Genomic DNA, 56163 nt, shown 5'->3' with positions numbered 1-56163 from the left:
CACCTGCTGCACGCGGTGGCACGACTGCGCGTCGAGCGCGACGTCGAGGTCCAACTCGTCGCCAAGCTCGAGCCCAATGGCCCCACCGAGAAGCTGATCGCCGAACTCGGCATCTCCGACATCGTGCACATCTCCAGCGGTGTGTCCGACGAGGACCTCGCCAAGCTGCTGTCGTCGGCCGAGGTGGCCTGCATCCCCTCGCTGTACGAGGGGTTCTCGCTGCCCGCGGTCGAAGCCATGGCCAGCGGCACGCCCATCGTGGCGAGCCGGGCGGGCGCGCTGCCCGAGGTCGTCGGATCCGACGGCGAGTGCGCGCGACTGGTCAATCCGGGTGACGTCGACGACCTCACCGCGACGCTGGGCGATCTGCTGGACTCCCCGCTCGAGCTGCACCGCCTCGGCGCGGCCGGCCGACGCCGGGCACTCGACGTGTTCAGTTGGGAATCCGTGGCCGCCCAGACCGTCGCCGTGTACGAGCGGGCCATCGAGAAGTCGAACAGGAAGGCAGGCGCATGCTGACGGTCGACTTCGACCACTTGGGTGTCGGCAATGGCACCACCGTGATCGACGTGGGGTGCGGCGCGGGCCGACACTCGTTCGAGGCGTTCCGTCGCGGTGCCGACGTGGTGGCCTTCGACCAGAGCGCCGAGGACCTCAACGACGTCGACGCGATCCTGCAGGCCATGGCCGACCAGGGTGAGGCGCCCGCGTCCGCCACGGCCGAGGCCGTCAAGGGCGACGCGTTGGACCTGCCCTACGCCGACGGCACCTTCGACGTCGTGATGGCCTCGGAGATCCTCGAGCACGTACCCGCCGACGACCGTGCGATCGCCGAACTGGTCCGGGTGCTCAAGCCCGGCGGCCGGCTCGCCGTCACCGTGCCGCGCTGGCTGCCCGAGAAGGTGTGCTGGCTGCTGTCCGACGAGTACCACGCCAACGAGGGCGGGCACATCCGGATCTACCGCGCCGACGAGCTGCAGGAGAAGATCGTCGCTCGCGGAATGGAATTCGACCGTCGCCACCACGCACACGCGCTGCACGCCCCGTTCTGGTGGCTGAAGTGCGCGGTGGGCGTCGAGAAGCCGAACCACCCCGTCGTCGCCGCGTACCACAAGCTGCTGGTGTGGGACATGATGTCGCGGCCGTGGCTGACCCGCAACGCCGAGGCGGCGCTCAATCCGCTGATCGGCAAGAGCGTCGCACTGTACTTCCGCAAGCCCCTGGTGGCCCAGGGCGGCGGGGATGTGACGGGCTAGTGCGCAAGCACGAGATCCCGGGTGTCGCAGGCGTTCTCACGCCCGAACAGTGCCGCCAGACCGGCGAGTCCATTGCCGCCACCCAGGAGTCGACGGGTGCGCTGCCATGGTTCGACGGCGGGCACACCGACCCGTGGGATCACGTGGAGAACGCGATGGCGCTCAGCGTCACCGGACTGTGGGACGAGGCCCGGGCGGGCTACGACTGGTGCCGTGACACCCAGCGCGCCGACGGATCGTGGCCGATCCAGTTCCGCAACGGCGTGATCGAGGACGCCAACAGCGACAGCAACTTCTGCGCCTACGTCGCCACCGGCGTGTGGCACCACGTGCTGGTGACGCGTGACCGCGGCTTCGCCGAGGACATGTGGCCAGTGGTCAGCAAGGCCATCGACTTCGTGTTGACGCTGCAGCTCGCGGAGGGCCAGATCGCCTGGGCCGCAAGCCCTGCCGGGATCATCCAGGAGGCGCTGCTCACCGGGAACTCGAGCGTCTACCACGCCATCCGGTGCGCGATCGCCCTGTCGAACTACCTGGGTGACCCGCAGCCGGAGTGGGAGGTGGCGGTCGGGCAGCTCGGCCACGCGATCGCCGAGCACCCGGAGTCGTTCCTGGCCAAGGACACCCACTCGATGGAGTGGTACTACCCGGTGCTGGGCGGCGCGATCCGCGGCGAGGCGGCCCGCGCCCGCATCGACGCCCGCTGGGACGAGTTCGTCGTCCCCGGCCTGGGCATCCGCTGCATCGACCACCGCCCGTGGGTGACCGGCGCCGAGACCTGCGAACTGGTCATGGCGTTGGACGCGATGGGGGATACCGCCCGCGCGCACGAGCAGTTCGCCGCGATGCACCACCTGCGCGAGACCGACGGGTCGTACTGGACGGGCCTCGTGTTCTCCGACGGCAAGCGCTGGCCGGTCGAGCGCACGACGTGGACCGGTGCGGCGATGATCCTTGCCGCCGACGCGCTGTCCTCGACGACCGCCGCGAGTGGGATCTTCCGTGGCCACGACCTGCCGCGCGGACTCGAGGGCGAATTCGACTGCGCGTGCGCCACCCGGCGGTAGTCCTCCTTGCCGCCGAGTGTGGGGTTACGCCACGCCATATCGCGAAAAGCGTGACACAGGTGAACATTCGGCGAGCCACGGGCAGTGCGCGGTCCGCAGGGCGTCGAGTACGCGCTCGACGATCACCCACGGCCGGTACCGCAGCAACTCCGCGCTGACCCGGATGATGGCCCACCGGCGATCGGCGAGCACGGCATAGCGATCGATGTCGTGCGATCGCTGCCGAGCATCGGTCCAGTGCTGCTCGCCGTCGTACTCGACGCCCACCTTGAGGTCGGGCCAGCCCATGTCGATGCGCGCGAAGACGTGTCCGTAGTCGTCGACCACCTCGATCTGGGTGACGGGCCGTCGCATCCCAGCCCGGAGGAGCACGAGGCGGGTGCGGGTCTCCTGCGGCGACTCGGCGCCGCCGTCCATCGAGTCGATCGCCTCGCGCAGACCGACGATGCCGCGGGCTCCGCGGTGTGCGGCGATCACCGGCGTCACGTCAGCCGAGGTGAGGCCGGTCGCATGGGCCAGGGCGTCGAGCCGCATCAAAGCCGTCCGCAGTGGGCCGCGTCTGCCGACGTCGAATGCGGTGCGTGCGGGTGTGGTGACGGACATCCCCGAGAGGGTGCACACCTCGTCGTCCGTCAGTCGTTCGCGGTGCACGACGATGTCGTTTGAGCTGGCATTCGTGCGGGTCAGCTCCGCGGGTTCGTCGGAGCCGATCCACCGCGTCCCGTGCAGCGCAGCCGCCGACGATCCCGCCACCGTCGCCTGCCTACCGGACCACAGCCAGGCCGCGACGGCCCGTGACGCCGGGGTCAGGTCCTCGCCCTCCGGCAGGTAGACGTTGCGGTAGATCGGCTGAGCACGGCGGGCGAGAGTGCGCCGCGTGTAACGACCCTGCGCGAGTGCTTCGGTACCGAGGAACGGCCCTGGCGGGTATGGCATGCGGCCAGCACATCGCGTAGTGACGACGAGATTTCCGGCTGCGGGTAGACGGGTGGCCCGCCTGGGGATCGATGTGCGTCTGTGGACGGGTGCTGCCCACACGGACCCGCCGATTGTTGACTTCTGTCACGGTTTAGGCGAAAAAGCGTGCTGGTAACCAACGTTCGGCGGCTGACGAGCCGGGGTCAGGCGGGCGGGGCGACCCGCTCGAGCACGCGCAGCGTCCCGGTGACGCCGACCTCGCGAAACTCCTCGGACGCCAATGCTCGCTGGTAGATGTGGAACGGCGCCTGGCCGCCCTCGTCGGGGTTGGGGAAGACGTCGTGGATGACGAGGCCACCGCCGACCTCGACCCACTTGGCCCAGCCGTCGAAGTCGCGCTGCGCGGCCTCCTCGGTGTGGCCGCCGTCGATGAACAGGAACCGCAGCGGCGTCCGCCAGCCGCGGGCCACCACCGTCGACTTCCCGACGACCGCGACCACGTGATCGTCGAGGCCGGCGCCGTCGAGCGTGTGGCGCAGCGTCGGTAGCGTGTCGAACAGGCCCGTGACCGGATCGACCATCGAGGTGTCGTGGTACTCCCAGCCCGGCTGGTGCTCCTCCGAGCCGTGGTGGTGATCGACGGTGAAGAGGACGCCGCCCGAGGTCTGCGCGGCCGCGCCGAGCAGCACGGTCGACTTGCCGCAGTAGGTGCCGATCTCCACGCCCACCCCGTCGCCGAGGTAGCGGACCGCGGCGTCGTACAGCGCTCGTCCCTCGTCGGCCGGCATGAAACCGATGACGTGCTCGGCGTAGTCGAACGACCGCTTAGCGGCGGGCGGCAAAACGGTGTCGGCAGGGGTGTCGGCGGCGCTCACGACAGCCAACCTACCGTTGCCGGTACCCCCGGGTTGTAGTAGCGTCCAGACACGTGTCCGATCCGGCTCTGGAGTCGACTCGGCGCCGTCTGACCGCAAAGCAGGCAGACACCGTCGACCGCCTCGGCAAGGCCGCGCTCGACCTCCTCAACCGTGACGGGTTCGCCGGCCTCACCGTGCGCCGGGTGGCCGCCGAGGCCGGTGTCGGCGCCGCCACCGCGTACACGTACTTCTCGTCGAAGGAACACCTGGTCGCCGAGGTCTTCTGGCGCAGGCTCGCCGCCGCGCCGCCCGCGACGCACGACTCGCCCGACGCGGCGTCACGCGTCGTCGAGGTGCTCAGCCACATCGCGCTGCTGGTGGCGGACGAACCGGAGTTCGCGGGCGCCGTGACCAATGCGCTGCTCGGCCGCGACCCCGACGTCGAGGTGCTGCGGCAGCGGATCGGCCGCGACATCAGGGATCGGCTCACGGCAGCCCTCGAACCGCAGCCCGACCCGGACGTGATCGATTCGCTGGAGATGCTGTACTCCGGCGCGCTCGTCCGCGCGGGCATGGGCTACTCGTCGTACGCCGAGATCGCCCGGCGGCTGGAGAAGTCCGCCCGCCTCATGCTGGGGTGACGCGCGGCCCGAGGATCGCCGTCGCCGCGGTGACGGCCGGTTCGAGGATGCCCCGCAGGTCGTCGCCGTCCTCCACGGTCAGCGCGGTCAGTTCGCGCAGACCACCCAGCAGGATCAGCGCCAGCGGCCGCGAGATGGGCGGCAGGCCGGACCGCCGGAAGCCCGGGCTGTCGGTGAGGTCGACGAGCATGTCCGTCAGGGCGCCCATGGCCAGCCGGTGCAGGGGGAGTGCGGCCGCGCCGAGGGCGGGCGCCTCCCGGATCCAGCTCAGCGTGATGGCGGTGCGTGACGCGATGTGGTCGACGTAGGCCGTTGCCGCACTACGGATCTGGACGTCCCAGTCGGCGTCGGGCGCGACCGCGTCACGGATGCCCACGATCATCTCGTCGTTGTTCGTCCGAAGGAGTGCGATGAAGCACTCCTCCTTGCTGGCGAACTCCCCGTAGAACGTGCGCTTGGAGGTCCTGGCGTTGCGGACGATGTCGGCCACGGTGGTGTCGCGGTAGCCGCGCTCCTCGATGGCCCGGGTGAGCCCGTCGAGCAGCCGATCCCGAAAGCCCTGTGCGCCTTGCCCGTCGGCGTCGACCGCGACGGCGTCCGACATCGCCTGACCTCCGACCCTTGCGCGTGTGTGGTACCAGCCGGTACCGTACCTCACAGACGACCGGTACACCGCAGTACCGCGCGACGGGTTGGAGGACCACGTGAGCCAGACGACCATCAGCGACGCATCCGCGTCCTCGGAGTCGGGCACGCGTCCCGTCAAGCTGCCGCCCGGCCCACGCTGGCCGACGTTCGTCCAGGGCCTCGCGTACGCGGTGTCGCGAACGTGGACCGTCGGCCGGGTCACCCGCCGCCACGGCGACGTCATCTCCATGACGCTGCCGGTGTTCGGCAAGTCCGTGGTGGTGGCCGACCCGCAGCTGGCCAAGCAGCTCTTCGCCGCCAACACCGACGACGTCGGCAACATCCAGCCCAACCTGAGTCGCGTGCTCGGGCCGGGGTCGGTATTCGCGCTCGACCGCACCGATCACCGTCGCCGCCGCAAGCTGCTCACCCCGCCGTTCCACGGCAAGAGCATCAAGAACTACGAGCGGATCTTCGAAGAAGAGACGCTGCGCGAGGCCGAATCATGGCCCGAGGGAGTCGCATTCGAGACGCTCGAGCCGATGATGCGGATCACGCTGAACGCCATCCTGCGCGCGGTCTTCGGCGCCGACGGCGAACGCCTCGACGAGCTGCGCGAGATCATCCCGCCCTGGGTCACCCTCGGGTCGCGTCTGGCGGTGCTGCCCGTCCCCGGGCGCAACCTCGGCCGCTTCTCGCCCTGGGGGAGGCTCGCCGAGTACCGCAGGCAGTACGACGCCGTCATCGACCACCTGGTCGAGGAGGTGAAGGCCGACCCCGACTTCGACAGCCGCGACGACGTCCTGGCGATCCTGCTGCGCAGCACCTACGAGGACGGCGGCGCCATGTCGCAGCGCGACATCGCCGACGAACTGCTGACCCTGCTCGCCGCCGGCCACGAGACGACCGCATCGACGCTGGCGTGGGCGTTCGAGCGGATCACCCGCCATCCCGACGTGCTCACCCGCCTCGAGTCCGAGGCAGGCACCGACGGCAACGAGTACCGGCAGGCCACGATCCTCGAGACGCAACGCGTCCGCACCGTCATCGACTTCGCGGGCAGGCACGTCCACTCGCCGACGTTCGAACTGGGCGAGTGGGTGATCCCGCGGGGCTACTCGATCACGGTGGCGATCCGCGAACTGCACAACCGCGAGCAGGACTTCCCGGGGGCGGACGCCTTCGATCCGCAGCGCTTCCTCGGCGACGGCCGGCCGCCGCTGTCGTTCCTGCCGTTCGGCGGGGGCACCCGCCGCTGCGTCGGCGCCGTGTTCGCCAACGTCGAGATGGACGTCGTGCTCCGGACGGTGCTGCGGCACTTCGTGGTTCACACCACGGCCGCACCCGACGAGAAGATCCACTCCCGCGGCGTGGCCTACACGCCGAAGGCGGGCGGACGGGTCGTCCTGCGGCGCCGCGCCACCCCGCTGGCCTAGAACGCACGAACCGGCGGACCCCGAGGGGCCCGCCGGTTCGATGACGCTCTACTACTGCGAAGCGGTCTCGCGCTTCGGCAGCTTCCACCCCGCCCGCGGGAAGTGGCAGGTGTACCCGCTCGGGTACCGCACCAGGTAGTCCTGGTGTTCCGGCTCGGCCTCCCAGAAGTCGACGGCGGGCGTCACCTCCGTGACCACCTTGCCGGGCCACAATCCGGACGCCTCCACGTCGGCGATGGTGTCCTCGGCGACGCGCTTCTGCTCGTCGTCGACGTAGAAGATCGCCGACCGGTAGCTGGAGCCGACGTCGTTGCCCTGCCGGTCCTTCGTCGTCGGGTCGTGAATCTGGAAGAAGAACTCCAGGATGGCCCGGTAGTCGGTCTCGGCCGGGTCGTAGACGATCTCGATCGCCTCGGCGTGCCCGGGATGCTTGCGGTAGGTCGGATGGTCGTTGGTGCCGCCTGTGTAGCCGACGCGCGTGTCGACGATTCCGGGCTGCTTGCGGATCAGATCCTGCATGCCCCAGAAACATCCGCCTGCCAGGATTGCGATCTTGGTGCTCATGCCTGTGCCTCCTCCTTACTGAACAATGCCTTGTACTCGCCGTAGCCCTGCGCCTCGAGGTCGTCGAGTGCGACGAACCTCAGCGACGCCGAGTTGATGCAGTAGCGCAAGCCACCCTGATCCCTGGGGCCGTCCTTGAAGACGTGTCCGAGGTGGCTGTCGCCGTCGGCCGAGCGCACCTCGGTGCGCAGCATCAGGTGGCTGAAGTCGCGCTTCTCGATCACGTGCGTGGTCTGGTCCGGAGTCTGGATCGGCCGGGTGAAGCTCGGCCAGCCCGATCCGCTCTCGAACTTGTCGACCGATGCGAACAACGGCTCGCCGGACACGACGTCGACGTAGATTCCCGCCTCGTGGTTGTCCCAGTACTCACCCGTGAACGGACGCTCCGTCCCGTCCTCCTGGGTGACGCGGTACTGCTCGGGCGACAGCGCGGATACCGCCGCCGGATTCTTGTTGAACTCTCGTGCCACTGGTCCTCCTAGAGTTGGCACTCGTATAACCCCGTGCTGCTGCTGGAAGTTCCCCGTCAGGCCCCGTGTCGAACCTCGTCGACGACCCGGATGATCTGGTCGGCCACCGCCTCGGGGCGGTACAGCATCTGGTTGTGGCCGGTCCCCGGGACGATCACGTTCGTGGTTCCGAGCGCCGCGGCCAGCATGTCGTTGGCCTCGCGGATCTGCGCCTGGGTGTAGTTGTCCGGCGTCAGTTCGGCGGGTGGCGGGAACCGGTCGGCGGTGAGCACGATCGCCGGTACCCGTGGCAGCGGCGGCGCGGCCGCGATCGCCGCGAACGCATCGGCGGGGAGGATGGCCTCCTCGCCGGGCGGTTTGTCCCGGCCGTCGGCCTCGAACGCCGCGTTTTGGTGGAGTCTGCCGACGACCGTTAGGAACTCCGAGGTGGGTTCGGAGAACACCAGGCCCGAGGCGACGTCGGGATGGCGGCGGGCCAGCAGGTCGAGGACGAGCCCGCCGTAGGAGTGCGCGACGAACACCATCGGCGTGGGGAGGTCGGCGGCCCGGATCAGCGCCATCACGTCGTCGACGTCCTTCCCCACGGTGTGTGGTTGCGGGACGGGGGTCGACCGGTCAGGGCCGTCGGGCCGCGTCCCGGGTCGGTCGTAGGTGCAGATGCGGGTGGTTCGCGCGACGAGGGGTTGAGTTGAAACCGCGGTGGGCGTGATCGTCGCCTCGGCGATCAGGTCGTAGGGCGAGGTCCTGACCGGATCGTTCGGTTCGACGGCGGCGTTCCAGGCCTCGGCGTAGCTGCCCGCACCGGGGATCACGAACACCAGCGGCGAGCCCGCGCCCTGGCAGTTCAGGAACAGGCTGCGGTCGCCGCCGATGGCGACGAGGCCGGCGACGTCGTCGGCGCGGGAGTTGGGCGCGATCGCCAACGGGGTGACGAACGCGAGCGCCGCTGCGAGCGCCTTGATCATGATCGAACGATACGGCCGATGCTCGACAAGAATCGGTAGAACGTGTTCTAGTTCTGGGTGTGACCGGAGGCACCTTCACCCGTGACGAGTTGGTCGAGGCGTTCGCGAGGTTCGAGCAGACCGTGGACCACGCCGCCAAGACGCGGGACTGGGATTCGTGGGTCGACCAGTACACCGACGACGTCGTCTACGTCGAGCACGCGGCGGGCACCATGCGTGGCCGCGAGCAGGTGCGGCCGTGGATCTGGCAGACCATGGAGAACTTCCCCGGCAACCACATGACGTCGTTCCCATCGCTGTGGACGGTGTACGACGAGGACGCCGACCGCGTCCTCTGCGAACTCGACAATCCGATGCGGGACCCCGGCGACGGCACCATCATCACCGCCACCAACATCTCGATCGTCACCTATGCGGGCGACGGGAAGTGGCGCAGGCAGGAGGACGTCTACAACCCGTTGCGTTTCGTCTCGGCCGCCATGAAGTGGTGCCGCAAGGCCGCCGAACTCGGCACCCTGCCCGACGAGGCCGAGAAGTGGATGACCAGGGTCGGCGCACAGATGGGCGGACCGGCGTGACGTCGCTCGTCATCGGTGCGAACGGGTACCTGGGTTCGCACGTCACCCGACTGCTGGTCGGGGACGGGCAGGACGTCCGGGTGATGGTGCGCGACGGCGCGAACACCGTCGGCATCGACGATCTCGCCGTGACGCGGTTCGTCGGCGACGTCTTCGACGACGACGTCCTGCGTTCCGCGATGACCGGGGTCGACGACGTCTACTACTGCGTGGTGGACACCCGCGGGTGGCTGCGCGACCCGGCGCCGCTGTTCCGCACGAACGTCGAGGGCACGCGCAACGTGCTCGACGTCGCCGTCGAACCGGACATCGCCGTCGGTCTGCGCCGGTTCGTCTTCACCAGCAGCTACGCGACGGTCGATCGGCGGCGCGGCAGGGTGGCCACCGAGGCCGACGTGATCGCCGACGTCGACGACAGGCGCCTCACCGCCTACGTCCGGTCCCGCGTCACGGCCGAGAACCTGGTCCTCCGGTATGCCCGCGACCGCGGCCTGCCCGCCGTCGCGATGTGCGTGTCCACCACCTACGGCGCAGGCGACTGGGGCCGTACGCCGCACGGCGCGATCATCGCCGGTGCGGCGTTCGGCAAGCTGCCGTTCGTGATGGGCGGCATCGAACTCGAGGCGGTGGGCGTCACCGACGCGGCACGCGCGCTCATCCTCGCCGCCGAGAAGGGCCGGGTGGGGGAGCGCTACCTGATCTCGGACCGCATGATCAGCAACGCCGACGTCGTGCGCATCGCCGCCGACGCGGCCGGCGTACCGGCGCCCACGAGGTCGATACCGCTGCCCGTCTCGTACGCGATGGCCGCGCTCGGCAGCCTCAAGGGCCGGCTGACGGGCACCGACCAGCGCTTGTCGATCAACTCCCTGCGGCTGATGCGCGCCGAGGCGCCGGTGGACTGCGGCAAGGCGGCACGCGAACTCGGGTGGCAGCCGACCCCGGTGGAGACGTCGATACGGGAGGCAGCCCGCTTCTGGGTCGGCCTGCGCGAAGCCAAGCGGGCGAGTAGGCAGACCGGGGCCTGACACGGCCCGAGCGCTCACGCCTCGGCGCGCGCCTTCAGCCGCTCGAGGGTCTGCCGGATGTGCTCGGCGTTCGCCGACGTGCGGTCCCGGACTCCGGTCGCGATGCCGCCCGGCGTGACGAACCAGCCGGGCCTCCGGTCCCAGGTGCTTTCGGTGACGGTGCAGCCACCCTCGGCGGCCTCGATCTCGTAGCGCCAGTGCGCGACGGGGATGACGACGCTCTTCACGTCGAACGCGAACACCCGGTCCGGTTCGGCGTCGGTCACGGAGCAGGTGGTGGTCCAGGATCGGGTGCCGTTGCGGTTGCGTCCCTTGAACACCGCACCCGGCACCGCGCGGTCGCCCCGGTGCCAGTGCAGCGAGTTCACCTCCGCGCCGAGTTCGCCCATCGTCGGCAGGTCGGTGATCAGGGCGTACACCTGCGCGGGAGTCGCGGCGATGGTGACGGAGGCGGTTGCGTCGGCGGGGGCGGCGAGCGTCATGGCGCGATCGTAGCCAGCGCGGGAGGAATCCCGGGCGGGTCCGGCCGCGTTGACGTTCACATGAGCGAACGCCAGGTCCTCCAGCCCACCGCCGAGCACCCGATCACCGTCACCCCCACCGACGGGCGCGTGGTCGTGCGCATCGGGGGCACCGTGGTCGCCGAGACCGATGCGGCGCTGTCGCTGCGGGAGTCGACCTACCCGGTCGTCCAGTACGTCCCGTTCGCGGCGGTCGACCAGACCGTCCTGCGCCGCAGCGACACGACCACCTACTGCCCCTTCAAGGGTGAGGCCAACTACTTCGACGTGACCGTCGCCGGCACGACCGTCGAGGACGCCATCTGGACCTACGAGCAGCCCTACGAGGCCGTTGGGGCCATCGCCGGTCACGTGGCGTTCTACGCCGAGAAGGCAGACGTCGCCGTGGGCCCGTCGAGCTGACCGCGACGTCGCCGCCACCTGCCAAGATGGAGGCGTGAACGCAGGCCCGGTCCGCCGCACGGTGGTGTTCGGAGGACCCGTGAGCCCCGCCATGACGCTGTCCCCACAGCGGCGCGGCCCGGGGGACCCCTGCTACCAGTCGATCGACGGCGCGATCTGGAAGACGAGCCTGCAGGACAGCGGTCCGGTCACCGCGCACATCGCGAAGGTCGGGCGCGACGCGGTCGAGTGCACGGCGTGGGGCGACGGCGCCGACGAGTTCCTGCACGGGCTGCCCGACCTGCTCGGGCTACACGACGACACGACGGGCTTCGCGCCCGACGAGGAGACGATCGCGGCCGCGTACCGGCGCGTCCCGCACCTGCGCATCGGTCGGACCGGCCGGGTGCTCGAGGCGCTGATACCGGCGATCCTCGAGCAGCGCGTCACGGGCAAGGACGCGTTCCGGGCGTGGCGGCTGCTGGTGACGAAGTTCGGCACGCCCGCTCCGGGCCCGGCACCCGCACGGATGCGGGTGCCGCCCCCCGCCGACGTGTGGCGGCGCATCCCGTCCTGGGAGTTCCACCTGGCCAACGTCGATCCCGGCCGGGCGAGGACCGTGGTGCTGTGCGCTCAGCGCAGCGACTCGCTGGAACGGCTCTCGAGCCGCGTCAGCGCGGACGCCCGTATCGCGCTGCAGTCACTGCCGGGCGTCGGTGAATGGACGACGGCCGAGACCGCCCAGCGGGCCTGGGGTGACGCCGACGCACTGTCGGTCGGCGACTACCACCTCTCCAACATGGTGGGGTCGACGCTGCTCGGCCGCCGGATCGACGACGCCGCCATGCTCGTCCTCCTCGAACCGCTTCGCCCGCACCGTCAGCGTGCCGTCCGCCTGCTCGAGGTGAGCGGGTTGGCGCGCAACCCGCGGTTCGGTCCACGGTTGGCGATCCCGGACCTCCGGACGATCTAGATCACTCGGGGGTTAGCGGGCGCGTGGCGCGGGTAGCTGAGGAGTACCGAACCACTAGGAGGTAACACGATGACTCAATTCACCGTGCCCGGAATGTCCGCCCAAGATGGCCAAAAGGTCGCCGGACTGCTGCAGAAGCAGCTCAGTGCCTACAACGACCTGCACCTGACGCTGAAGCACATCCACTGGAACGTCGTGGGTCCGAACTTCATCGGCGTGCACGAGATGATCGACCCCCAGGTCGACCTGGTGCGCGGGTACGCCGACGAGGTCGCCGAGCGCATCGCCACCCTCGGTGCGTCGCCGCAGGGCACCCCCGGCGCGATCCTCAAGGACCGCACCTGGGACGACTACTCGATCGGCCGCGACACGGTGCAGGCGCACCTCGCTGCCCTCGACCTCGTCTACGACGGCGTGATCTCCAGCACCCGCGAGGTCATCGACGCGACCGAGGATCCCGATCCCATCACCAACGACATGCTGATCGGGCACTCCGCGGAACTCGAGAAGTTCCAGTGGTTCGTGCGCGCGCACCTCGAGAACTCCGGTGGCCAGCTCGTCACCGAGGGCGAGAAGACCGAGAAGGGCGCGGCGCAGTCCGCCAAGGAGAACTCGAACGGCGCCAGCAAGTAACGACCGCTCCACAGCTGTTCACGGACGGGCCCGCACCAGTCGGTGCGGGCCCGTGTCGTGTCCGCCGTGGACTCAGTGACCGAGGCGCAGGCAGATCCACTCCACCAGCGGCCGGGCGGCGGTCCAGTCGGAGCGGACCGCGTCGACGAGTTCGGCGGTGTGGATCACCGGCTGGAAGCCGTAGTCACGGGTGACGGTGAGTGACCTGTGCCGAAGCAGCTCGATTCGCGGGTGGGCGGCGTCGTACCCCCGAGGTGCCGTCTTGAGCCGGTCCCCGCCGACCTCGAAGCCGCCCTTCCGTAATTTGGCCAGAATCCGTTCCAGCGCTGCGCCCTTCGCCTCGTCGACCATCGCCGTGCGGATGTGCGCGAGGTCGGCGGCGGACGCGTCGTAGAACCCGGCTCCGGTGCGGAAGCCGCGCGCCGCGATCTCGACGTACCAGCCGCAGGCCGGTCCCGCTCCGACGAACGCGCCCTGATGGGTCTTGTAGGGCGTCTTGTCCTTCGCGAACCGAACGTCGCGGAACGGCCGAAAGATTTTGGCAGCACCAAACTTCGGCTCGAGTGCGTCGGTCAACGCCACCATCGGCGCACGGACGCACTCCTGGTACTGCGTCTCGTGGGCCTTCCAGAACGACTTCGTGTTGTCGATCTCGAGGTCGTCGTAGAAGTCGAGGGCGGCCTCGGGGAAACCGGTGAACACCGGTTATTCGCCCGCGGTCTCGCGGTCGAGGCGCTGCGCCTTGTAGACCGACACGTCGGTGCGGCTGATCAGCATGTAGGCGATGCCCACGGTGATCATCGCGCCCGGGACGACCGAGAACGAGCCCGTCATCTCGGCCACCATGATCATCACCGCGAGCGGGGCGTGCGCGACGCTGCCGAAACACGCCATCATCGCCACCACCACGAACACGCCGGGACCGTCGGGCACCCCGGGCAGGCCGGTCAGGTCGGCGAGCCGCCACACCGCCGCCCCGACGAAGGCGCCGATGACGATGCCCGGACCGAAGATGCCGCCGGAGCCTCCGGTGCCGACGGTCAGCGACGTGGCGACGATCTTGGCCAGGGGCAGGATCAGCACGATCCACAACGGGATCGTCAGCAGGGTGTCCCGGGCCGAGGCGAGCTGCGCCCAGCCGTAGCCGCTGGACAGGATCTGGGGGATGACGAGGGCCATCAGGCCGACCAGGAGCCCACCGACCGCCGGCTTGATCACCTTGTTGCCCGGCAGCCGATTCGTCAGCGCGACGGTGGCATAGAAGGTCCGCGCGTAGAGGTATCCGACCGCTGCCGCGACGATCCCGATCACCGCGAACCACGGCAGGTCCGCGGCATCGAATCGGTAGTCCGGCACCACGAACCCGAACAGCGGGTCGAACCCCAGGATGGAGCCGTACACCGCATAGGCGGTGGCCGAGGTGATGAACCCGGGCACCAGCGACTTGTAGTCGAAGTCGGAGCGGTAGACGATCGACGCCGCGAGCACCGCCCCGCCGAGCGGTGCGCCGAAGATGGCGCCGATGCCCGATCCGATGCCGATCGACACCGCGACCCGGCCGTCCTCGTCGGACAGGTCGAGGCGTCGGGTCAGCAGGGATCCGAAACCCGCGGAAATCTGCGCCGTCGGGCCCTCCCGGCCCGCCGACCCGCCGGATCCAATGGTCAACGCGCTGGAGATCATCTTCACCAGGACCACCCGCGCGCGGATCGCCCGCGGATCGGTGTGGACGGCCTCGATGGCGCTGTCGGTGCCGTGCCCCTCCGCCTCGGGTGCGAACCTCGCGACGATCAGCGCGGACAGGGCAGCGCCCCCCATGACGATCAGCGGGATGGCCCACGGACGTGCGAAGCCGGCGTCCCCGGGATCGCCGCCGTCCCCGTCGGCCGTCGGCACGTCGTAGTCGCCGAGATGACCGAGCAGGAACCGTCCGGTGTAGTCCATCGCGAGGTAGAACGTCACGGCGCCCAGTCCGGCGATGATGCCGATGGCGATGCCGAGGATCAGCCACTTGCGCAGGTAGCCCGAGCCTCGGATGAAGGCGCCGACGGCGCCGGCGGGTTTCCGCGCCTCTGGCATGGCCGGATGCTAGCAGCGGTAGGCGGTCAACCGGGCGGTGAGGGCGATCTTGCCGTCCGATCCGATGGCCTGCGCGTCGGCGACGCCGCTGCGCCTGCCGACGCGCAATGTGCTTCCGACGTAACGGGTTTGGCTGCCCGGTTCACTGCCTCCCGCGACGAACCGACGCAGGAAGTTCACCCGCAGCGACGCCGTGACGAGCGGATCGTCCCGGCGACCGGCGTTGACGGCGGCCGACGCGACGACCTCCAGGCCCGTCGAGGCGATGCCGCCGTGCACCACGCCGATGCTGTTGTCGATCACCGGGTCGACCAGCTGCGGGAGGACCACGGTGCGGTCGTCGACGACCGGGGGGCCTGCCGCCATCATCGCGGCGAGGCCGCACAACTAGTCGTGGTCCTCGACCCGTCCGGGCGACTCGGCGAACTCGCCGGGGCTGTCGACGTAGAACGATCTGACCGTCCCGCTGCCGATCGCGATGCCGTCGAGCACCAGTTCGCACTCGGCGACCGCGGTGGCGTGCTTGCCGCCCAGCGGACGGCTGACGGCCAGCACCGGCTGGTCATGGGCGGCCAGGACCACCGCGGCGGCGTCGGGAGCCAGGTCCAGGGACAGTTCGCTGGAGACGGTCCACTCGTCCTGGTTGCGTCGGTGGTGGTTGAGCAGCCCGCCGACGTGGTCGACCAGAATTGCCAGAGGTCCCAGGCTCGGAGCCCCGGTCACCGGATTCGACAACCCGCTCAGGGGCAGTGTGGCCGCGCACCGATCGCCGCCCTCCTCGAGGGTGACGACCCGAAATCTGCCTATCGGCGTGTTCGCCGCGTGGTGCCGCATCGGCTACACCCTTCCTGGGCGACCACGGCCCGCCGTACCCCCCACCCGTATGGTGTGACGCGTGCTACCCGGGTCACGCGTGGCAGGGTCGGCGAGAGGGTCTTTGTATCGGTGAAATGCGTTGTCGCGGTTGAGCTTTCCAGTCGTTCGACGTGATCTTGACCTCGTCGCCGCCGGCACTACGCTCAGGGCCGAATCTAAGAATACGAGCAGGCTTTATGGCAAACCACGGAATCCGCATTCGCCATGATGGTGGCCCCGCGTGGGGACCGTGGCAAACGGTTTCCGCCGGTCCGGTCCGGTGGTTCCGGATGGCCGCATTCGACCGCTGTCGGCGGCGTCGCGCCAAACTCGCACCAGCGCAACGGAAGAAGCCCCGAGGCGGCCAGTCGGGCGGTCGGTCCCGCCGCGCGTGAGTGCCCCCGGGGTTAGGTCGTACTAAGTTGGCATGTCAGGCGGTGTTTGTCATATCGTTTCACCACTCGAGGCGAGTGGGAAGAAAGCCCGTCGTTCAGTGCTGCACACAGGCACTCACATCGCCCAGCCGGCACACGACGCCCTTCGGCGGAGGTACCGGCCCGTGCTGCGCACACGCGTGAAGAGAAAAGGTCAGGTGGATGCCAGTGGGAGCAGTGCCCAGCGGGCTCTACAACCCCGCATACGAGCACGACGCCTGCGGTGTCGCCATGGTTGCGGACATGCACGGACGTCGCAGCCGCGACATCGTCGACAAGGCCATCACCGCACTGGTGAACCTCGAACACCGCGGGGCCCAGGGTGCCGAGCCGAACACCGGCGACGGCGCGGGCATCCTGCTGCAGGTTCCCGACGAGTTCTTCCGCGCGACCGTGGACTTCGAACTGCCCGAGATGGGTAGCTACGCCACCGGCATCGCCTTCCTGCCGCAGTCGTCGCGCGACGCCGCGGCCGCCTGTGAGTCGGTCGAGAAGATCGCCGAGGCCGAGGGGCTCGACGTGCTCGGATGGCGCGACGTGCCGACCGACGACTCGTCGCTCGGCGCACTGGCGCGCGACGCCATGCCGACCTTCCGTCAGCTGTTCATCGGCGGCGCGTCGGGCATGGACCTGGAGCGCCGGGCGTACGTGATCCGCAAGCGCGCCGAACACGAACTCGGCACCAAGGGTCCCGGCCAGGACGGCCCGGGCCGCGAGACCGTGTACTTCCCGAGCCTGTCCGGCCAGACGTTCGTCTACAAGGGCATGCTGACCACCCCGCAGCTCAAGGCGTTCTACCTCGACCTGCAGGACGAGCGGATGACGAGCGCGCTGGGCATCGTGCACTCCCGGTTCTCCACCAACACGTTCCCGTCGTGGCCGCTGGCGCACCCGTTCCGCCGCGTCGCGCACAACGGCGAGATCAACACGGTCACCGGCAACGAGAACTGGATGCGCGCCCGCGAGGCGCTCATCAAGACCGACGTCTTCGGGTCCGAGGCGGACATCGACAAGATCGTCCCGGTCTGCACCCCGGGCGCATCGGACACCGCGCGCTTCGACGAGGTCCTCGAACTGCTGCACCTCGGCGGCCGCAGCCTGCCGCACGCCGTCCTGATGATGATCCCCGAGGCGTGGGAGCGGCACGAGTCGATGGACCCGGCCCGCCGCGCGTTCTACGCCTACCACGCATCGCTCATGGAGCCGTGGGACGGCCCGGCCTCGGTGTGCTTCACCGACGGCACCGTCATCGGCGCCGTGCTCGACCGCAACGGTCTGCGCCCCTCCCGCATCTGGGTGACCGAGGACGGCCTCGTCGTGATGGCGTCGGAGGCCGGGGTCCTCAACCTCGACCAGTCCACCGTGGTGCAGAAGATGCGTCTGCAGCCGGGCCGCATGTTTCTGGTCGACACCGCGCAGGGCCGCATCGTCGCCGACGAGGAGATCAAGGCCGAGCTGGCCACCGGGCAGCCGTACCAGGAGTGGCTCGACGCCGGGCTGTTCCACATCGAGGACCTGCCCCAGGGCGACTACGTGCGGATGCCGCACCACCGCGTCGTGCTCCGCCAGCAGGCGTTCGGGTTCACCTACGAGGAACTCAACATGCTGGTCGCGCCGATGGCGCGCACCGGTGCCGAGGCGCTGGGGTCGATGGGCACCGACACCCCGGTGGCCGTGCTGTCGGCCCGTCCCCGGATGCTCTACGACTACTTCCAGCAGCTGTTCGCCCAGGTGACGAACCCGCCCCTGGACGCGATCCGCGAAGAGGTCGTCACCAGCCTGTCCGGCACCGTCGGACCCGAGGGCGACGTGCTGAACCCGACCGCCGAGTCGTGCCGCCAGATCGCGCTCACCCAGCCGATCCTGCGCAACGCCGAGCTGTCGAAGCTGATCTGCGTCGACCCCGATCACGAGATCCGCGGTCACAAGCACGGCCTGCGTGCCGCGGTGATCCGCTGCCTCTACCCGGTCGCCCGCGGTGGGCAGGGCCTGCAGGAGGCGCTGTCGGACGTCCGCGCCAAGGTGTCGGCCGCCATCCGCGACGGTGCCCGCATCATCGTGCTGTCCGACCGCGAGTCCAACGAGCAGATGGCGCCCATCCCGTCGCTGCTGTCCGTCGCCGCCGTGCACCACCACCTCGTCCGCGACCGCACCCGCACCCAGGTCGGTCTCGTCGTCGAGGCCGGCGACGCCCGCGAGGTGCACCACATGGCCGCACTCGTCGGTTTCGGCGCCGCGGCCATCAACCCCTACATGGCGTTCGAGTCGATCGAGGACATGGTCGACCGCGGAGTCATCACCGGCATCAGCAGCGACCAGGCCAAGGCCAACTACGTCAAGGCCGCCGGCAAGGGCGTGCTGAAGGTGATGTCCAAGATGGGCATCTCGACGCTGGCCTCCTACACCGGCGCCCAGCTGTTCCAGGCCATCGGCATCAGCCAGGAGGTGCTCGACGAGTACTTCACCGGCCTGTACTGCCCGGTCGGCGGCATCGACCTCGACGACATCGCCGACGACGTCGCGTCCCGGCACGCGCTGGCCTACCTGGACCGCCCGGACGAGCGCGCGCACCGCGAACTCGAGGTCGGCGGCGAGTACCAGTGGCGCCGCGAGGGTGAGTACCACCTGTTCAACCCCGACACGGTGTTCAAGCTGCAGCACTCGACCCGCACCGGGCAGTACTCGATCTTCAAGGAGTACACCCAGCTCATCGACGACCAGAGCACCCGGATGGCGTCGCTGCGCGGACTGCTGAAGTTCCGCGAGGGTCAGCGCGAGCCGATCTCGATCGACGAGGTCGAGTCGGCCGCCGACATCGTCAAGCGGTTCTCCACCGGCGCCATGAGCTACGGGTCCATCTCGGCGGAGGCGCACGAGACGCTCGCCATCGCGATGAACCGCCTCGGCGCCCGGTCGAACTCGGGTGAGGGCGGCGAAAACGTCAACCGCTTCGAGTACGACGAGAACGGTGACTGGCGGCGCAGCGCCATCAAGCAGGTCGCATCGGGCCGCTTCGGCGTCACCAGCCACTACCTGACCAATTGCACCGACATCCAGATCAAGATGGCCCAAGGTGCGAAACCCGGTGAGGGCGGCCAGCTTCCGGGGCACAAGGTGTACCCGTGGGTGGCCGAGGTGCGGCACTCGACGCCCGGCGTCGGGCTGATTTCGCCGCCGCCGCACCACGACATCTACTCGATCGAGGATCTGGCGCAGCTGATCCACGACTTGAAGAACGCCAACCCCGGTGCCCGCGTGCACGTGAAGCTGGTGAGCGAGAACGGCGTCGGTACCGTCGCCGCGGGCGTGTCCAAGGCGCACGCCGACGTGGTGCTGATCTCCGGCCACGACGGCGGAACCGGCGCGACGCCGCTCACGTCGATGAAGCACGCCGGCGCACCGTGGGAGCTGGGGCTCGCCGAGACCCAGCAGACGCTGCTGCTCAACGGACTTCGCGACCGCATCGTCGTGCAGGTCGACGGCCAGCTCAAGACCGGTCGCGACGTCGTGATCGCCGCACTGCTCGGCGCCGAGGAGTTCGGCTTCGCCACCGCTCCGCTCGTGGTGTCGGGCTGCATCATGATGCGCGTCTGCCATCTCGACACCTGCCCCGTCGGCGTCGCCACCCAGAACCCGGTCCTGCGGGAACGGTTCAACGGCAAGCCCGAGTTCGTCGAGAACTTCTTCATGTTCATCGCCGAGGAAGTCCGCGAGCTGATGGCCCAGTTGGGCTTCCGCACCGTCAACGAGATGGTCGGCCAGGTCGGCGCGCTGGACACCACCAAGGCCGCCGAACACTGGAAGGCGCACAAGCTGGACCTGGCGCCGGTGCTGCACGAGCCCGAGTCGGCGTTCATGAACCAGGACCTGTACTGCAGCTCGCGCCAGGACCACGGACTCGACAAGGCGCTCGACCAGCAGCTCATCGTGCAGTGCCGCGAGGCCCTGGACACGGGGGCGGCCGTGAGTTTCCGGACGTCGATCGCGAACGTCAACCGCACCGTCGGCACCATGCTCGGCCACGAGGTCACCAAGGCGTATGGCGGACAGGGGCTTCCGGACGGCACCATCGACATCACGTTCGACGGGTCTGCCGGCAACAGCTTCGGCGCCTTCGTCCCGCAGGGCATCACGCTGCGGGTGTTCGGTGACGCCAACGACTACGTCGGCAAGGGGCTGTCCGGTGGCCGGATCGTGGTCCGCCCCGCCGAGGACGCGCCCGCGGACTACGTCGCCGAGGACAACATCATCGCCGGCAACGTGATCTTGTTCGGCGCCACCAGCGGTCAGGCGTTCCTGCGCGGCCAGGTGGGCGAGCGGTTCGCGGTGCGCAACTCGGGCGCCCACGCGGTGGTCGAGGGCGTCGGCGACCACGGCTGTGAGTACATGACGGGCGGCAGGGTCGCGATCCTCGGGCCGACGGGGCGCAACTTCGCCGCGGGCATGTCCGGCGGCATCGCCTACGTGTACGACCCGAACGGGGCTCTCGACGAGAACCTCAACACCGACATGGTGGGACTCGAGGCGCTGGACGACGAGGACGTCGACTGGCTGCGCAGCACGCTCGCCGCGCACGTCGAGAACACCGATTCGACCGTGGGCCAACGCATTCTGTCCGACTGGGATGGGGAAGTGAAGAACATCGTGAAGGTGATGCCGCGCGACTACCGACGTGTGCTCGATGCGATCGCCGCGGCCGAGGCCGCCGGCGAAGACGTGGGCACGGCGATCATGGCGGCCTCCGGTGGCTGATCCGCGCGGGTTCCTCAAGCACACCCACCGCGAGACGCCGCAGCGTCGGCCGGTCGACCTGCGTCTGCGCGACTGGAACGAGGTCTACGAGGAGTTCTCCCACGAGACGCTCCAGAACCAGGCTGCCCGCTGCATGGACTGCGGGATCCCGTTCTGTCACAACGGGTGTCCGCTGGGGAACCTGATCCCCGAGTGGAACGACCTGGTGTTCCGGGACCGCTGGCGCGACTCCATCGAGCGGTTGCATGCCACCAACAACTTCCCGGAGTTCACCGGCAGGCTGTGCCCGGCGCCGTGTGAGGCGTCGTGCGTCCTCGGCATCAACCAGGACCCGGTGACCATCAAGCAGGTCGAGGTCGAGATCATCGACAACGCCTTCGCCGAGGGCTGGGTGGTGCCGCTGCCTCCGGACCGGCTCACCGGCAAGAAGGTCGCCGTCGTGGGGTCCGGTCCCGCGGGTCTGGCTGCCGCGCAACAGCTCACCCGCGCCGGCCACGACGTCACGGTCTTCGAGCGGGCCGACCGCATCGGCGGCCTGCTGCGCTACGGCATCCCCGAGTTCAAGATGGAGAAGCGCCACATCGACCGTCGCCTCGAGCAGATGGCGGCCGAGGGTACGAAGTTCCGCACCGGCGTCAACGTCGGCGTCGACGTGACCGTCGAGCAGTTGCGCGGCGACCACGACGCCGTGGTGCTGGCCGGCGGCGCCACCGACTGGCGCGACCTGCCGATCCCCGGCCGCGAACTCACGGGCGTCTACCAGGCCATGGAGTTCCTGCCCTGGGCCAACCGCGTGCAGATGGGCGACCCGGTCGTCGGCGAGGACGGCGAGCCGCCGATCACCGCCAAGGACAAGAAGGTCGTCATCATCGGCGGCGGCGACACCGGCGCCGACTGCCTGGGCACCTCGCACCGTCAGGGCGCGGCCAGCGTCCACCAGTTCGAGATCATGCCGCGGCCGCCGGAGACCCGCGCCGAGTCGACGCCGTGGCCGACCTACCCGCTGATGTACCGGGTGTCGTCCGCGCACGAAGAGGGTGGCGAACGCGTCTTCTCGGTCAACACCGAGGAATTCGTCGGTAGGGACGGCCAGGTCACCGCGCTCAAGGTGCACGAGGTCGAAATGAGAGAAGGCAAGTTCGTCAAGGTCGAGGACTCCGACTTCGAACTCGAGGCCGACCTCGTCCTGCTGGCGATGGGCTTCGTCGGGCCGGAGAAGACGGGTCTGCTCGAGAACCTCAGCGTGGAGTTGACCGACCGCGGCAACGTCAAGCGCAACGACGACTTCCAGACCTCGGTGCCCGGCGTGTTCGTCGCCGGCGACATGGGCCGTGGGCAGTCGCTGATCGTGTGGGCGATCGCCGAGGGCCGTGCGGCCGCTGCGGGCGCTGACAAGTACCTGATGGGCCAGTCCGCGCTGCCCGCGCCGATCCGCCCGACCGCCGCTCCGCAGCGGTAGGCGTTCGCGCCCGACGCTGGTGCGGCGAGGGTGGTGGCCATGACGCTGAGTTTCATCGGCTCGTGGGGTGAGCGGTTCGAGACGTCGAACGAGTCGGCCGAACGCATGCAGAAGTCGTGGGGCGACTTTCCCGCGAGCGACGACGAGTACGGGCCGTGGTCCCTGCGATCGTTCCCGGACGACGTATTGCGGTTGATCCCGGTACCGGCTGACGATCTCGACGCCATCGCGGAGGCCGCTCGAGTCGTCACGGAGCGGATCAACGAAGGCCCCCGAACCGCGCCCGGGTTCCATCTGGAATTCGCGCGCGAACGCGTCGACGCGCCAGTCGTCCCCGCAGGCGGCCCGCTCTTCTCCTACGACGTCAGGTGTGGATTCGCAGGACCACGTGCGCTGCGCAACCATCTCCACTTCGAACTCGACCCAACGGTCGGCAACTCGCCCGACGAGCAACGCGTGGTCCGCGACCACCTCGTCGCCCTGGTGCGTGCGTGGCAACCGGAGTACGTCTCCGCGTGCACCTATGCCTTTCATAAGGCGCAGGGACATCGGACGCCACGGCAGGTTCGCGTCGGATGGATGACCCACATCCGCGACGACGTTCCGCTCGACGTGGTCGACGTGCCCGACGACGTCCGCATCGAGGTCGGCGACGGCGGTCGATACCTGACGCTGGCGGGCACTCCGCGGGATCCGAGCCTGGAGCAGGCGCTGGCGATCCGGCGGGCACTCGGGTACTAGGAATCAGGCTGCGCGCAGTCGGCTGCGGCGAGCTGGCAGCCACGGTCGTGACCGCCGCACGGTGACGACCACGGCGTCACTGTCGGTGCGAGCGGGCCGGGGTTGCCGCCGGATAGTGGCCGATTCGAGTCACACAAGTAACACCAGTCACTTAAAAAACATCCGACTTTTGTTTCGGCGTGCCGTTTGGTGTTAGCCATGTCACAGGTGTCTAATGGTCCTGCGGGGTTCGTACAGCAAGTGTGACCCCACGGTGCAACCGGATCGACCCAGGAGCGAACACCGTGACGAACAGCCCACTCAACCGCTCGAGAATGACGCGTATTGCCTGGTCATACCTTCGGCATCCGATGCGGAGCCGGGAGTTCCCGGCCAAGCACGAGCGCCTCATCACCAACGCCGAGCTTCTTCGCTACGGCTACTAAGCCGCATGGGCGGTCGAGCCAGTGGCCGTCACTTGTTTGCTTAGGCCATATATCTACCTAACCGTCAGTAATCCGGTACGTCGGGCCGATCCGGTGTCCGCGTCGAAGAAGTAGGTGCGTTCCGGGGCGAGCATGATGCTCGTGCGGGTGCCCGATTCGTAGTCGGTGCCCGCCGGCGCCTGAACGATCACCTTCGTCTCACCGACCAGCACGGTCACCAGCACGTGGCTGCCCAGGGGCTCGACGAAGTCGACCCTCGCTGGGATGCCGCCCTCGGCCTCGCCAGGCCGAAGCCGCAGGTGCTCGGGCCGAGCCCCCACCGTCACCGGACCGTCGGGTTCGGTCACCGTGGTGACCCGCGCGCCGCCGACGTGCAGGTCGCCGTCGCGCACCACCCCGGGCAGCAGGTTCATCGGCGGGCTACCCATGAACGCCGCGACGAAGGTGTTCGCCGGCCGGTTGTAGATGTCGTCGGTCGTGCCGATCTGCTGCACCTCGCCGTTCGACATCACGCACAGCCGATCCCCGAGCGTCATCGCCTCGACCTGGTCGTGCGTGACGTAGATCGACGTGACCGGGAGTTCCCGGTGCAGGCGCTTGAGGTCGCCGCGCACCTGGTTGCGCAGCTTGGCGTCCAGGTTCGACAGCGGCTCGTCGAGCAGGAACGCCTGCGGCTTGCGGACCAGCGCACGACCCATCGCGACGCGCTGACGCTGACCGCCCGAGAGCTGACCCGGTTTGCGGTCGAGCAGTTCGGTGATCTCGAGCAGTGCCGCCGTGTCCCGGACCCGCTGCTCGATCTCCGCGCGCGGCGTCCGGCGCTGCCGCAACCCGTAGGCGAGGTTCCGGTACACCGACATGTGCGGGTAGAGCGCGTAGTTCTGGAACACCATTGCGATGTCTCGCGCGCCGGGCGTCAGGTCGTTGACGACCTCGCCGCCGATGCGGATCTCTCCGGTCGTCGGCTTGTCCAGCCCGGCGAGCAACCGCAGCGCCGTGCTCTTCCCGCACCCGGACGGACCGACCAGGATCAGGAACTCCCCGTCGGCCACGGTGAGGTCGAGACCCTTCAGGGCCACGGTTCCTCCCGGGTAGTGGCGCGTGACGCCTCGAAACTCGACCTCTGCCAACGTCCTACCCTCTCAACCCTTGATGCCCGTACTGGCGACCGATTGCACGAAGTACCGCTGCGCCCCGATGAACACGAGCAGCATCGGCAGCAGGCTCATCACGTTGGCCGCCATCAGCAGCGGCCACCTGACGTGGTGCGCGCCCTGGAAGTAGCTCAGGCCCAACGGGATCGTCATCTGGTCCTGCGACGTGATCACGATGAGCGGCCACAGGAAGTCGTTCCACGAGGTGAGCACCGTCAGCGCGGCCAGCGTGGACAACGCCGGCAGCGACAGCGGCAACACCATCTTGAACAGCACGCCCAGCCGTGACGTGCCGTCGACACGCGCGGCCTCCTCGAGTTCGACGGGCACCGTCATGAAGAACTGGCGCAGGAAGAAGATCCCGAACGCGGTCGCGAGGTTCGGCAGCATCAGCGCACCGATGTGATCGATCCCGAGTCCGGCCCACACGTTGTCGCCGAACCACTTCACGATGAGGAACACCGGGATCATCGTGACCTGGAACGGCACCATCAGCGTCGCCATCAGCGTCACGAAGAGTGCGCCGCGCCCGAGGAAGCGGATGCGGGCGAAGGCGTAACCGGCGAGGCTGCAGACGACGAGGTTGCTCGCCAGGACGACCAGGGTGACCAGCGCGCTGTTGAGGAAGAAGTGACCGAACGGCGCGGCCGCCCAGGCCTCCGCGTAGTTCTCGAAACGCGGTGTCTCCGGGACGAGTACGGGCGGGAAGCGGTTGGTCTCCGACTCGGTCTCCAGCGAGGTGATCAGCATCCACAGCAGCGGGACGATCAGCAGGAACGAGGTCGGGATCAGCACCAGGTGCCACGGACTGAACGGCAGGCGCCACGTCCGCCGGCGTCTCGGTCGCGGTGGGGGTGGGCCCGGGTCGGTCGATGCGGGGACGTCGGCGGTCAACCGCTGCGTCGTCACGAGTAGTGCACGAATCGACGGGCGACGCGGAACTGCACCGCGGTGATGATCAGGATGACGACGAACAGCGCGTACGCCATCGCCGCGGCGTAGCCGGCGTCGAAGTGCACGAACGCGCGGTCCCACAGGTAGTAGACGATCACCGTCGTCGCCCGCAGCGGCCCGCCACGGGTGGTGGCGTACACCTCGTCGAACAGTTGCAGCGCGTTGATCGTCAGCCAGACCACCAGGAAGAGGTTGGCCGGACCGAGCAGCGGCACGGTGATGGTGCGGAAGCGGGTGAACGCGCTGGCGCCGTCGATCGCAGCGGCCTCGTGCAGCTCCTCGGGAACACCTTGCAGCGCAGCGAGATACACGATCACCGAGAAGCCGGTCCACCCCCAGATCGTCATCGCGACGATGACGAGCAGCGCCTGCGACGGCGAGGCGAGGAAGCCCTGCGACGGGACGCCGACCGCGTTGAGTGCCGCGTTCACCAGGCCGTAGTCACGGTCGGTCAACCACAGAAAGATGATGCCCTGCGAGATCGTCGAGACGGCCATCGTGATGTAGGCGGCGGTGCGGTACACCGAGATGAAGCGCACCGACCGGTTCATCGCGGCGGCCACCAGCAGGCCGACGATCATCGTGCCGGGCACGAACAGCGCGGTGTAGACGATGGTGTGGCCGATGGACTCGACGAACACCGGATCCTCGGCGAGCTTGCGGTAGTTGTCGAGTCCCACCCACGGGGTCCGCGGGGTCAGCAGGTCGGACTGCTGGAACGACAGCTGGAACGACATCAGCACCGGCAGTAGGCCGAAGACGCCGATCAGCACCATGGCCGGGCTGATCAGCGCCCACCCGTTAGCCGTCTCCGAGCGGCCGACGCGGCGGAGCAGGGAGGGCACAGGGTTACCGCCCGGCCAGGGCGTCGTCCGTCGCCTGCGCCGCGGTGTTCAACGCGTCCGCAGGCTGCGCCTTGCCCAGCAGCACGGACATGATCGCCTGGCCCAGTGCCTCCGAGATGTCCGGGTACTGCTCGACGGTCGGCCGGACCTTCTCGACGTTCGACAGGTTCTCGACGAATGCCGATGTCCCCGGGAGGGTCTCGTTGAGCTGGGTCAGCACCGCGGGGTCCTGCCCGATCGACGTGCGGGTCGGCAGGTCGCCGGTGCCGAGCGAGAACGCCTTGACCTGCTCGGGCGCCGTCAGCCACTTGACGAAGTCGACCGACGCCTTCTTCTTCGCGTCGCCGTTGTCGAACACCACCCAGTTGTCCGGGCCGGAGATCGTCTGGTGCCCGCCGTCGGATCCGGCATAGGTGGGCATGACCTGCACGCCGTAGGGGATGTCGGTCAGCGAGCTGAGATCCCATGGGCCGGTGATCAACATGGCCACCTTGCCGCTGTTCATCAGCTTCGGGCCGTTCTCGTTGGTGGTGTCCAGGTAGAGCGACTTGTCGGTGACCGCCATCTGCTGCAGCGTGGTGAGCGCCTTCACCCCGGCCTCGGAGTTGAACGCAGCCTTGGTGTCGTCCGAGTTCAGGATGTCGCCACCGGCCTCCCACAGCATCGGCAGGTAGTGCCAGACGGTGTCCTCGCTGGCGTCGGCGGGAATGAGCCAGCCGTACTGACCCTTGGAGGGGTCGGTCAGCTTGGCGGCGGCCGCGCGGAAGTCGTCCCACGTCCAATTCGGCGTCGGGGGAGCCACTCCCGCGTCGGCGAAGAGCTTCTCGTTGTAGACGATCGCGAGGTTGTCGACGAGGGCGGGTACGCCGACCACCTTGCCGTCGACCGTCGCGGCGTCGCGCTCGGCCTGATAGAAGTCGTCCCACTTCCAGTCGGGCTGCGACACCTCGTCGGCCATGTCGACCACCGCGGGGATCTTCGCGATGTTCGGCGACCACGAGCCGAACATGTAGGCCACGTCCGGTGCGCTGCCGCCGCGGACCGCGGTCAGCACCTTCTGCAGCACCAGGTCGTTCTTCGAGTACAGCTCGGACACCTTCACGTCCGGGTGCTCCCGGTTGTACTGGTCGACCAGGCCCTTGAAGACGTCGCCCTCGGTGTCCTGGTAGCCGTGCCACACGGCGATCTCGGTGGGGCCGGACGACGACGAGTCGCCGCCGCCGCCGCACGCGGCCAACACGAGGGCGAGGACGGCGGCCAATGCGATGCAGAGTCGTTGACGGATCACGTGTGAACTCTCCTTGGATGGGCGGCGCTGCGGACGGGGATCAGGACGGGGCGAGCGAGGTTCGGAGCGCCTCTGGCAGGAGGTCGCCGTGCGCGGCCGTGAGGTCGTCGCACAGCTGCCAGATCTGGTCGACGGTGAGGCTGGCCGCCGTGTTCGGGTCGACCATCGCCGCGGCTCGCACAAGCCGCGGGTCGCCGTCGACGGCGGCGCGGACCGCGAGTTCGACGGGGCCGAGGAAGTTGCGGTTGAGTGCCGCGCACTGCGGTGGCAGGTCACCCACCCGGATCGGATGGGCGCCGAGCGCGTCGAGCACGGTGGGCACCTCGACGGCCAGACCGGTGGGCAGATTGGTGATCAGTCCGTCGTTGGCGACGTTGGCGGAGATCACCCGCGTGGTCCCGGTCTCCAGCGAATGGATCACCTGCGGGGCGTACTCGGTCGAGCTGGTGTCGATCTCGAGGACGTCGGTACTCGCCAATTGCTGGCGGACGCGGGCGTACTCGGCGAGGTTCGCCTCGCTGATCCCGACGTAGGCGCCGACGTCGAGCCGCAGCCGGTCGACCTCGCCGGGATGGCGCAGGTACCACGGGACGTACTCGCTCGAGTGCTCGCTGGTCTCGGTGGGGTAGTACCCCAGCCGCCGGTACATGTCGACGCGGACGCGACGGCGCAGTTCGGGGTCGGCGGCGATGCGCTGATCGAGCAGGGGGTAGAGGTCCTGACCGCCGCGCTCCCACCGCAGCACCCAGGCCTGGTGGTTGACCCCCGCCGACCAGTACGAGACCTCGTCGAACGGCACGTCGATCAACTCGCAGAGGCCGACCATCGTCCAGTACACCGAGTGGCACAGGCCGAGGACCTTCAGCGTGGGCGCGATCTGGTGCAGATAGGTCACGTTCATCGCCATGGGATTGGTGTAGTTCAGCAGCCACGCGTCGGGGCAGACCTCGAGCATGTCGCGGGCGATGCCGGCCAGCACTGGGAAGGTGCGCAGCCCGCGGAAGATGCCGCCGATGCCGATGGTGTCGCCGATCGTCTGGTGCACGCCGAACGACTCGGGTACGTCGAAGTCGCGGACGGTGGCCTCATGCATGCCGACCTGGATGACGTTGATGACGTAGTCGGCACCCTCCAGGGCCCGCCTGCGGTCCGCCGCCACGACGATCTCGGGCTCGGCGCCCGCTGCCCGCGCGGTGGCGCGGGCGATCGTCTCGGCGGTCTCCAGTCGCTCGGCGTCGATGTCGTGCAGCACGATCCGAACCGAGCGCAGCTCGGGGAACGTCAGGACGTCACCCAGCAGTTCGCGGGTGAACTCGACGCTGCCGGCGCCGATGATGACGATCGACGGCTTCATGATTCCGACCGCTCGAGGACGGCGGGAGTCGGTGCCTCGCCGCGCTTCTCGTCGCTGTAGACCATCAGCGTCGATCCGACCAGCGCCAGCACGATGCCCACGGCGCCGTAGGGGGTGGGCAGCGTCTGGTAGGCGATGAGCGACACCACGATGGTGAGCGCGGGCGCCAGGGCGTTGGTGGTGGGCGCGACGATGCTGGCCTTGCCCCGGCTGAACGCCATGACCAGGAACAGCGCGCCGACGGCGTTGAGGATCTGCGTGCCGGCCGTCAACACCGGCGCCTGCCAGGGGAAGCCGGTGGGGATGCCGCCCATCGACAGCACGGCGAAGGGGATCAGGATGAGTGCGCTGATCGCCATCCAGCCGAACGTGGTGGCCTCGTTGACGCCGATGGTGGCGGTCTTGCGCATGAAGTACGCCTGCACGCCCCAGGCGATGCAGATGCCGATCGCGAGCGGCAACCACGGACCGGTCGAGACGTCGTCGGCGGCACTGGTCACGCTGAACAGCACGATGGCGGCGAGGGCCGCCACCAGGCCGACGGCGGCCAGGGGCGTGACGCGTTCCCGCAGCAGCACCATCGCCATGATCACCGTGATGGCCGGTGAGATCGAGACGATCGGGAAGATCAGGTAGGCCGGTCCCATGGTGAGCGCCTGGAACAGCAGGAGCTGACCGCCTGCGCCCGTCAACCCGATGAGCAGGCCGTAGATGGTGGCCGCGGGCCGCCGGTCGAACGTCGCTCCGCGAAGCGCGACCGCCGCAGGGATGATCATGGTCAGCGCCCAGATGCAGTAGATCATCTCGTCCGGGTAGCCGTACCTGGTCGCCGGCAGCGCGGAGAAGGCCCCCCACACACCCCAGAACAGGATGAGCAGTGCGGCGTAGAAGATCCAGCTGCGCGTGCGCGGATTGGCAGACGGTTCAGTCATGGGTGCTCGCCTCGTCGGTGGATGTGTGGGTGGTGGAAAGACGCTGCAGTGCATCGGGGTTCAACGGCTGGCCGGAGTGCTTCGCGGCGTAGACGGCGGCGCCGAGCGCTGGGTCGAGCACGGGGAGCCGGAGGTCGTACTTCGCGGGCAGCCGCTGCAGGGCGGCCCGGAACAGGTCGAGGTAGTCGTCGTTGGTGAACATGCCGCCCGAGTAGGACACCGGCACGACGTCGTGATCGCCGAAGCCGACGAGGACGCGGGTGGTCTCGATCAGCGTCGCCAACTCGTCGACGGCCTCGGACAGGATGGTCCGAGACTCCGAATCGCCCTGCTGCGCAGCCTCGCACACCGTGGTCGCCAGCGCGGCGATCTTGCCGCGGTTGCCGCCCCACGTCTCGATGACCAGGCCGACGGCGTCCAGATCGCTCCCGATTCCGAGCCGCTCGGCGAGCAGGGCGTGCAGCGGCCCGCGGGGCAGCCGGCCGTCGCTCATCCGGCTGAACGCGTTCAGGCCGCGGGTGGCGATCCAGTACGCCGAGCCCTCGTCGCCGAACAGCTCGCCCCAGCCGCCCACGCGGTGTCCGGTGCCGAGTCGCTCGCCGTAGGTCATGGAACCGGTGCCGCTGATGACGTTGATGCCGTCCTCGCCGGCTAGCGATCCCGCCCAACCGCAGACCATGTCGTTGTCGCAGCTGTAACGGTCATGTCCGAGGGCGCGTCCGGGCATCGCGTCGAGTTCGGCGACGTCGCGGCTGGCCTCGCCGTAGCCGGGCATCCCGAAGAACGCGGCGTCGATGGCGCTCGCGTCGATGCCCGCGGAGGCGCACACCTCGGTGATCCCCTCGCGCAGAACGCCTTCGACGATCGCGAAGCTGGCGTTGAAGTAGTACGAACTCGCGCCCGTCGCGCGGGCCAGGACGACGCCGTCGGAGTCGATGAGCGCGAACGCCGTCTTGGAGCCGCCGCCGTCAACGCCGAGATACCGGGCCATGGTCGATCACCGCCCCGTGGTCATCGGGTGGATGGTCACGCCCTTGACGACGCGGCTCACCTCGCCGGACGGGAACGGATTGTCCGGGGTCTTGCCGTGCTCGAGCGAAGTGAACAACGCCAGATACTGCGCGAACACCAGGTACGCCAGGGCGACCGAGGAGTCGCCGAGACCGGACAGCCCCGGCAGCACGATGGCGTCGTCGAGCGGTTCGGCGCTGATCACCGTGACGCTGTCGGGTCCGAGCTGGGCGCGGATCTCGGCGATGATGTCGAGGTCGTAGCGGCGGGTGTACTCGTCGGTCGACACGTAGACGAGGACGAGGGTGTCGGAGTCGAGCACCGACTTGGGGCCGTGCCGGAAGCCCAGCGGCGAGTCGAAGTAGGTGACGACCTCACCCGCGGTCAATTCCAGCAGCTTCAAGGCGGATTCGCGTGCCAGACCCTCGAACGGACCCGCACCCAGGTACACGAACCGCTGCTTCTTGGCCCCGGCCAACGCACGGATCTCGGGCTGCAGCTCGATCACGTGCTGCGCGGCGCGGGCCAGGGTCTCCGCGTCGTCCCGGGTCGCCGGGCCCAGCAGCAGCAGGCAGGACAGCATCATCGACGTGAGGCTCGAGGTCATCGCGAAGCCGGTGTCGTTGGTGCGCTCGGGCATCAGGACCACTAGCGAGTCGGGTCGATCGGCGTGCGCGCGTGCCAGCGTCCCGTTCTCGTCGCAGGTGAGGACGAGATGCCAGACGTCGTCGACGATCTCGTCGGCGAGCGCGGTGGTCGCCAGGCTCTCGGGGCTGTTTCCCGATCGCCCGAAGGAGACGAGCAGCGTCGGCGTGCGGGGCTCGAGGTGGTCGCGGGGGCTCGCGACGATGCTGGTGGTCGCGATGGCCTCGACGCGACGCCCGAGGTGGTGCCGCAGGGCAGGCGCGACGATCTCGCCCGCGAAGGCCGAGCTGCCCGCACCGGTCAGGATGACCCGTAGATCCGCGTGGGCGGTGACGTCGCGCAGGAAGCCCTCGGCGCGTGGATCAATGGACGTCGCGACCTCGCGCCACGCGTCGGGTTGCTGCCCGATCTCGAGGATCGTCGCGCCGCCGTCCTCCTGGGCGGGGACGTCGGTGGCGGTGGACTGCGGTGTGGTCGTCACGTCGTGGCTCCATTGGTGAGGTCGTCGGTGCTGGTGCGGCAGGCTCGGGCGTAGGGGCGCAGGGCGTCGCGGACGCGGTCGATCACGAGCGCCTCCGGCGCGGGGTCCAACCGCCCGGCCCGGATCCGCTCGTACTGGTCCGGGAGGAACTGGCTGACGAGGGGGAGCGGGATGCCGACCCGACCGAGGTTGTCCAGCAACGTCGCTCGCGCCGCGTCGATCTCGGGATCGGGCCAGTAGTACCTCAGGCGGTCGCTGTAGCTGTAGCGTCGCGCGGTCCGCTGCGCGAGCGGATCGCCGTGGTAGTAGTCCTGCCAGTACCCGGGCTCGGCGAGCATCCGCCGTTCGATGACCTCGATGAGGTTCGACCGCGACGGCCGTGCCACCAGTTCTGTCTCGATCCGGGCGAGGGAGAACAGCGCCTCCCGCATCGCGAACGTGAGGCCGGGGCCCACCTTGAGGATGGCCCAGTGGTCCTCGACGAGTTCCCGCAACTGGTCGGGGCGCTGGTAGTCGGTCGAGTGCGCCTCGAAGACCAGGTGCTCCTCGTCGTCCAGCACGTCGCGCAATTCGACCGTGGCGGTGCGGTCGTAGTCGAACACGTTGAGGTGGTCGAACTCGACGCCCGGCTGCACGACGAGCGCCATGACCCGCGGCCACACGTCGTCGAGACCGGCTGCGGCGAACGCCGACCGGTGGGCGGCGATCGTCGCCCTGGCCCGGCCCGCCGGCGTGGGAGTGAGTGCGTCGAGTGTGTCGTGGGCGCCACCGGGCACGGGCACCTCGGTGCCGATGACGTAGACGGGTCGGATCGCACCGGAACGCTCGGCGGTGTCCTCGGCGATCCGCAGCAGACGTGCGCTGCGACCGGCGACCACCTCGTCGGACAGGGTCGATGGGTCGTCGGCGCACGACATGCTGCAGTCCAGGTGAATCTTGGTATAGCCGGCCTCGACGTAGGCGGCGATGAGCACGTCGGCGTTGGCCATCGCCGCGTCGGCGGGCTGGCCCTGCCACCGGTTGGGGCCGAGGTGGTCGCCGCCGAGGATCACCCGGTCCCGGGGGAAGCCCTCGTCGTCGGCGATGCCGAGGACGAGGTCGCGGAAGTCCCTGGGCCGCATGCCGGTATAGCCACCGAACTGGTCGACCTGGTTCGACGTCGCCTCGATCAGCACGTGGCCGCCGTCGGACGCGGCCTGCGCGATCGCGGCGCGGACCACCGTGGGATGTGCGGAGCACACCGAGTAGATGCCGACGGCCGCACCGGCCTTGTGTCGGGCGATCAACTCGGCCAGCGGGTTGTCGGTTCGGGTGGTCGCGGTCATCGCCCGTCTCCCACCGTGGTCGCGGCGACCAGGCCGCAGAGCCGTGCGACGGCGTCGCCGATGGCGGTGCGACCCGCCGCGAGGTACTTGCGGGGATCGGTGACGGAGGGGTTGGCGTGCAACGCGTCCCGCACGGCCGCGGTGAAGGCCACGTTCAGCGCGGTGCCGACGTTGAGCTTGCGGATGCCTGCGCCGACGGCCAGTCGGATCTGGTCGTCCGGGACGCCGGAGGAGCCGTGCAGCACCAGCGGCACCGGCACGGCGGCGGCGAGGCGGGCGGTGAGGTCGATGTCGAGGTGGGCGTCCCGACTGGTCATCGCGTGGGAACTGCCGACCGCGACGGCGAGGGCGTCCACGCCGGTCGCCGCGACGAAGGCCGCGGCCTCGTTCGGTTCGGTCCGGGCGCCCGGGGCGTGGGCGTCGAGCACCGTGCCGTCCTTGCCGCCGATCTCGCCGAGTTCGGCCTCTACCCAGAGACCGGCGGCATGCGCGTCGCGGGTCAGCGACGCCGTGCGGGCGACGTTGTCGTCGTAGGACAGGTGCGCGGCGTCCACCATGATCGACGTCGCGCCCAACCCGGCCGCCGCGGCGATCGCCTCGTGGAGGAGGTCGAGATCCTGGAAGTGGTCGAGGTGGATGGCGATGGGGGCTGTCGAGTGCCTGGCGATCCGTGCGCACGCCGCGAGCAGGGGAGCGATCCGGCCGCCGTGGAACAGCGTGGTGTTCTCGCTGATCTGCAGCACGGCCGACGACTGAGCGCGCTCCACGCCCTCGACGATGCCCTCGGCATGCTCGATCGAGACGACGTTGAAGGCCAGCACGGCCGTGCGCGCAGCAGCGGCCGACGAGACGAGGTCGCCCGTCGTGGTCGACGTCACGGGGAGACCCGCACTGTGATGCGTGACGTGTGGAACATGCTTCGAGCATGAGAAGCTCGCTCACAACGCGCAATGGCAATCGGCAAAACGCTCAGTAAAACTGATTGTCCAGTCACCTCGAGGAGTGCCGCAGATGTCGATCAGACGCACCGACCGCATGCGGGAGGTGCTGTCGTTGCTGCGTGACCGCGGTGAGGTCGCATCCCACGTGCTGTGCGACGAACTGAGGATCTCGCCGGCGACGCTGCGGCGTGACCTGAGCGAACTGGAGGAGCAGGGGCTGCTGCAGCGCACCCACGGCGGCGCACGGGCACTCGATCCCAGCGGCAGCGACATCCCGGTGCGGCTGCGCGATCACCGGATGGTCGCCATCAAACGGCGGATCGCCCAGCACGCGGCCGCGCTGGTGCCCGCCGGTCCGCAGGCGGTGGCGCTCACCGGTGGCGTCACCACCGGGGAGGTCGCCCGCTCGCTGAAGGGCAGGCCGAACATGACGATCGTGACCAATTCGCTCACCATCGCCGCCGACTGCGCCGTCGACGCGCACATGAAGGTGATCATGACCGGCGGCCTGGTTCGCGCGAACTCGCTCGAGGCCGTCGGGCCCATGTCCGAGCATGCGTTCCAGGTGATCACCGTTGGCACCGCGATCCTTGGGGCCGACGGGATGTCCGCCGAGGTCGGCGCCACCACCTACGACGAGGCGGAGGCGCGCACCGCGATCGCCATGGCGGCCAACGCACAACGCGTCGTCGTAGCCGTCGACGGCTCCAAGATCGGCAAGGTCACGCTGGCCAAGATGACCGCGCTGGACCGGCTCGACCACCTGGTCACCGACTCGACCGCCGATCCCGAACAGCTGGAACGGATTGCGGCGCAGGGAGTTCGGGTGCACGTCGTCGACGTGGGCGATGCGTGACGGGTTCAGTTCGGTGTGGTCGGTGGTGGTTCGAAGGGTGTGTACCACCACCATTGGGCGCGTTCGCCGAGCGGGCCCGGACACGGTGGGACGTCCGGTGGTGGCGTGGTGGGTGGTCGGGCCAGCGATGCCCCGGTCATCGCTTCGCCGGTCGCGTCGGTGACGACGAGGTGCTCGGCGGGTCCGGTGAGGGTGATGCCGCCGCTGTGGTGCAGCCGGTGGTGAAACGGGCACAGCAGCACCAGGTTCGACGGGTCGGTGGGCCCGCCGTCCTCCCAGTGCACGAGGTGGTGGGCGTGCAACCCTCGGGTGGCGCCGCAGCCGGGGACCACGCAGCCCCGGTCGCGGTGCTCCAGCACGCGGCGTAGCCGTCGGCCGATGGTGCGGGTGGTCCGTCCGGCGCCGATGGGCTGGCCGTGGCGCTGGAACCACACCTCGCAGGTGGCGTCGCAGAGCAGTTCGCGACGTTCGTCGTCACTGAGCAGCGGACCGAGGTGCAGTGAGGCGGCGGGTGTGTCGACGTCGACGTGCACGACGACGGTGGTGCGCTGCCCGTGGGGTCGGCGTGCGACGTCGGTGTCCCAGCCCGCCTCGACGAGGGCTATGAACGCATCGATGGTGGTCGGCATCGGGGGAGCCTGATCACCCGCCCGGGGGTTGTTCTCGCGGTCGCGCTTCCAGTCGGTGATCAGAGCATCGAGGTGGGACTGGTGGGCCGCCTCGAATTTTGCGGCGTCGAGGCGGGGCAGTCAGATCTTCCAGGTGACGTGGTCCTCGCCGGGGATGTCGGTCTTGACGAACGCCGGCGGTGGTTCGGGTTTCAGGGTGGGGTCGGGTCGGGGTTCGAGCTTGACCGCGGTGCGCAGTTGGGTGACGGTGGCGACGGCGGCGAGGTCGGCGTAGTGGTCGTCGGAGCCGTCGGCGGCGCGTTCGGCGATGACGCCGACCTGGTCGAGGGACAGCCGGCCCTCCCGCAGTCCTGCCATGCAGCGGGGAAACTCGTCGACGCGGTGGGCGACGGCGACGACGGTGTCGGCGTTGCGGGGTGCGACGCCGGTCTTCCAGGCGACGAGAGCGGAGATGGAGCGGCAGCCGGTGGCGCCCCAGAGGTGGTCGCCGTCGATCTCGGCGATGATGTCGACGATGCGTCCGTCGATGGCGTTGCGCTGTCCGGTCAGTTCGGCGAGTTCGTCGAACAACGCGTCCCGGCGCTCGGCCGGGGAGGCCTGGGTGGCCAAAGGCGTTGCCGTGCTGGACATGACACCATCATCGCAGAGGGGTCCGACACGTCACGGCCTTGCGGAGGGCTTTCGTGGCTAGGGCGAGGCGAGCAGCCCCGAGTCCCGGATCGCCTCCGCCAGTGGCTCGAGGACGGCCGGGTCGTACGGCGGCGGTAGGTAGATGATCGCGAGGTCCAGACCTTCCGCGCCGAGCGCGATGCAGTCCTCGATCAGTCCGCGGTAGTTGCGGTCTTCGCCGAGGCGCACGTGGGCCGACAGCGTGATCTCCTTCGGATCGCGGCCGATGTCCTTGCACCGGGCCGCCAGCACGTTGCGCTTGTGCGCGAACTCCTCGGGGGTGCCGCCGACGAAGTTCCAGTGGTCGGCGTACTTCGCGGTCAGCGGCAGCGTGCGCTTCTCGCCGCTGCCGCCGATGCAGATCGGCGGGTGCGGCTGCTGCGGGCCCTTGGGCTCGTTGCGGGCGTCCTTGAGTTGGTAGTACTTCCCGTCGAAGGTCGTGGTCTCCTGCGTCAGTAGACCGGTGAGCACCTCGCAAGCCTCCTCGAAACGGTCGAAGCGCTCTTTCATGGAGCCGAGTTCGATGCCGTAGGCACCGGACTCCTCCTCGTTCCAGCCGGCGCCGATGCCGAGTTCGAGGCGCCCGTTGGACACGATGTCGAGAGCCGACGCCATGTTCGCGAGTACCGCGGGATGGCGATAGTGGATGCCCGTGACGAGCACGCCGACGCGGAGCCGCTTCGTGGCCTGAGCCAGTGCCGTCAGGGTGATCCAGCCCTCGAGGCACGGTCCCGTGGAGTCGGAGAAGATCGGATAGAAGTGGTCGAACGTCCAGCCGGACTCGAAGACGTCGATCTCGTCGGCGGCCTGCCAGATGGGGAGCATCTCGGCCCAGGTGGTGTTCTGCGGGGAGGTCTTGAACGCGAATCGCACCCACTCGACGTTAGTCCGGAATCCTGGCAGCCGCCGATGAGTTCTCGGTCCCGGTCGAGTCGGATCAGCATGATCGACATGACGACGGCATGCACGCGGACATCCGCGCTTCTCGGCGCGATCCGCGACGACCAACTGGACGCGGCGACTCCGTGCGAGCACCTCTCGCTGCGCGAGCTGGTGGCACACGTGGGATCACTCGGCGTCGCGTTCGCCGCTGCGGCGCGCAAGGACCTCGGCGAACTCACCGACGCGCCACCGGCCGACGGCGGATACGTGCTCGACGACGACTGGCGGGAGCGCTACCCGCGGAACCTCGCCGGCCTCGCCGTCGCGTGGGGCGACCAGGCGGCGTGGCAGGGGATGACCCGCATCGCCGGACTCGACATGCCCGGCGACGTGGTCGCAATGATCGCCCTCGGGGAGGTCACCATCCACGGCTGGGACATCGCGGTCGCCACCGGCCAGGACTACGAGGTCCGGGACGCCGACGCGGAGGCGGTCCTCGGGTACGTCACCACCTTCGCCGCCGACGGGCCGGTCGACGGACTGTTCGGACCGCCGGTCGAGGTGGGTCCCGCCGCATCGCCGTTCGAGCGGGCGCTGGCCGTCAGTGGGCGCGATCCGCGCTGGAGCGCACACTAGGGGAATGGATCGCATCGACCCCGTCGCCGCGCTGCGCGAGATCGCGTTCTTCAAGGACCGCGCGCGCGAGGAATCGCGTCGCGTGATGGCCTACCGCAACGCCGCCGACGTCATCGAGAAGCTCGACGACGCGCAGCGGGAGAAGCACGGCGCGGCCAACAGCTGGCAGACACTGCCCGGCGTCGGCCCCAAGACAGCCACGGTGATCGCGCAGGCGTGGGCGGGCCGCGAGCCCGACACGCTGGCCGAACTGCGCAAGGCGGCAGGCAATCTCGGTGGCGGCGAGATCCGCGCCGCGCTCAAGGGGGACCTACACCTGCACTCGAACTGGTCGGACGGCGGCGCGCCGATCGAGGAGATGATGGCCACCGCGCAGCGGCTCGGCCATGAGTACTGCGCGCTGACCGACCACTCGCCGCGGCTGACCGTCGCCAACGGGCTCTCGCCGGAGCGGCTGCGCAGGCAACTCGACGTCATCGACGAACTCCGGGACCGGTTCGCGCCGATGCGGATCCTGACCGGCATCGAAGTCGACATCCTCGACGACGGCAGCCTCGACCAGGAGCCCGAATTGCTCGACCGTCTCGACGTCGTGGTGGCCAGCGTGCACTCCAAGCTGAAGATGGACTCGGCGGCCATGACGCGGCGGATGGTGCGTGCCGTCTCCGAGGGCCACGCCGACGTGCTCGGCCACTGCACCGGACGGCTGGTCACGGGCGGGCGGGGGACCCGACCGGAATCCCAGTTCGACGCCGAGAAGGTCTTCACCGCCTGCCGCGATCACGGCACGGCCGTCGAGATCAACTCCCGGCCCGAGCGTCGCGATCCGCCGACGCGGCTGCTCCGTCTGGCGCTGGACATCGGCTGCACCTTCTCGATCGACACCGACGCGCACGCCCCCGGTCAGCTGGACTTCCTGGGTTACGGCGCGCAGCGCGCGCTCGACAACGAGGTGCCGGTCGACCGCATCGTCAACACCTGGCCGGTGGACCGGCTGCTCGAGTGGACCGGCGCGCGGCCCTAGTCGGGCAGCTGCGGCATCTCCAAGCCGGTGTCGCGGCCGAGGAGTACGCCGCGGGTCAGGGAGGCGTTGCCGAAGCGGCGCCGCACTTCGTCGACGGCGAAGTCCACCGCGTTGCGGTCGACGGGATCCCGGTCGACGGAGGCGTTCTCGGCGCGTTCGGGAAACGGCAGCTCCAACTGGGCTGCGCCGTCGCGGTCGATGTTCGACACCGCGAACCCGACCAGGGTGAGGCCACGCTCGGCGATCAACGGCTTGGCCGACGAGATCAGAGTTCGCGCCGCTGCGAGGACGACGTCCGTGGCCGCCGTCGCCCGCGGCAACGTGTGTGACCGGGTGACGCGGCCGAAGTCGTCGAAACGCAGCCGCAGCACCACGGTGCGTCCGGTGCGATCGGCCTTCCGCATGCGCCGGGTGATCTTGTCGATCAGGTTGACGACGACGGCGTCGATCTCACTGTCCGACATGCTGTTTCCTGCTCGGCCGAGGGCGCGCTGGGCACCCACCGAACGTCGGCGCACGCCCGTGACGACGCGCCGTCGGTCGACGTTATGGGCGAGGGCGAACAGCTGGCGACCCATGCCGCCGCCCACGATCGACGTCAGCGTCGACTCGGTGAGGCCGGCGACGTCGGACACCGTGAAGACGCCGCAGGCGTTGAGCTTCTCGGCGGTCTTGGCTCCCACGCCCCACAGCCGGCGCACGGGTAGCGGGTGCAGGAATGCCAGCTCGCGATCCGGTGGCACCAGCAGCAGCCCATCGGGCTTGGCCTCCTGGCTGGCGACCTTGGCGAGGAACTTGGTGCGCGCGATCCCGACGGTGATGGGCAGCCCGACGTCGACGCGCACCCGCTCCCGCAGCCGCGCGGCGATCTGCACCGGCGTGCCCGACACCCGGGCCAGTCCGCCGACCTCCAGGAACGCCTCGTCGACCGACAGGGGTTCGACCAGCGGGCTGGTGTCGTGGAAGACCTCGAACACCGCGGCACTGGCGTCGGAGTATGCCGACATCCGCGGCGGGACCACCACGGCCTGCGGGCAGAGTTGCCTGGCCTGCCTGCCGCCCATCGCGGTCTTGACGCCGAAGGCCTTCGCCTCGTAGCTGGCGGCGAGGACCACGCCGCCGCCGACGATCACCGGCCGTCCGCGCAGTGAGGGATCGTCCCGCTGTTCGACCGACGCGTAGAACGAGTCGAGATCGGCATGGAGGATCGTGGCCTCACCCAGCCGCTGCTCCTGCCCACCGGACACGAACACATGTTCGCATCTCCTGCCGACGGGAGCTACTGCGAGTCGCCGTAGATGCTGGTCAACCAGATGTGAGCCAGCGTCTCGACGATGCGGTCCTCGGCGACGGCGTCCTTCTCGCCGACGAGGGTGGCCGTCATCGCGCGCTCGTTCATCAGGTTCAGCGAGGTCGCGAGGTCGTGCGACGAGATGGTGTCGGGGGCGGCGCCGCGCGCGCGCTCGGCGTCGATCAACGCGGCCGTCTGGGTGATCCACTTCTGCATGAACGCCGACCACACCGCGCGGACGTCGGGGCTGCCGGCGATGGCCTCGGTGCCGGCCTTGGCCACGACGCTGTGCGAGCCGAACGCGGTGAAGAAGGTGCGGATGCCCTCGCGGAAGGCACGTCGCGGATCACCCGGCAGACTGTCCATCGTACCGTCGAACCCGGTGTCCGCCTGGGCGATCAGCGGCTGCAGCAGCGCGAGCAGCACCGCGTCCTTGGACGCGAAGTAGAAGTAGAACGTCGGGCGCGACAGTCCCGCACCCTTGGCGAGGTCGTCGACCGAGATGTCGGCGAACGGCCTGTCGCTCAGCAGCCGTTCGGCGGTGGCGAGGATCGCCGCCTCGCGGTCGTCACCGGAGGGGCGCGTCGATCGACGGCTGCGTCCAGATCGGCTGGCACTGGTGGTCGTCACGGTCCTGACTTTACTGCATGTCGAAATTTTCAACACACTGTTGACCAATTCGACATGGCGTTGATAGCGTGTCGCCATGACCGAACACCTCGACGTGATCATCGTTGGCGCCGGCATCTCCGGCGTCAGTGCCGCATGGCACCTGCAGGACCGCTGCCCCTCCAAGAGCTACGCCATCCTGGAACGCCGTGAGGGCATGGGTGGCACCTGGGACCTGTTCAAGTACCCCGGTATCCGCTCCGACTCCGACATGTTCACCCTGGGCTTCCGGTTCAAGCCGTGGAAGTCGGCCAAGTCCATCGCCGAGGGTTCCGACATCCTGACGTACATCAAGGAAGCCGCCGCCGAGAACGGCATCGACGAGAAGGTCCGGTTCGGCCACCGCGTCGTCGCAGCCGACTGGTCGGACGCCGACAACCAGTGGACCGTCACGGTGGAGCGCGGCGACGAGACCGTTCAGCTCACCAGCTCGTTCCTGTTCGCCACCACCGGCTACTACAACTACGACGAGGGCTACTCGCCGACCTTCCCCGGCGCCGAGGACTTCTCGGGCACCATCGTGCACCCGCAGCACTGGCCCGAGGACCTGGACTACGCCGGCAAGAAGATCGTCGTGATCGGCAGTGGCGCAACGGCTATCACGCTGATCCCCGCACTCGTCAACAGCGGCGCAGGCCACGTCACCATGCTGCAGCGCTCGCCGTCGTACGTCGGCTCGCTACCCGACGTCGACCCGATCGCGGTGCAGGCCAACAAGTACCTGCCCGAGAACGTCGCGCACGTGATCAACCGCTGGAAGGCGATCGTCTTCAGCACCGCGCAGTACCAGCTCGCGCGGAAGTTCCCGCAGTACATGCGCAAGACGCTGCTGACCATGGCCAAGCGCCGGCTGCCCGAGGGCTACGACGTCGAGAAGCACTTCGGCCCGAGCTACAACCCGTGGGACCAGCGCCTGTGCCTCGCCCCCAACGGCGACCTCTTCAAGACGATCCGCAAGGGCAACGCCGACGTCGTCACCGACACGATCGACACCTTCGTGCCCGAGGGCATCAAGCTCAACTCGGGTGAGACCATTCAGGCCGACATCATCGTCACCGCAACGGGTCTCAACATGCAGCTGCTCGGCGGCCTGAAGCCGACCCTCAACGGCGAGCCCATCGACCTGCCGTCGCTGATGACCTACAAGGGCCTGATGTTCTCCGGCATCCCGAACTTCGCGATCACGTTCGGATACACGAACGCGTCGTGGACGCTGAAGGCCGACCTGGTCTCGGAGTTCGTCTGCCGCGTGCTGAACTACATGGACGACAACGGTTTCGACACCGTCGTCCCGCAGCACCCCGGCAACGGCATCGACGAACTGCCGTTCATGGACTTCGCGCCCGGCTACTTCCTGCGGGCCATCGACCAGCTGCCGAAGTCCGGCTCCAAGGCGCCGTGGCGGCTCAAGCAGAACTACTTCCTCGATCTGCGCCTGATCCGTCAGGGCAAGGTCGACGAGGAGTCGCTGCACTTCACCAAGCACCGCGCGCCCGTCAACGCCTGACCCGATCCCCGCCGAACAGACGCGAACTCCCCTGGATCTCAGTCATTCAGGGGAGTTCGCGTCTGTTCGCGCTAAGGGCGGTGCGTCAGGCAGGAACGACGACGATGCCGTCCTCGTCGCAGTAGGCGATCTCGCCGGGAACGAACGTCACGCCGCCGAAGGTGACCTCGACGTCGCGCTCGCCGGCACCGGTCTTGCCCCCCTTGCGCGGATTGGTGCCCAGCGCCTTGATGCCGACGTCGATGGTGCGCAGCGTCGAGGCGTCCCGCACCGCGCCGTGCACGATGAGCCCCGCCCACCCGCTGTCCTTCGCGATGCCCGCGATGACGTCGCCGACCAACGCGGTGTGCAGCGACCCGTCGCCGTCGATCACCAGCACTCCGCCCGCACCGGGCTCGGAGAGCACCGACTTCAGCAGGGCGTTGTCCTGGAAGCACTTCACGGTCGTGATCGGTCCGGCGAAGTCCGTCACGCCACCGAAGTTCCGCAGTTGCAGGTCGCAGCTGCGCACGTCGGGGTAGATGTCGTCGACGAGATCGGCCGTCGGCCGGGGTTCGATGGTCACCCGACGATGCTAGCGATCCCTAATCGTCGGAGAGACGACGTGCGAGCAGCACAGCGATGATCGCCAAAACGCCTGCGGCGACCGCGGCCACCACCGGCAGACGGGAGGTCTCGGGGCCGGGCGTGATCACGAGGGGGATGGGCGGCGCCTCGGCGACCGTCGACTTGGCCTGCGCTGCGGTCTCGGCCGCGCCGCTGAGGTCCACCTCGGGAGCAGGCGGGGTGATCTTCGTGGCCGGCGCCTTGGTGGCGGGCGCCTTGGTGGCGGGAGCCTTCTTCGCGGGTGCGGCCTTCTTGGCCGGTGCCTTCTTCGCGGGCGCCTTTTTGGCGGGAGCCACGGGTCCGGTGCCCGTCGCTACGGCCTTGGCGGGCGCCGCCTTCTTGGCGGGCACCTTCTTCGCGGGAGCCTTCTTGGCTGGCGGCGTCGTAGGAGGCACGGGCGGCGTCGGCACGTTCGCAGCCTGGTCGGCGGGACCATCCTGGGGATCTGCCATGCGCCCATCATGCCAGGAGCGATCGGCCCGCTACCCCGTGACCGCCAGTGCTGCAGCCAGCGTCACGGTGACCGCCATGCCCGCCAACTCGATCCGAGACCGCGTCAGCGACACCTCGGCCGTGGCGCGATGGGTCCGCGCGGCGGGTAGCCACCACGTCCGATTGCGCCAGGCCAGCGCCACCAGCGCGAACGTCAGCGCGGTCTTGGCGAGCAGGAGGCGGCCGTAACCGGTGACCCAGAGGTCGGCGACGGAGTCCACGGCGACGAACGCCCCCGCCACGCCGGCCACCACCAGCACCACCACGCAGACCAGCGACATGCGGGAGAACCGTGGCAGTACCCGCGCCCAGCGACCGCGGTGGTGCACGGTCAGCACGAGCGCCGCGAGGGCACCGCACCACAGCGCGGCCGCGAGCGCGTGCACGGCGACCGCGACCCCGCCCAGTGGGTCCTCGGACAGGTGGCCGACGAGCGTGCGTCCGGTGATGCCCACGGCCGCCGCACCCGCCGCGACCACACCTGCGGCCGAGACGCGGGACCCGACGGCCGCGGCCACGCACACCACCACCGCAGCGATCGCGCAGACCAGTCCTGCGCGGCCCGCCGCGGTCGCGGTCGCGAACTCGTAGGTGGTCTGCGCGCCGATCCTCGGGACGGGCACCCCCGCGGCATCCGCCGCCGACAGCGGTAGCCGGACGAACTCGACCACCGCCCACAGTGCGGCCACACCGATCAGCGGCGGCGTGGCACGAGCGGCGAGTTCACCTCGGTGGCGCTCGACGTCGAGCCACGGCACCACCGCGAGCCCGAACGTGACGACCGCGACGCAATCCGCGACGGCACGAATCGCACTGTCAGTCAACGGGTTCTGCGGGAACGCGAGTGCCCACGCCAGGACCGCCGAGATCGCGACGACGAGGCCGCCGCCGACCAGCGTCCGCCACCGCGTCACGGTCTGCGCCGCACCGCCCACACCGCGCCGCCGGCGACGATGGCAGCGGCGAGCACGACGAAGGGCCACACCGACAGGCCCGGCCCGGCGGTGTCACCCTCGGCGGGCGACGACGCGACCGGAGGGCCCGGCGTCCCGTTTCCCGCGACGTCGAGCCGAAACGTCCAGTTGCCCGAGACCGGGTGGCCGTCCGCGGAGGTGACGCGATAGTTCACGGTGTAGACGCCCTCGGGACCGAGCGGTCGCACGTCGACCGCGATCTCCGGTCCGGACACCGTCGCGGCCCCCTCCGACCACAGGTTGCCGTCGGGGCCGACGACGTTCATGGCGGCGAAACTGGTCTGCAGTGCCTCGTTGAACGTCGCACTCACCCGTGCCGGGCCGACGTCGAGGACGGCGTCCGGCGCCGGAGCGGCCCCGATGCGCGCGGCGTGTGCGGACGCGGTGCCCGCGCTGATCAGACCGAGCCCGGCCAACATGGCGGTGACGAGGACCAGCGCGGCCCCGCGACGGATCACGCGGACCTCCTGCGCACGACGGCGAGCACGACGGCGACCGCCGCCAGGACCAGTGCACCTCCCGCGAGCCAGCGCGCGGTGTCATCGGGTCGAGCCATGGCGACAGGCTCCGCCTGTGGCTCCGTCGCGCTCGGCACGGCCGTGGCCGTCGGTGCCGGCGATCCGTGCTCGTCGCCGCCCGCCGCCGCGCCCGACAGCTCCAGGGTGGGGGCCGGGTACTCCGGTTCACCGCCGCCAGGCAGCGGTGGCTGATCCCACCGCACCACCTTGCCGTCGGAGTAGGTCTGGGTGGCCGGCAGGCTGACCGACTCCTCGTCCGGCAGAGCGACCGAGACATGGAACAGCGCGAACTGCTCGGCGGAGATGCCGACGCCCGGTGCCGCGGTCCACGTCACCGATCGCACGGTTCCCGCCGTGGCGTCTCGGTCGAGCACCGTGGACCAGCCCGGCATCACCTCGGTGCGCGCGGAGGCGACGTTGGGCAGTGCCACGCTGAACTTCGTCGTCAGCGACCCGTCCTCCGATTCCCCCGGCACGCGGAAGGTCAGGACGGACGTGCTGCCGGGTGCGGCGTCGTCGGCGTCGACGTGGACGTGCGCAGCCGCGGTTCCGGTGCCGATGGTGAGCGTCATGGACAGGACGACGCCCGCGGTGGCGGTCGCCAGAAGGGCGCGCGAGGACGCCCGGGGTGTGGTTCGCATGTGGTGGTGCCTTCGTGGTCGAGGGGTCGGGTCGGGTCAGCGGACGGCGCTGACCGGAGGACCTCGATACGACGACGACGCGGCGAGTAGGAGCGAGGAGCGCATCGGATGGTCGCACCGCCGCACCACGCCTGCGTGCGGGGCCGGGATCGGCGACGACGGCAGCGGCCTGGTGGCACCGAGCGCACGCGACACCGCCCGGCACGAGACCTCGCCGACCGCGACGAGCGCCGTGATCGCCAGGACGGCTGCGACGTGGGCGACCAGCATGACCGCGCCCGAGGTCGCGTCCGCGGCGCCGTGCTGGTGACCCACCGCGCCGAGCAGGACGTGGCCCACCACCTGTCCGGTCGCGAGCGCGACCGCGAGGACGACGAACCGGTCGCCGTGACGCAGGGTCGCGGTGGTGACACCGATCGTCAGCCCCAGCAGCGCGAGCTGAACGGATCCGACGCCGGAGGGCAGACCGCCACCTGCCGCGGCGTGTGCGGCGGCGGTGAGGATGGCCGTCGAGACGCCGACGGCCCACCCCCGCAGGAGCGCGGTGGGCGGGATCCGGCGGGTGGGCACGGGCCCGGTCAGCTCAGGCCGAGTCGAGCCAGCAGATCGGCGTCGACGCCGTCCAATTGATCGGATATCGCCGCGTGGGCTGCGCGCCTGCGGCTGGTCGGCATGTTCTCGGCCGCTGCGATGGCCGCGGCCAGGTCCGACAGCCGGTCGGTGACGGCGGCGACGAACTGCTTGGTCTCGGCGTCCTTGGGCTTCTTGTCGGCGACCTTGCGCAGGGACTGCTCCGCACCGGCGATGCGCGCCGACAGGGCGCCGCCGACCCCGGAGAACTGACCGACCTGGCTCAGGGGAATCCCCAGCTGATCTGCGCGACGCTGGTCGAGCACCCCGCGCACCGCGATCGCGCCGCGGTAGACGACGGGCACCAGGACAGGGGCCAGCATGCGCGACACCGTCAGGATCCGGCGAATCTTGCTCGGTGAGAGCAGCTTCCCCTCGCGGACCGCCTTGAGCTGCGTCTCGGCAACCTTCAGAGCGGCCTGATCGCTGGCACGCCAGGCCTTCAGTTCCGCCTTGATCGCGGCGTTGCGCCTCTTGTTCTCCGCCTTGATGCGACGCGTCTCGTTCTTCGCCTCGAGTTTGGCCTCGAGCTTCGCCTTCGCCTTGATCGCACGGGCCTCGGCCCGGCGGACGGCACGACTCTTACGCCGCTTGAACAGGGCCATCCCGGTCGCCTCCCGGTCACGTGTCCGACATTTCTCCGCGCGCAGTGACGCGCTGTTGGGGCCAACACTATCGTCGGCGAGCAGCAGTCACGGCCGCGCCCCGATTGGTCCTGCCCAACGCGCCGCATCAGCAAACAGTCCGGACGGTTTGTGCAACAATTGGGAGGTTCACCGCCCGTCAACCGGCGGCCCCAGAGAGGTGGTGTAGACGTGTCCTCACGAACCCGCATCGCCGCTGCGACATGCCTACTAGCATCTGGCCTGGTCATGGCAGGTAGCAGCGCGTCTCTGGCCTTTGCCAAACCTGATCAGGGGCCATCTGGCGACGGCGGCGGGTCCGGTTCCGGAAGCGCCGCGGGCAGCGGTACGGGCGTTCCCACCGGCGTGGCGTCCGACGAGACGACGACCGTTACCTTCCCCGGCCCCCTGATCGGTACGGGCAGGGCGCCCTGGAGCATCACCAGGCCGACGTCGACGGTGGGCAACGGTCGTACCGGTCTGGAATCCGACGGGACGGCCACCCAGATCAACAGCGCGCCGACCGGCAAAGCTCCCGAAGAGGCGAGCCAGACACCAGAGCAGATCGTCGACGAGGTGCCCGGCGAACTGCAGCCGGGCGTGCCCGCATCGGGTACCGCCGGCGGATCTGGTGCGGCGGGGGCTGCCGAAACCGGCGGTGCCGCGCCGAGCGCTCCTGCCGACCCGGTCGCTGAGCAGCCGACGCCCGAGTCGGCCGGAGGCAACGCCACCGATCCCGACCGCAGCGGTACCCCGCAGGCGGCCGGTGGCGGTCGCGACGCAGACGATCCATCCGAGTCGTGGTGGGGCTTCGTGCCCGACCTACTCGGCGCCGCCGCGGGTGCGGAGGTCGAGCCGGCCGGCCCCGAGCCCTTCAATCCGCCGCAGACCGTCCCCATGCAGGTGCCGCCGCTCTCGGCCACCCCGCTCCCCATCCGCCAAACGGGATTCGCCCCTGTCTTTCCCTACATCGGTGGCATCACCGACTCCATCCTGGAGGCGGTGACGGGGTTCGCGACCGCAGCCTCCAAGTTGCCGATCATCCCCATCACCCTGCCGGTCTTCGACTTGCCCATCAATGGCGGCGTTGGTGCGGTCGCAGGGACGAGCCGACACACGAGCACGGGCGCCGACGGCCCCGTCCTTCCGAGGGTCGACGCGCCCGTGTCGTCCCGGCCGGAGATCGCGCCCGGCGTGGAACTGCCGGACGTCATGACCGCGCCCGCCGAGGTCGAGACGGTCTCGCCGCCGGCCACACTGCTGAGCAATGAGCTGCTGCCCGCTCCGACCTACCGCATGGGCTACGTCGACTACCTCAAGGCCGCCGGTCTCGGAGAGGTTGCGGCGGTTGCCGTTCCGGGTGTCACCGGCATCCTGATCCTGACGAGCGCCGGAGGTCTCATCGGCTACCGGCAGGCCCGGGCAGGACGCGCGGTCCGTGCTGGAGGTACGGCACGCTTCATGGGTTGACCGTTACTGCGCGTGCAGGAGCAGACGTCATAGTTGATCTCGTGGAGAGGGGGCCGTCATGCCGGCCAGCCGCCGTGTCACCCGAGCCGTCAACGAGGTGCTCGATCTCGCACCGCGGCGCGGGGAAGTGTCGATCGCACGCCTCGTCGACGCCGTCGCCGCCAGCCGGGGCCGGCCCATCGAACTCAAGATGGCCGACCTCCCCCCGGGGGTGTGTGGACAGTGGCGGCAGTACGCCGACTACGACGCCTTCCTGATCCAGCGCGGTCTTCCCGCCGGCGACCGCACGCTCGCCCACGAACTCGGCCACCTGGTCATGGGCCACGAGGGCATCTCGGTGGTCGAGGCCGCCCGCAACACCGTCGAACTGGCCAGCAGTGAACTGATCGGCTACATGCTCAACCAGCGCACGGGGTGCCTGGGCCCGAGCGGCGAGGACGCCGAGCAAGAGGCCGAGGACTTCGGCGCACTTCTCATCTACCGTCTCGGTCGGCTGCCGTCCGATCGCTCGTCGATCGTTCAGGTGCGGCTCGGAGAGGCGTTTGGTTGATCGTCTGGGTCATCGCCGGCCTCCTCGGCCTCGCGACGGGCCTGCGCATCGGTTGGGCGTTCGTCAACAAGCAGTCGGTGGTCAGCGCCGCCATGATCCTCGCGCTGGGCAGCCTCGGTCTGGTCGCCGCGCTGAACTGGCAGCCCCTCACGCTGCTCCTCGACACCGTCTTGCGATGGCCCAACGTCTCGACGGTGCTCAGCCAGGTCGCCCTGGTGGCCTGTGCTGCTGGGAGCTGCGTCATGATCACCTCGGCGTCGTCGGCCCGGAAGCCGGCGGCCGTGCGGCGCATCGCGATCATCCAGTACTCCGTGGCGGGCGTCATCGCAGTCATCACGCTCGTCGCATTCTTCATCGCACCTCGCCAGCCCGAGATGTCTCCTGAGGAGTACCTACGGCGGAACCTGGGATCCGGAGGGACGGCGCTCGCGTGGCTGCTGCCGCTGCTCTACGTCTTCCTGGCGCTGACGCTGGTCGCGTGGGCCGGCGTGCGCCATTCCAACCGCACTCGGCGGGGCCGGGCGCTCTTCCTCTTCACCCTGGGAATCGGCCTCATCGTGCTGGCGAGCGCATTCTTCCTGCTTCGCGCCGTCGGGAGCACCCGGTTCGTCGGGGTCGGGTCTGCAGCGACGCTGCTGGGCTGCGCGATGCTCGTCGTCGCGAGCGGTTCGCTTCTGCCCAGTGTCGAGGACTGGTTCGGCGCTCGCCGTGAGCTTCGGGTCATTCAACCCCTGCTCGAGGAATTGAGCCGTCGCCGGCCGAACATCGGCATCGGCGTACGACCGCGTGGCCCACTACTATTCCGCGTCGCCGAGCAGATGTCGCTGATCTCGGATGCGTTGTACCTCGAGGCCACGCAGGCGTTGGAGGAATCCGGCATCGCTCCCGACTCGTACGAGGAGCCGGGGGGCACGGTCAGCCCAGAGGCGCAGGCGCGCAAGATCGCCGAGTGGATTCACGCCGGGCGCGACGCCGAGCGTTCGGCAAAAATGGCGTTTCCCGGCCCCACGTGGCTGCGTCAGCCACGCGCCTACTCGGATCGCGAGTGGATTCTGGCCATCGCGGACCAGTATCAGCGGCTCGGCACGCTTCAGGATGTTGCCGCGGGGTGATTGACGATGACGTCGATCTTCGCGGACGCCGCTCGGGCGACCGCGCGCGGGCTAATCGTCCAGATGCTCTTGGCGACGCAGCTCGTCGACCTTCTCGACCAGGTCCTGCTTGGCCTCGGGCGACAGTCCGACGGTCCGCGCCGCAATACGGCGGATGCCTTCGTCACGCATGCTCGAGAGCCACGTCAGCTCCTTGTCGAGCTTCTCGTAGTACTCGTCGTCGGTGAAGTACGCCGGCTTGATGCGGAAGAAATTGGCAAGTGCGGCCATCGTGGCAACCGACGGGTTGGTTCGGTTGCCCGAGCGCAGCTGCGACAGGTAGGGGGCCGACATGGTGATGCCCTCGGACTTGAGCGCACCGATCACCTCGGCCGACGTGTGGGGGCCGCGTCCGGGCGGGTAGACCGTGTCAAAGAGGCGATTCAGCCTGGCGGCAAACGTCATACTCATCGATTCATCCTCCACGTAGCGGTGCGGTCGAGCGCTTCAGTCTTCGTATTTGCTGATCATCGTAGCGATTGAACGGCCAGAGGCCAAGTGCAAACCACCATCGCATCGACAGTACCCTCGATTCGACCGGTCCGTCACACTTCCTAGCTGCGCTTCTGCCGTGTCGCAAACCGATCGTGATGCGATTTGGCTAAGCAAATACTAACGCCCTCGTTGTTTTGCCCGATACACCAATCTCGGTTCAACGCCCCGTGACCGCCCGGGAACCTGGGCCGGCAATCGAGCGATTGTGCGCAAACGCGGAGTCCGCAATTTGCTCAAGTAACACGCGGCGTTCGAAACGCATAGCTGCGCGCCCGGGTTCGGTGCAGTTGAATCGGGTGACGCCCTGGTGGAGGGCGCCGATCACGCGTCCCATTCGGGATAGCCAGAGCACACACCCGTCGATTTCGGCGACGAAATGCGCGGTTCTGCCAAAAGGGGCCACCGGATGACGATCGACGGGCCGCGGCCGTGCGCCATCGCACCATTCACGGGACGACCCGGGCTAGCGCGTCACGATCGGGCATCCGGCGGCGTCGCGCGAACCGAACGGGACGGAGATCCCTCAGGCTGCGAGCAGCATGGCCAGGATCGCGGTGTCGGGATGGCTGATCGGATCGACGCCGACACGGCTGACCATCGACGTGACCGTTCCGTCGGACTCGGCTTCCACCCAGGCGGCCCGGTGCTCCAGCCCGAGGTGCGGAAGTCCCGGCAAGAGCACGCAGCCCGACGCGGCTCCCGCGCATTCGGGCAGCGAGGGCATGGTCTCCGATGGCGGGTGCAGCATCATCAGCGCCGGTGGCATCCGTTCGGCGAAGTGCCCGGGCGACATCGCGAACTCACCGACGACCGTGCCCTCGGCGAGCACCAGGCCGACCGTGCCGGGGGCCGGTGCATCCGGCAACTCCTCGCGCACGCCGAAGATGGTGGTCGTGGCGAGCAGCCCGGGCAGCGACGCCACCCGGACGGCGACCATCAGCAACTGAGCCCATTCCTTGGTCGAATCCGGCCACCGGCCGGACACCACGAACCCCTTGAGAGACCCGCCCGCGTGAAAGGGCGCGATCTCGACGGCTCTGCCGGAACCCGTATCCATTGCGTCTCCGTTCTCGGCGCCAACACGAGTGGCCCGACACGGCGGTGGGTCGATCCCGTCAGCATGCGGTAGGAATGCGCTGGCACGCAAGGGGACACGACTGCCAACCGACGCGAAGAAGGGCCCCGTGCGAGTGCACGGGGCCCTTCGACGCAACGTGGGTGCGGTCTAACCGAAGATCAGGCCGCTACCCGTCGAGGTGGCCTTGGTGAAGCGATCCTGGACGTCGGCCCAGTTGACCACGTTCCAGAAGGCCTTCACGTAATCGGCCTTCACGTTCTTGTACTGCAGGTAGAAGGCGTGCTCCCACATGTCGACCTGCAGCAGCGGGATGATGCCCAGCGGGACGTTGGCCTGCTGGTCGTAGAGCTGGAAGGTCAGCAGCCGGCTGCCCAGCGTGTCGTATCCGAGGACTGCCCAGCCCGAGCCCTGCAGGCCGTTGGCGGCGGCGGTGAACTGAGCCCGGAACTTGTCGAACGAGCCGAACTGCTCGTCGATCGCCGACGCGAGTTCGCCGGTCGGCTTGTCGCCACCGTTGGGGGAGAGGTTCTTCCACCAGATGGAGTGGTTGACGTGACCGCCCAGATGGAACGCCAGGTTCTTCTCGTTGAGGAAGATCGCGGCGTGGTCCTCGTTGGCACGGGCCTCGTCGAGCTTGGCCACCGCGTCGTTCACGCCCTTGACGTACGTGGCGTGGTGCTTGCTGTGGTGCAGCTCGTTGATCTGACCGGAGATGTGCGGCTCCAGCGCGCCGTAGTCGTAGTCCAAGTCCGGCAGTGTGTACTCAGCCACAGGTTTCCTTCCCTAGGTGTTCGGTGGAGCGTCGGTGAGAACCGGGATCATCAAGATCGGGCTCCACACTGCTCCATGGGTGCGCACACTGCAAGGACGCGTGCGCATCTCCCAGTCATACCCCGTCGGGGTGAAGTCGATGCCGAGCGGGATGGGTCAGAGCAGCACGATCAGGGCGAGTACGCCCAGCAGCGCGAGCGCGATGAGGCCGGCGCGAAGGCAGGCCATGAGCTGGCTGCGGGTGTAGACGTGAGCGGAGGAGTTCCACTCCGACGGCGGCATCGCCGGATTGGGGCCCATGGAATGGGACGCCATCACGAACTCCTGACCTGCACGAGCAATGTCGACTCCCGGTGAGATCTGTCACAGCGTGCTGCTGTGACGACGATCATAGACGGTGTCCGGCGCGTCGAAAAATCGCCTCCTCCGACCCCCTGTCCGCGCGATCCGGCCACCCGTCGACGACCGCTGCAGTCCAGGGGATCAGGGTGCGCAAATGTCGGCTCGACCGAGCACGTGCCGCGCCGATCCATCGTTCGCTCGAGGGCCCGGAACGTTGTTGATCGACCGCCGCCAATGCACGGCTTCATCCCCAGGGACGCACAGGCGACACACGGATTCAGCGGTTCAGAGGCCATTTCCGCCGGTCGGGGTCTGTGGATGAACCTGTGGAAACTGTGGATAGCGCGAGCATTGCTGACAGGCGTACGTGCGCGACCATGGGGTGCGTGTCAGCATGGTCCCCAGGAATCGCGGCGGGCCGACCACGCTCGGACCGCAGGAGAGGACACCACTGATGGATGAGGTCGACGTCCCACAGGCCGACGTGAGCAGTGTGCCGCTGACGTTCGGGGACTCGGTCGTGCTGCTCGACGTTCGCGAGAGCGACGAGTGGCAGCGTGGTCACGCCCCGGGCGCCCGCCACGTCCCGATGGGTGACGTTCCCGCCCGCATGGGCGAGATCGACGCCACCGCCACCCTGTACGTGATGTGCCACGTCGGTGGTAGGTCCCAGCGCGTCGCGCAGTACCTCGCCCGCAACGGGTACCGGCCGATCAACGTCAGCGGCGGCATGCTCGCGTGGGCCGGAGCGGGGCGTCCCGTCGTCACCGACGACGGCGGCGTCGGCAGCGTCTGAGGGCCGTAGGCTGGTCGCGTGATCCAGGTCTGTTCTCGGTGCGGGACGCGGTGGAACGTCCGCGACCGGCAGCGGAGCTGGTGCCCGCGGTGCCAGGGCACGCTCCTCGCGCCGGCTGACGAGGCGTCCGAGCAGGGCTGGGGTCAGCGGCCCACCACGACGGCCGTGGGCGGCACGCCACCCCGACTGCCACCCGGCTACCGGTGGATCGCCGTACGGCCCGGAGCCGCGCCGCCACCGCGCCGGGAGAGGCATCCGCTCGGACCGACCCCCCGCTACTCGATGATCCCGAGGTGGGGTCTCACCGAACACTTCGACGGCGCGGTGGACGGCGATGTGCTGCCCGAGCGCACCCAGGTCGGTCCGACGCCCGCGTTCGTCCGGACCGCGTTCACCGTGACGGCCGTGATCGTCGGGCTGGCCGTCATGGCTCACGTCCTGCGCTACGCGCTCCTGCTGGTCAACAGGTCGATCCTGCTGAACCCGATCCTCGCCGGGGCCGTGACGTGGCTCGGCGTAGCGCTGAGCGTGCTGGCGCTCTTCGCGGTCATCGGGACCGGCGTCGTGCTGACCAACTGGCTCGTCGCCCGTCGCGCCGCCGCCTACGCCGTCGGGGGCACCGAGGACCCGCGATCCCCGTGGGAGATCCGCAGCGGATGCCTGATTCCGCTGGCGAACCTGCTGTGGGCGCCTGTCTTCGTCACCGAACTGGCCCGCGTGGAGCACCGCACGAGGACGCTGCGACCCGACCTGATCGGGTGGTGGTGCACGTGGGCGCTGAGCTACGTGCTGATGATCTGGGCGTTCGCGACCAGCTTCACGCGTGATCCGCAGGGCATCGCGAACAACACCGTCACCACGATCATCGCGTACCTGGCCGGACTCGCCGCCCTCGTCCTGGCCTTCCGGGTGTTCCAGGGATTCGAGCGCAATCCCGTGGACCGGCCCGCGCGGCGCTGGGTGATGGTGCCCGACTGGGCCGGCCCGGCGCCGGGGAAGGACCGCGATGCGACGTCGGCGCGCACCGACGCGCCCGACCCGGCACCTCGGCTTGAGGCCGGGCGGCGGGAACCGGCAGCATAGGTCCCATGAACCTGGGCGACGGTGCGCTCGGCGGACACCCCTTCGTGGTGGCGCATCGTGGCGCGTCCGCCGACCGTCCCGAACACACCGTGGCCGCCTACGACCTGGCCCTGCGCGAGGGCGCCGACGGGGTCGAGTGCGACGTCCGGCTGACCCGCGACGGCCACCTGGTGTGCGTGCACGACCGCAAGGTGGACCGCACGTCGGACGGCACCGGCCTGGTCAGCGACATGACGCTGGCCCAGCTGGCCGAGTTCGACTACGGCGGTTGGCATCCCGGCGGTGGGACCGGCGACACCGGGTTGTTGACGCTCGAGGCGCTGGTGTCGATGGTGCTCGACTGGAACCGTCCCGTGAAGCTCTTCGTGGAGACCAAGCACCCGGTGCGCTACGGCGCGCTGGTCGAGAGCAAGGTGCTCGCGCTGCTGCACCGCCACGGCATCGCCTCGCCGGCGTCGGCCGATCTGTCACGGGCGGTGGTGATGTCGTTCTCCGCTGCCGCGGTGTGGCGGATCAGACGGGCCGCACCGATGTTGCCGACGGTGCTGCTCGGCGACACGTCCCGGTACCTCGGTGGCAGCGCGGCCACCACCGTCGGCGCCACAGCGGTCGGGCCGTCGATAGCCACCCTCCGCGAGCACCCCGAGCTGGTCGACCGAGCCGCCGCGGGCGGCCGCGCGCTGTACTGCTGGACGGTCGACCACTACGAGGACGTCAGCTACTGCCGCGACCTCGGGGTCGCCTGGGTGGCCACGAACCACCCCGGCCGGACCAAGGAGTGGCTCCGGAACGGGGCGGTCGGGCCGGACGGACCCTAGAGAGCTCCGCCGGCCGCCTTGGGTGCGGTCGGGTCGGCCTCGGCGCCGGCGATCTCGCGTGCCACGAAGTCCTCGAGGTGGAACAGGTCGGCGCCCGCGCGCTCGCTGATCCGGACCAGCGTGGTCATCAGGGCGACCTCTTCGACCTGCTCCTTGAGGAACCACTGCATGAACTGCTCGCCGAGGTAGTCGCCCTCGTCGCGGGCGGCGGCCGCAAGTGCCGTGATCTGCTCGGTGACCGTGCGCTCCTGGTCCAGTGCGAGGCGCAGGGCCTCGGTGGCCGAGCCGAATCCGTTGCGCACCGGATCGGTGCCGGGCACGTCGACGCGCACGTCGCGATCGATCAGGTACTGGACGAGCATCATCGCGTGG

The 56163-nt window shown here is 69.2% G+C and carries 59 protein-coding genes and 1 pseudogene (2 of these 60 only partly in view); 23 read left to right on the top strand and 37 right to left on the bottom strand.

What is annotated here, in order from left to right; all coding sequences use genetic code 11:
- The 3 genes in view from manT to mmpH are tightly spaced (each overlapping or abutting the next) and all read left to right on the top strand, a layout consistent with a single transcriptional unit that may run on beyond the window.
- On the top strand, nt 1–519 hold the end of the coding sequence (gene manT, locus G6N64_RS03630) for an MMP alpha-(1->4)-mannosyltransferase (protein WP_163795640.1). Its footprint begins 729 nt before the window's first position; the window shows 519 of its 1248 coding nt (coding positions 730–1248); its start codon lies off the left edge, out of view; it ends in the stop codon at nt 517–519.
- Entirely contained in the window at nt 513–1256 is a 744-nt protein-coding gene (locus tag G6N64_RS03625) for a class I SAM-dependent methyltransferase (protein WP_163795639.1), read from the top strand. Before manT ends, G6N64_RS03625 begins: the two co-directional genes overlap by 7 nt.
- A complete protein-coding gene (gene mmpH / locus G6N64_RS03620) occupies nt 1256–2323 on the top strand; it encodes an MMP endo-(1,4)-3-O-methyl-alpha-D-mannosidase (protein ID WP_163795638.1) in 1068 nt (355 codons plus the stop codon). The genes G6N64_RS03625 and mmpH overlap by 1 nt, the downstream gene beginning before the upstream one ends.
- 24 nt (nt 2324–2347) lie before the next feature.
- Here mmpH and G6N64_RS03615 read toward each other — a convergent pair whose 3' ends face one another.
- Nucleotides 2348–3259, bottom strand: coding sequence for a type IV toxin-antitoxin system AbiEi family antitoxin (locus G6N64_RS03615; RefSeq protein WP_197748319.1), 912 nt, complete (start codon nt 3257–3259; stop codon nt 2348–2350).
- Between the two features lie 185 nt (nt 3260–3444).
- Nucleotides 3445–4116 (bottom strand): class I SAM-dependent methyltransferase, encoded by a 672-nt coding sequence (locus tag G6N64_RS03610; protein WP_163795637.1) that lies wholly within the window; start codon nt 4114–4116, stop codon nt 3445–3447.
- Between the two features lie 53 nt (nt 4117–4169).
- Between G6N64_RS03610 and G6N64_RS03605 the strand changes: the two genes are divergently transcribed.
- Complete coding sequence (locus tag G6N64_RS03605; RefSeq protein ID WP_163795636.1) at nt 4170–4739, top strand: TetR/AcrR family transcriptional regulator; 570 nt, start codon at nt 4170–4172, stop codon at nt 4737–4739.
- Here G6N64_RS03605 and G6N64_RS03600 read toward each other — a convergent pair.
- Entirely contained in the window at nt 4726–5343 is a 618-nt protein-coding gene (locus G6N64_RS03600) for a TetR/AcrR family transcriptional regulator (RefSeq protein ID WP_163795635.1), read from the bottom strand. The two genes, G6N64_RS03605 and G6N64_RS03600, sit on opposite strands and share 14 nt — an antisense overlap.
- 88 nt (nt 5344–5431) lie before the next feature.
- Here G6N64_RS03600 and G6N64_RS03595 point away from each other — a divergent pair, with 88 nt between their 5' ends.
- A complete protein-coding gene (locus tag G6N64_RS03595; protein WP_409370796.1) occupies nt 5432–6802 on the top strand; it encodes a cytochrome P450 in 1371 nt (456 codons plus the stop codon).
- A 51-nt stretch (nt 6803–6853) separates the two neighbouring features.
- Here the strand turns inward: G6N64_RS03595 and msrA are convergent, their stop codons facing one another.
- The 3 genes from msrA to G6N64_RS03580 are packed head-to-tail and all read right to left on the bottom strand — an operon-like array spanning nt 6854 to nt 8801.
- Nucleotides 6854–7366 (bottom strand): peptide-methionine (S)-S-oxide reductase MsrA, encoded by a 513-nt coding sequence (gene msrA / locus G6N64_RS03590; RefSeq protein ID WP_163795633.1) that lies wholly within the window; start codon nt 7364–7366, stop codon nt 6854–6856.
- The gene (msrB, locus tag G6N64_RS03585; protein ID WP_163795632.1) at nt 7363–7836 is read right to left on the bottom strand and encodes a peptide-methionine (R)-S-oxide reductase MsrB; all 474 of its coding nucleotides are present in this window, start codon (nt 7834–7836) and stop codon (nt 7363–7365) included. Before msrB ends, msrA begins: the two co-directional genes overlap by 4 nt.
- Before the next feature lie 56 nt (nt 7837–7892).
- Nucleotides 7893–8801 carry an alpha/beta fold hydrolase gene (locus tag G6N64_RS03580; protein WP_163795631.1) on the bottom strand — a complete coding sequence of 303 codons (909 nt, stop codon included), beginning with the start codon at nt 8799–8801 and terminating at the stop codon, nt 7893–7895.
- A 59-nt stretch (nt 8802–8860) separates the two neighbouring features.
- On the opposite strand from G6N64_RS03580, the gene G6N64_RS03575 reads away from it, so the two are divergent.
- On the top strand, nt 8861–9379 hold the full coding sequence (locus G6N64_RS03575) for a nuclear transport factor 2 family protein (protein WP_163795630.1): 519 nt from the start codon (nt 8861–8863) through the stop codon (nt 9377–9379).
- Nucleotides 9376–10407, top strand: coding sequence for an NAD-dependent epimerase/dehydratase family protein (locus G6N64_RS03570; protein WP_163795629.1), 1032 nt, complete (start codon nt 9376–9378; stop codon nt 10405–10407). Before G6N64_RS03575 ends, G6N64_RS03570 begins: the two co-directional genes overlap by 4 nt.
- 14 nt (nt 10408–10421) lie before the next feature.
- Here the strand turns inward: G6N64_RS03570 and G6N64_RS03565 are convergent, their stop codons facing one another.
- A complete protein-coding gene (locus G6N64_RS03565) occupies nt 10422–10889 on the bottom strand; it encodes an SRPBCC family protein (protein ID WP_163795628.1) in 468 nt (155 codons plus the stop codon).
- A gap of 60 nt (nt 10890–10949) precedes the next feature.
- Between G6N64_RS03565 and G6N64_RS03560 the strand changes: the two genes are divergently transcribed.
- The 3 genes from G6N64_RS03560 to G6N64_RS03550 all read left to right on the top strand — a co-directional run bounded on the left by G6N64_RS03560 (nt 10950) and on the right by G6N64_RS03550 (nt 12915).
- The gene (locus tag G6N64_RS03560) at nt 10950–11330 is read left to right on the top strand and encodes a DUF427 domain-containing protein (RefSeq protein WP_163795627.1); all 381 of its coding nucleotides are present in this window, start codon (nt 10950–10952) and stop codon (nt 11328–11330) included.
- Nucleotides 11331–11421: 91 nt separating this feature from the next.
- Nucleotides 11422–12282 (top strand): DNA-3-methyladenine glycosylase family protein, encoded by an 861-nt coding sequence (locus tag G6N64_RS03555; RefSeq protein WP_163801416.1) that lies wholly within the window; start codon nt 11422–11424, stop codon nt 12280–12282.
- A 69-nt stretch (nt 12283–12351) separates the two neighbouring features.
- A complete protein-coding gene (locus G6N64_RS03550) occupies nt 12352–12915 on the top strand; it encodes a Dps family protein (protein WP_163795626.1) in 564 nt (187 codons plus the stop codon).
- Between the two features lie 72 nt (nt 12916–12987).
- On the opposite strand, the gene G6N64_RS03545 is transcribed toward G6N64_RS03550, so the two are convergent.
- Genes G6N64_RS03545 through G6N64_RS30595 form a run of 4 tightly spaced genes read right to left on the bottom strand, consistent with a single transcriptional unit; the run spans nt 12988 to nt 15828 of the window.
- Nucleotides 12988–13617, bottom strand: a complete 630-nt coding sequence (locus G6N64_RS03545; protein ID WP_163795625.1) for a DUF2461 domain-containing protein — start codon at nt 13615–13617, stop codon at nt 12988–12990.
- 3 nt (nt 13618–13620) lie between these two features.
- Nucleotides 13621–14994: a chloride channel protein gene (locus tag G6N64_RS03540; RefSeq protein WP_163795624.1), complete on the bottom strand. Its 1374-nt coding sequence runs from the start codon at nt 14992–14994 to the stop codon at nt 13621–13623.
- A gap of 9 nt (nt 14995–15003) precedes the next feature.
- Complete coding sequence (locus G6N64_RS30600; protein WP_308206645.1) at nt 15004–15381, bottom strand: PaaI family thioesterase; 378 nt, start codon at nt 15379–15381, stop codon at nt 15004–15006.
- Nucleotides 15382–15828 (bottom strand): hotdog family protein, encoded by a 447-nt coding sequence (locus G6N64_RS30595; RefSeq protein WP_308206644.1) that lies wholly within the window; start codon nt 15826–15828, stop codon nt 15382–15384.
- 617 nt (nt 15829–16445) lie between these two features.
- On the opposite strand from G6N64_RS30595, the gene gltB reads away from it, so the two are divergent.
- The 3 genes from gltB to G6N64_RS03520 are packed head-to-tail and all read left to right on the top strand — an operon-like array spanning nt 16446 to nt 23235.
- On the top strand, nt 16446–21035 hold the full coding sequence (gltB, locus tag G6N64_RS03530; RefSeq protein ID WP_174266753.1) for a glutamate synthase large subunit: 4590 nt from the start codon (nt 16446–16448) through the stop codon (nt 21033–21035).
- Nucleotides 21028–22494 (top strand): glutamate synthase subunit beta, encoded by a 1467-nt coding sequence (locus tag G6N64_RS03525; RefSeq protein ID WP_163795623.1) that lies wholly within the window; start codon nt 21028–21030, stop codon nt 22492–22494. The genes gltB and G6N64_RS03525 overlap by 8 nt, the downstream gene beginning before the upstream one ends.
- A gap of 39 nt (nt 22495–22533) precedes the next feature.
- The gene (locus G6N64_RS03520) at nt 22534–23235 is read left to right on the top strand and encodes a hypothetical protein (RefSeq protein WP_163795622.1); all 702 of its coding nucleotides are present in this window, start codon (nt 22534–22536) and stop codon (nt 23233–23235) included.
- 478 nt (nt 23236–23713) lie between these two features.
- Here the strand turns inward: G6N64_RS03520 and G6N64_RS03515 are convergent, their stop codons facing one another.
- Genes G6N64_RS03515 through G6N64_RS03470 form a run of 10 tightly spaced genes read right to left on the bottom strand, consistent with a single transcriptional unit; the run spans nt 23714 to nt 34527 of the window.
- Complete coding sequence (locus G6N64_RS03515; RefSeq protein ID WP_163795621.1) at nt 23714–24790, bottom strand: ABC transporter ATP-binding protein; 1077 nt, start codon at nt 24788–24790, stop codon at nt 23714–23716.
- Nucleotides 24791–24802: 12 nt separating this feature from the next.
- Nucleotides 24803–25723, bottom strand: a complete 921-nt coding sequence (locus tag G6N64_RS03510) for a carbohydrate ABC transporter permease (protein ID WP_174266752.1) — start codon at nt 25721–25723, stop codon at nt 24803–24805.
- The gene (locus G6N64_RS03505; RefSeq protein ID WP_246230915.1) at nt 25720–26613 is read right to left on the bottom strand and encodes a carbohydrate ABC transporter permease; all 894 of its coding nucleotides are present in this window, start codon (nt 26611–26613) and stop codon (nt 25720–25722) included. The genes G6N64_RS03510 and G6N64_RS03505 overlap by 4 nt, the downstream gene beginning before the upstream one ends.
- 4 nt (nt 26614–26617) lie before the next feature.
- Nucleotides 26618–27901: an ABC transporter substrate-binding protein gene (locus G6N64_RS03500; RefSeq protein WP_163795620.1), complete on the bottom strand. Its 1284-nt coding sequence runs from the start codon at nt 27899–27901 to the stop codon at nt 26618–26620.
- Nucleotides 27902–27941: 40 nt separating this feature from the next.
- A complete protein-coding gene (gene melA, locus G6N64_RS03495) occupies nt 27942–29255 on the bottom strand; it encodes an alpha-galactosidase (protein ID WP_163795619.1) in 1314 nt (437 codons plus the stop codon).
- Nucleotides 29252–30187: a DMT family transporter gene (locus tag G6N64_RS03490; protein WP_163795618.1), complete on the bottom strand. Its 936-nt coding sequence runs from the start codon at nt 30185–30187 to the stop codon at nt 29252–29254. Before G6N64_RS03490 ends, melA begins: the two co-directional genes overlap by 4 nt.
- A complete protein-coding gene (locus G6N64_RS03485; RefSeq protein ID WP_163795617.1) occupies nt 30180–31178 on the bottom strand; it encodes an N-acetylglucosamine kinase in 999 nt (332 codons plus the stop codon). Before G6N64_RS03485 ends, G6N64_RS03490 begins: the two co-directional genes overlap by 8 nt.
- Before the next feature lie 6 nt (nt 31179–31184).
- Nucleotides 31185–32324, bottom strand: a complete 1140-nt coding sequence (locus G6N64_RS03480) for an SIS domain-containing protein (RefSeq protein ID WP_163795616.1) — start codon at nt 32322–32324, stop codon at nt 31185–31187.
- Complete coding sequence (locus G6N64_RS03475) at nt 32321–33649, bottom strand: D-tagatose-bisphosphate aldolase, class II, non-catalytic subunit (protein WP_163795615.1); 1329 nt, start codon at nt 33647–33649, stop codon at nt 32321–32323. Before G6N64_RS03475 ends, G6N64_RS03480 begins: the two co-directional genes overlap by 4 nt.
- Nucleotides 33646–34527, bottom strand: coding sequence for a class II fructose-bisphosphate aldolase (locus tag G6N64_RS03470; RefSeq protein WP_163795614.1), 882 nt, complete (start codon nt 34525–34527; stop codon nt 33646–33648). Before G6N64_RS03470 ends, G6N64_RS03475 begins: the two co-directional genes overlap by 4 nt.
- Before the next feature lie 133 nt (nt 34528–34660).
- On the opposite strand from G6N64_RS03470, the gene G6N64_RS03465 reads away from it, so the two are divergent.
- Entirely contained in the window at nt 34661–35446 is a 786-nt protein-coding gene (locus G6N64_RS03465) for a DeoR/GlpR family DNA-binding transcription regulator (protein WP_163795613.1), read from the top strand.
- Nucleotides 35447–35451: 5 nt separating this feature from the next.
- On the opposite strand, the pseudogene G6N64_RS03460 reads toward G6N64_RS03465, so the two are convergent.
- Both G6N64_RS03460 and G6N64_RS03455 read right to left on the bottom strand, forming a co-directional pair.
- Nucleotides 35452–36705: pseudogene (locus G6N64_RS03460) on the bottom strand (HNH endonuclease signature motif containing protein).
- 57 nt (nt 36706–36762) lie between these two features.
- Nucleotides 36763–37617 carry an LLM class F420-dependent oxidoreductase gene (locus tag G6N64_RS03455; RefSeq protein ID WP_163795612.1) on the bottom strand — a complete coding sequence of 285 codons (855 nt, stop codon included), beginning with the start codon at nt 37615–37617 and terminating at the stop codon, nt 36763–36765.
- A 78-nt stretch (nt 37618–37695) separates the two neighbouring features.
- Between G6N64_RS03455 and G6N64_RS03450 the strand changes: the two genes are divergently transcribed.
- Complete coding sequence (locus G6N64_RS03450; protein WP_308206642.1) at nt 37696–38262, top strand: TIGR03086 family metal-binding protein; 567 nt, start codon at nt 37696–37698, stop codon at nt 38260–38262.
- A gap of 13 nt (nt 38263–38275) precedes the next feature.
- Nucleotides 38276–39286, top strand: coding sequence for a PHP domain-containing protein (locus G6N64_RS03445; RefSeq protein ID WP_163801412.1), 1011 nt, complete (start codon nt 38276–38278; stop codon nt 39284–39286).
- Here G6N64_RS03445 and dinB read toward each other — a convergent pair.
- On the bottom strand, nt 39283–40539 hold the full coding sequence (dinB, locus tag G6N64_RS03440; RefSeq protein ID WP_409370795.1) for a DNA polymerase IV: 1257 nt from the start codon (nt 40537–40539) through the stop codon (nt 39283–39285). The genes G6N64_RS03445 and dinB overlap by 4 nt on opposite strands.
- A 26-nt stretch (nt 40540–40565) precedes the next feature.
- On the bottom strand, nt 40566–41207 hold the full coding sequence (locus tag G6N64_RS03435; protein WP_163795609.1) for a TetR/AcrR family transcriptional regulator: 642 nt from the start codon (nt 41205–41207) through the stop codon (nt 40566–40568).
- A gap of 76 nt (nt 41208–41283) precedes the next feature.
- Here G6N64_RS03435 and G6N64_RS03430 point away from each other — a divergent pair, with 76 nt between their 5' ends.
- Nucleotides 41284–42753, top strand: coding sequence for a flavin-containing monooxygenase (locus G6N64_RS03430; protein WP_163795608.1), 1470 nt, complete (start codon nt 41284–41286; stop codon nt 42751–42753).
- A gap of 85 nt (nt 42754–42838) precedes the next feature.
- Here the strand turns inward: G6N64_RS03430 and rraA are convergent, their stop codons facing one another.
- From rraA to G6N64_RS03395, 7 genes are read right to left on the bottom strand one after another with little or no spacing between them, the layout of a single operon-like run.
- Nucleotides 42839–43318, bottom strand: a complete 480-nt coding sequence (rraA, locus tag G6N64_RS03425; RefSeq protein WP_163795607.1) for a ribonuclease E activity regulator RraA — start codon at nt 43316–43318, stop codon at nt 42839–42841.
- 19 nt (nt 43319–43337) lie between these two features.
- Nucleotides 43338–43811: a hypothetical protein gene (locus tag G6N64_RS03420; RefSeq protein ID WP_163795606.1), complete on the bottom strand. Its 474-nt coding sequence runs from the start codon at nt 43809–43811 to the stop codon at nt 43338–43340.
- Nucleotides 43812–43841: 30 nt separating this feature from the next.
- Nucleotides 43842–44765, bottom strand: coding sequence for a CopD family protein (locus G6N64_RS03415; RefSeq protein ID WP_246230913.1), 924 nt, complete (start codon nt 44763–44765; stop codon nt 43842–43844).
- A complete protein-coding gene (locus G6N64_RS03410; RefSeq protein WP_409370799.1) occupies nt 44762–45280 on the bottom strand; it encodes a copper resistance CopC family protein in 519 nt (172 codons plus the stop codon). The genes G6N64_RS03415 and G6N64_RS03410 overlap by 4 nt, the downstream gene beginning before the upstream one ends.
- Complete coding sequence (locus tag G6N64_RS03405) at nt 45280–45984, bottom strand: YcnI family copper-binding membrane protein (protein WP_163795604.1); 705 nt, start codon at nt 45982–45984, stop codon at nt 45280–45282. Before G6N64_RS03405 ends, G6N64_RS03410 begins: the two co-directional genes overlap by 1 nt.
- A 36-nt stretch (nt 45985–46020) precedes the next feature.
- Nucleotides 46021–46554: a hypothetical protein gene (locus G6N64_RS03400; RefSeq protein ID WP_163795603.1), complete on the bottom strand. Its 534-nt coding sequence runs from the start codon at nt 46552–46554 to the stop codon at nt 46021–46023.
- A gap of 8 nt (nt 46555–46562) precedes the next feature.
- Entirely contained in the window at nt 46563–47219 is a 657-nt protein-coding gene (locus G6N64_RS03395) for a DUF6474 family protein (RefSeq protein WP_163795602.1), read from the bottom strand.
- A gap of 267 nt (nt 47220–47486) precedes the next feature.
- On the opposite strand from G6N64_RS03395, the gene G6N64_RS03390 reads away from it, so the two are divergent.
- From G6N64_RS03390 to G6N64_RS03380, 3 genes are read left to right on the top strand one after another with little or no spacing between them, the layout of a single operon-like run.
- Nucleotides 47487–48707 carry a hypothetical protein gene (locus G6N64_RS03390; protein ID WP_163795601.1) on the top strand — a complete coding sequence of 407 codons (1221 nt, stop codon included), beginning with the start codon at nt 47487–47489 and terminating at the stop codon, nt 48705–48707.
- A gap of 58 nt (nt 48708–48765) precedes the next feature.
- Complete coding sequence (locus G6N64_RS03385; protein ID WP_163795600.1) at nt 48766–49257, top strand: ImmA/IrrE family metallo-endopeptidase; 492 nt, start codon at nt 48766–48768, stop codon at nt 49255–49257.
- Nucleotides 49254–50369, top strand: a complete 1116-nt coding sequence (locus tag G6N64_RS03380) for a hypothetical protein (protein ID WP_163795599.1) — start codon at nt 49254–49256, stop codon at nt 50367–50369. Before G6N64_RS03385 ends, G6N64_RS03380 begins: the two co-directional genes overlap by 4 nt.
- Nucleotides 50370–50420: 51 nt before the next feature.
- On the opposite strand, the gene G6N64_RS03375 is transcribed toward G6N64_RS03380, so the two are convergent.
- The 4 genes from G6N64_RS03375 to G6N64_RS29870 all read right to left on the bottom strand — a co-directional run bounded on the left by G6N64_RS03375 (nt 50421) and on the right by G6N64_RS29870 (nt 53067).
- Nucleotides 50421–50819 (bottom strand): zinc-binding metallopeptidase family protein, encoded by a 399-nt coding sequence (locus G6N64_RS03375; protein ID WP_163795598.1) that lies wholly within the window; start codon nt 50817–50819, stop codon nt 50421–50423.
- Between the two features lie 607 nt (nt 50820–51426).
- Nucleotides 51427–51960 (bottom strand): peptidase, encoded by a 534-nt coding sequence (locus G6N64_RS03370; RefSeq protein ID WP_163795597.1) that lies wholly within the window; start codon nt 51958–51960, stop codon nt 51427–51429.
- A 168-nt stretch (nt 51961–52128) separates the two neighbouring features.
- A complete protein-coding gene (locus G6N64_RS03365; RefSeq protein ID WP_163795596.1) occupies nt 52129–52752 on the bottom strand; it encodes a superoxide dismutase in 624 nt (207 codons plus the stop codon).
- Between the two features lie 156 nt (nt 52753–52908).
- The gene (locus G6N64_RS29870; RefSeq protein WP_174266751.1) at nt 52909–53067 is read right to left on the bottom strand and encodes a hypothetical protein; all 159 of its coding nucleotides are present in this window, start codon (nt 53065–53067) and stop codon (nt 52909–52911) included.
- 481 nt (nt 53068–53548) lie between these two features.
- Between G6N64_RS29870 and G6N64_RS03360 the strand changes: the two genes are divergently transcribed.
- From G6N64_RS03360 to G6N64_RS03350, 3 genes are read left to right on the top strand one after another with little or no spacing between them, the layout of a single operon-like run.
- Nucleotides 53549–53890, top strand: coding sequence for a rhodanese-like domain-containing protein (locus G6N64_RS03360; RefSeq protein ID WP_163795595.1), 342 nt, complete (start codon nt 53549–53551; stop codon nt 53888–53890).
- 18 nt (nt 53891–53908) lie between these two features.
- Entirely contained in the window at nt 53909–54973 is a 1065-nt protein-coding gene (locus tag G6N64_RS03355; RefSeq protein WP_163795594.1) for a DUF4328 domain-containing protein, read from the top strand.
- 5 nt (nt 54974–54978) lie between these two features.
- Nucleotides 54979–55791: a glycerophosphodiester phosphodiesterase gene (locus G6N64_RS03350; RefSeq protein ID WP_163795593.1), complete on the top strand. Its 813-nt coding sequence runs from the start codon at nt 54979–54981 to the stop codon at nt 55789–55791.
- Here G6N64_RS03350 and G6N64_RS03345 read toward each other — a convergent pair.
- Nucleotides 55788–56163 carry the 3' portion of a ferritin gene (locus tag G6N64_RS03345; protein ID WP_163795592.1) on the bottom strand. It continues 170 nt past the right edge of the window, so only the last 376 of its 546 coding nucleotides appear in the window; the start codon falls outside the window, past its right edge; its stop codon occupies nt 55788–55790. The two genes, G6N64_RS03350 and G6N64_RS03345, sit on opposite strands and share 4 nt — an antisense overlap.

Source organism: Mycolicibacterium sediminis, assembly GCF_010731735.1.
Lineage (GTDB): Bacteria > Actinomycetota > Actinomycetes > Mycobacteriales > Mycobacteriaceae > Mycobacterium > Mycobacterium sediminis.
This window is presented reverse-complemented; position numbering and strand designations above follow the sequence as displayed.

Coding starts and splice junctions, on each gene's coding strand:
- G6N64_RS03625 (WP_163795639.1), top strand. CDS start 513: ATGCTGACGGTCGACTTCGACCACTTGGGTGTCGGCAATGGCACCACC.
- G6N64_RS03615 (WP_197748319.1), bottom strand. CDS start 3,259: ATGCCATACCCGCCAGGGCCGTTCCTCGGTACCGAAGCACTCGCGCAG.
- G6N64_RS03600 (WP_163795635.1), bottom strand. CDS start 5,343: ATGTCGGACGCCGTCGCGGTCGACGCCGACGGGCAAGGCGCACAGGGC.
- msrA (WP_163795633.1), bottom strand. CDS start 7,366: ATGAGCACCAAGATCGCAATCCTGGCAGGCGGATGTTTCTGGGGCATG.
- G6N64_RS03580 (WP_163795631.1), bottom strand. CDS start 8,801: ATGATCAAGGCGCTCGCAGCGGCGCTCGCGTTCGTCACCCCGTTGGCG.
- G6N64_RS03565 (WP_163795628.1), bottom strand. CDS start 10,889: ATGACGCTCGCCGCCCCCGCCGACGCAACCGCCTCCGTCACCATCGCC.
- G6N64_RS03560 (WP_163795627.1), top strand. CDS start 10,950: ATGAGCGAACGCCAGGTCCTCCAGCCCACCGCCGAGCACCCGATCACC.
- G6N64_RS03555 (WP_163801416.1), top strand. CDS start 11,422: ATGACGCTGTCCCCACAGCGGCGCGGCCCGGGGGACCCCTGCTACCAG.
- G6N64_RS03550 (WP_163795626.1), top strand. CDS start 12,352: ATGACTCAATTCACCGTGCCCGGAATGTCCGCCCAAGATGGCCAAAAG.
- G6N64_RS03540 (WP_163795624.1), bottom strand. CDS start 14,994: ATGCCAGAGGCGCGGAAACCCGCCGGCGCCGTCGGCGCCTTCATCCGA.
- G6N64_RS30595 (WP_308206644.1), bottom strand. CDS start 15,828: ATGCGGCACCACGCGGCGAACACGCCGATAGGCAGATTTCGGGTCGTC.
- gltB (WP_174266753.1), top strand. CDS start 16,446: ATGCCAGTGGGAGCAGTGCCCAGCGGGCTCTACAACCCCGCATACGAG.
- G6N64_RS03520 (WP_163795622.1), top strand. CDS start 22,534: ATGACGCTGAGTTTCATCGGCTCGTGGGGTGAGCGGTTCGAGACGTCG.
- melA (WP_163795619.1), bottom strand. CDS start 29,255: ATGAAGCCGTCGATCGTCATCATCGGCGCCGGCAGCGTCGAGTTCACC.
- G6N64_RS03490 (WP_163795618.1), bottom strand. CDS start 30,187: ATGACTGAACCGTCTGCCAATCCGCGCACGCGCAGCTGGATCTTCTAC.
- G6N64_RS03485 (WP_163795617.1), bottom strand. CDS start 31,178: ATGGCCCGGTATCTCGGCGTTGACGGCGGCGGCTCCAAGACGGCGTTC.
- G6N64_RS03475 (WP_163795615.1), bottom strand. CDS start 33,649: ATGACCGCGACCACCCGAACCGACAACCCGCTGGCCGAGTTGATCGCC.
- G6N64_RS03465 (WP_163795613.1), top strand. CDS start 34,661: ATGTCGATCAGACGCACCGACCGCATGCGGGAGGTGCTGTCGTTGCTG.
- G6N64_RS03450 (WP_308206642.1), top strand. CDS start 37,696: ATGACGACGGCATGCACGCGGACATCCGCGCTTCTCGGCGCGATCCGC.
- G6N64_RS03430 (WP_163795608.1), top strand. CDS start 41,284: ATGACCGAACACCTCGACGTGATCATCGTTGGCGCCGGCATCTCCGGC.
- G6N64_RS03420 (WP_163795606.1), bottom strand. CDS start 43,811: ATGGCAGATCCCCAGGATGGTCCCGCCGACCAGGCTGCGAACGTGCCG.
- G6N64_RS03405 (WP_163795604.1), bottom strand. CDS start 45,984: ATGCGAACCACACCCCGGGCGTCCTCGCGCGCCCTTCTGGCGACCGCC.
- G6N64_RS03395 (WP_163795602.1), bottom strand. CDS start 47,219: ATGGCCCTGTTCAAGCGGCGTAAGAGTCGTGCCGTCCGCCGGGCCGAG.
- G6N64_RS03390 (WP_163795601.1), top strand. CDS start 47,487: ATGGCAGGTAGCAGCGCGTCTCTGGCCTTTGCCAAACCTGATCAGGGG.
- G6N64_RS03385 (WP_163795600.1), top strand. CDS start 48,766: ATGCCGGCCAGCCGCCGTGTCACCCGAGCCGTCAACGAGGTGCTCGAT.
- G6N64_RS03375 (WP_163795598.1), bottom strand. CDS start 50,819: ATGAGTATGACGTTTGCCGCCAGGCTGAATCGCCTCTTTGACACGGTC.
- G6N64_RS03370 (WP_163795597.1), bottom strand. CDS start 51,960: ATGGATACGGGTTCCGGCAGAGCCGTCGAGATCGCGCCCTTTCACGCG.
- G6N64_RS29870 (WP_174266751.1), bottom strand. CDS start 53,067: ATGGCGTCCCATTCCATGGGCCCCAATCCGGCGATGCCGCCGTCGGAG.
- G6N64_RS03360 (WP_163795595.1), top strand. CDS start 53,549: ATGGATGAGGTCGACGTCCCACAGGCCGACGTGAGCAGTGTGCCGCTG.
- G6N64_RS03350 (WP_163795593.1), top strand. CDS start 54,979: ATGAACCTGGGCGACGGTGCGCTCGGCGGACACCCCTTCGTGGTGGCG.